40 protein-coding genes are annotated in these 47,020 nt (G+C 40.0%); 24 read left to right on the top strand and 16 right to left on the bottom strand.

The genetic code is table 11. The annotated features are described in order from the left end of the window. Nucleotides 1-138: 138 nt before the first annotated feature. From JWR87_RS10455 to JWR87_RS10445, 3 genes are all read left to right on the top strand, one after another. Nucleotides 139-1,668 (top strand): SusD/RagB family nutrient-binding outer membrane lipoprotein, encoded by a 1,530-nt coding sequence (locus tag JWR87_RS10455; RefSeq protein ID WP_297819366.1) that lies wholly within the window; start codon nucleotides 139-141, stop codon nucleotides 1,666-1,668. A 215-nt stretch (nucleotides 1,669-1,883) separates the two neighbouring features. Then, on the top strand, nucleotides 1,884-3,371 hold the full coding sequence (locus JWR87_RS10450) for a mandelate racemase/muconate lactonizing enzyme family protein (RefSeq protein ID WP_297819363.1): 1,488 nt from the start codon (nucleotides 1,884-1,886) through the stop codon (nucleotides 3,369-3,371). A 163-nt stretch (nucleotides 3,372-3,534) separates the two neighbouring features. After that, nucleotides 3,535-4,704, top strand: coding sequence for a methyltransferase domain-containing protein (locus JWR87_RS10445; RefSeq protein WP_297819359.1), 1,170 nt, complete (start codon nucleotides 3,535-3,537; stop codon nucleotides 4,702-4,704). A gap of 116 nt (nucleotides 4,705-4,820) precedes the next feature. Here the strand turns inward: JWR87_RS10445 and JWR87_RS10440 are convergent, their stop codons facing one another. Further along, nucleotides 4,821-5,024: a hypothetical protein gene (locus JWR87_RS10440; protein WP_297819356.1), complete on the bottom strand. Its 204-nt coding sequence runs from the start codon at nucleotides 5,022-5,024 to the stop codon at nucleotides 4,821-4,823. 263 nt (nucleotides 5,025-5,287) lie between these two features. Here JWR87_RS10440 and JWR87_RS10435 point away from each other — a divergent pair, with 263 nt between their 5' ends. After that, nucleotides 5,288-6,031: a hypothetical protein gene (locus tag JWR87_RS10435; protein WP_297819353.1), complete on the top strand. Its 744-nt coding sequence runs from the start codon at nucleotides 5,288-5,290 to the stop codon at nucleotides 6,029-6,031. 64 nt (nucleotides 6,032-6,095) lie between these two features. Next, on the top strand, nucleotides 6,096-8,033 hold the full coding sequence (locus JWR87_RS10430) for a S8 family serine peptidase (protein ID WP_297819351.1): 1,938 nt from the start codon (nucleotides 6,096-6,098) through the stop codon (nucleotides 8,031-8,033). A gap of 80 nt (nucleotides 8,034-8,113) precedes the next feature. On the opposite strand, the gene JWR87_RS10425 is transcribed toward JWR87_RS10430, so the two are convergent. After that, nucleotides 8,114-8,935: an alpha/beta hydrolase-fold protein gene (locus JWR87_RS10425; RefSeq protein WP_297819349.1), complete on the bottom strand. Its 822-nt coding sequence runs from the start codon at nucleotides 8,933-8,935 to the stop codon at nucleotides 8,114-8,116. A gap of 59 nt (nucleotides 8,936-8,994) precedes the next feature. Next, entirely contained in the window at nucleotides 8,995-9,573 is a 579-nt protein-coding gene (locus tag JWR87_RS10420) for a HupE/UreJ family protein (RefSeq protein ID WP_297819346.1), read from the bottom strand. Nucleotides 9,574-9,880: 307 nt separating this feature from the next. Here JWR87_RS10420 and JWR87_RS10415 point away from each other — a divergent pair, with 307 nt between their 5' ends. The 3 genes from JWR87_RS10415 to JWR87_RS10405 all read left to right on the top strand — a co-directional run bounded on the left by JWR87_RS10415 (nucleotide 9,881) and on the right by JWR87_RS10405 (nucleotide 11,883). Then, nucleotides 9,881-10,120: a hypothetical protein gene (locus JWR87_RS10415; RefSeq protein ID WP_297819343.1), complete on the top strand. Its 240-nt coding sequence runs from the start codon at nucleotides 9,881-9,883 to the stop codon at nucleotides 10,118-10,120. 9 nt (nucleotides 10,121-10,129) lie between these two features. Beyond that, nucleotides 10,130-10,306, top strand: coding sequence for a hypothetical protein (locus tag JWR87_RS10410; protein ID WP_297819340.1), 177 nt, complete (start codon nucleotides 10,130-10,132; stop codon nucleotides 10,304-10,306). Nucleotides 10,307-10,395: 89 nt separating this feature from the next. Next, a complete protein-coding gene (locus JWR87_RS10405) occupies nucleotides 10,396-11,883 on the top strand; it encodes a hypothetical protein (RefSeq protein ID WP_297819337.1) in 1,488 nt (495 codons plus the stop codon). 248 nt (nucleotides 11,884-12,131) lie between these two features. On the opposite strand, the gene JWR87_RS10400 is transcribed toward JWR87_RS10405, so the two are convergent. Continuing rightward, nucleotides 12,132-14,975 carry a pitrilysin family protein gene (locus JWR87_RS10400; RefSeq protein WP_297819334.1) on the bottom strand — a complete coding sequence of 948 codons (2,844 nt, stop codon included), beginning with the start codon at nucleotides 14,973-14,975 and terminating at the stop codon, nucleotides 12,132-12,134. 462 nt (nucleotides 14,976-15,437) lie between these two features. On the opposite strand from JWR87_RS10400, the gene JWR87_RS10395 reads away from it, so the two are divergent. After that, nucleotides 15,438-16,910 (top strand): membrane dipeptidase, encoded by a 1,473-nt coding sequence (locus JWR87_RS10395; RefSeq protein WP_297819330.1) that lies wholly within the window; start codon nucleotides 15,438-15,440, stop codon nucleotides 16,908-16,910. A 193-nt stretch (nucleotides 16,911-17,103) separates the two neighbouring features. Here JWR87_RS10395 and JWR87_RS10390 read toward each other — a convergent pair whose 3' ends face one another. Then, nucleotides 17,104-19,671 (bottom strand): FtsX-like permease family protein, encoded by a 2,568-nt coding sequence (locus JWR87_RS10390; RefSeq protein WP_297819327.1) that lies wholly within the window; start codon nucleotides 19,669-19,671, stop codon nucleotides 17,104-17,106. 31 nt (nucleotides 19,672-19,702) lie between these two features. Next, nucleotides 19,703-20,404 carry an ABC transporter ATP-binding protein gene (locus tag JWR87_RS10385; protein WP_297819324.1) on the bottom strand — a complete coding sequence of 234 codons (702 nt, stop codon included), beginning with the start codon at nucleotides 20,402-20,404 and terminating at the stop codon, nucleotides 19,703-19,705. Nucleotides 20,405-20,547: 143 nt separating this feature from the next. Here JWR87_RS10385 and JWR87_RS10380 point away from each other — a divergent pair, with 143 nt between their 5' ends. Both JWR87_RS10380 and JWR87_RS10375 read left to right on the top strand, forming a co-directional pair. Further along, the gene (locus JWR87_RS10380) at nucleotides 20,548-21,195 is read left to right on the top strand and encodes an arylesterase (RefSeq protein WP_297819321.1); all 648 of its coding nucleotides are present in this window, start codon (nucleotides 20,548-20,550) and stop codon (nucleotides 21,193-21,195) included. A gap of 55 nt (nucleotides 21,196-21,250) precedes the next feature. Next, nucleotides 21,251-21,964: an arylesterase gene (locus JWR87_RS10375; RefSeq protein WP_297819318.1), complete on the top strand. Its 714-nt coding sequence runs from the start codon at nucleotides 21,251-21,253 to the stop codon at nucleotides 21,962-21,964. A gap of 95 nt (nucleotides 21,965-22,059) precedes the next feature. Here the strand turns inward: JWR87_RS10375 and JWR87_RS10370 are convergent, their stop codons facing one another. Next, nucleotides 22,060-22,998, bottom strand: a complete 939-nt coding sequence (locus tag JWR87_RS10370; protein ID WP_297819316.1) for a hypothetical protein — start codon at nucleotides 22,996-22,998, stop codon at nucleotides 22,060-22,062. A 178-nt stretch (nucleotides 22,999-23,176) separates the two neighbouring features. On the opposite strand from JWR87_RS10370, the gene JWR87_RS10365 reads away from it, so the two are divergent. The 9 genes from JWR87_RS10365 (at nucleotide 23,177) to JWR87_RS10325 (ending at nucleotide 35,306) form a co-directional block, all read left to right on the top strand. Beyond that, nucleotides 23,177-23,911 (top strand): class I SAM-dependent methyltransferase, encoded by a 735-nt coding sequence (locus JWR87_RS10365; RefSeq protein WP_297819313.1) that lies wholly within the window; start codon nucleotides 23,177-23,179, stop codon nucleotides 23,909-23,911. Nucleotides 23,912-24,222: 311 nt separating this feature from the next. Further along, nucleotides 24,223-25,809, top strand: a complete 1,587-nt coding sequence (locus JWR87_RS10360; RefSeq protein ID WP_297819309.1) for a peptide chain release factor 3 — start codon at nucleotides 24,223-24,225, stop codon at nucleotides 25,807-25,809. A 101-nt stretch (nucleotides 25,810-25,910) separates the two neighbouring features. Then, the gene (locus JWR87_RS10355; RefSeq protein ID WP_297819306.1) at nucleotides 25,911-26,924 is read left to right on the top strand and encodes a dipeptide epimerase; all 1,014 of its coding nucleotides are present in this window, start codon (nucleotides 25,911-25,913) and stop codon (nucleotides 26,922-26,924) included. Nucleotides 26,925-27,089: 165 nt separating this feature from the next. Continuing rightward, nucleotides 27,090-27,656, top strand: coding sequence for a sigma-70 family RNA polymerase sigma factor (locus JWR87_RS10350; protein ID WP_297819303.1), 567 nt, complete (start codon nucleotides 27,090-27,092; stop codon nucleotides 27,654-27,656). Nucleotides 27,657-27,839: 183 nt separating this feature from the next. Next, nucleotides 27,840-31,244 (top strand): response regulator, encoded by a 3,405-nt coding sequence (locus tag JWR87_RS10345; protein ID WP_297819300.1) that lies wholly within the window; start codon nucleotides 27,840-27,842, stop codon nucleotides 31,242-31,244. A 2-nt stretch (nucleotides 31,245-31,246) separates the two neighbouring features. After that, nucleotides 31,247-32,077 carry a protein-glutamate O-methyltransferase CheR gene (locus tag JWR87_RS10340; RefSeq protein WP_297819297.1) on the top strand — a complete coding sequence of 277 codons (831 nt, stop codon included), beginning with the start codon at nucleotides 31,247-31,249 and terminating at the stop codon, nucleotides 32,075-32,077. Between the two features lie 280 nt (nucleotides 32,078-32,357). Beyond that, complete coding sequence (locus tag JWR87_RS10335) at nucleotides 32,358-33,008, top strand: chemotaxis protein CheB (RefSeq protein WP_297819294.1); 651 nt, start codon at nucleotides 32,358-32,360, stop codon at nucleotides 33,006-33,008. An 11-nt stretch (nucleotides 33,009-33,019) separates the two neighbouring features. After that, the gene (locus JWR87_RS10330) at nucleotides 33,020-34,123 is read left to right on the top strand and encodes a hybrid sensor histidine kinase/response regulator (RefSeq protein ID WP_297819291.1); all 1,104 of its coding nucleotides are present in this window, start codon (nucleotides 33,020-33,022) and stop codon (nucleotides 34,121-34,123) included. Nucleotides 34,124-34,196: 73 nt separating this feature from the next. After that, nucleotides 34,197-35,306, top strand: a complete 1,110-nt coding sequence (locus JWR87_RS10325) for an AI-2E family transporter (RefSeq protein ID WP_297819288.1) — start codon at nucleotides 34,197-34,199, stop codon at nucleotides 35,304-35,306. 49 nt (nucleotides 35,307-35,355) lie between these two features. Here JWR87_RS10325 and JWR87_RS10320 read toward each other — a convergent pair whose 3' ends face one another. Then, nucleotides 35,356-35,895, bottom strand: a complete 540-nt coding sequence (locus JWR87_RS10320) for a 2'-5' RNA ligase family protein (RefSeq protein ID WP_297819286.1) — start codon at nucleotides 35,893-35,895, stop codon at nucleotides 35,356-35,358. A gap of 202 nt (nucleotides 35,896-36,097) precedes the next feature. Next, nucleotides 36,098-36,313 carry a DUF6496 domain-containing protein gene (locus tag JWR87_RS10315; protein ID WP_297819283.1) on the bottom strand — a complete coding sequence of 72 codons (216 nt, stop codon included), beginning with the start codon at nucleotides 36,311-36,313 and terminating at the stop codon, nucleotides 36,098-36,100. Nucleotides 36,314-36,504: 191 nt separating this feature from the next. Here JWR87_RS10315 and JWR87_RS10310 point away from each other — a divergent pair, with 191 nt between their 5' ends. The 4 genes from JWR87_RS10310 to JWR87_RS10295 all read left to right on the top strand — a co-directional run bounded on the left by JWR87_RS10310 (nucleotide 36,505) and on the right by JWR87_RS10295 (nucleotide 40,242). Then, entirely contained in the window at nucleotides 36,505-37,197 is a 693-nt protein-coding gene (locus JWR87_RS10310; protein WP_297819280.1) for a ferritin-like domain-containing protein, read from the top strand. A gap of 11 nt (nucleotides 37,198-37,208) precedes the next feature. Then, complete coding sequence (locus JWR87_RS10305) at nucleotides 37,209-38,042, top strand: ferritin-like domain-containing protein (protein ID WP_297819277.1); 834 nt, start codon at nucleotides 37,209-37,211, stop codon at nucleotides 38,040-38,042. 389 nt (nucleotides 38,043-38,431) lie between these two features. Then, nucleotides 38,432-39,064 (top strand): hypothetical protein, encoded by a 633-nt coding sequence (locus tag JWR87_RS10300; RefSeq protein WP_297819274.1) that lies wholly within the window; start codon nucleotides 38,432-38,434, stop codon nucleotides 39,062-39,064. 149 nt (nucleotides 39,065-39,213) lie between these two features. Further along, a complete protein-coding gene (locus tag JWR87_RS10295) occupies nucleotides 39,214-40,242 on the top strand; it encodes a nucleoside hydrolase (RefSeq protein WP_297819271.1) in 1,029 nt (342 codons plus the stop codon). Between the two features lie 220 nt (nucleotides 40,243-40,462). Here the strand turns inward: JWR87_RS10295 and JWR87_RS10290 are convergent, their stop codons facing one another. The 7 genes from JWR87_RS10290 to JWR87_RS10260 form a co-directional block, all read right to left on the bottom strand. Then, a complete protein-coding gene (locus tag JWR87_RS10290; protein WP_297819268.1) occupies nucleotides 40,463-41,041 on the bottom strand; it encodes an SIS domain-containing protein in 579 nt (192 codons plus the stop codon). A gap of 11 nt (nucleotides 41,042-41,052) precedes the next feature. Continuing rightward, nucleotides 41,053-42,018, bottom strand: coding sequence for an ROK family protein (locus tag JWR87_RS10285; RefSeq protein WP_297819265.1), 966 nt, complete (start codon nucleotides 42,016-42,018; stop codon nucleotides 41,053-41,055). A gap of 89 nt (nucleotides 42,019-42,107) precedes the next feature. Beyond that, nucleotides 42,108-42,875, bottom strand: a complete 768-nt coding sequence (locus JWR87_RS10280) for a TIGR03915 family putative DNA repair protein (RefSeq protein WP_297819262.1) — start codon at nucleotides 42,873-42,875, stop codon at nucleotides 42,108-42,110. Next, nucleotides 42,876-44,132: a putative DNA modification/repair radical SAM protein gene (locus JWR87_RS10275; RefSeq protein ID WP_297819259.1), complete on the bottom strand. Its 1,257-nt coding sequence runs from the start codon at nucleotides 44,130-44,132 to the stop codon at nucleotides 42,876-42,878. A gap of 210 nt (nucleotides 44,133-44,342) precedes the next feature. Then, nucleotides 44,343-45,167, bottom strand: a complete 825-nt coding sequence (locus JWR87_RS10270; RefSeq protein WP_297819257.1) for a sugar phosphate isomerase/epimerase — start codon at nucleotides 45,165-45,167, stop codon at nucleotides 44,343-44,345. 651 nt (nucleotides 45,168-45,818) lie between these two features. After that, on the bottom strand, nucleotides 45,819-46,046 hold the full coding sequence (locus tag JWR87_RS10265; RefSeq protein ID WP_297819254.1) for a helix-turn-helix transcriptional regulator: 228 nt from the start codon (nucleotides 46,044-46,046) through the stop codon (nucleotides 45,819-45,821). A gap of 2 nt (nucleotides 46,047-46,048) precedes the next feature. Next, nucleotides 46,049-46,585 carry a DUF2975 domain-containing protein gene (locus JWR87_RS10260; RefSeq protein ID WP_297819251.1) on the bottom strand — a complete coding sequence of 179 codons (537 nt, stop codon included), beginning with the start codon at nucleotides 46,583-46,585 and terminating at the stop codon, nucleotides 46,049-46,051. Between the last annotated feature and the right edge of the window lie 435 nt (nucleotides 46,586-47,020).

Below are 47,020 nucleotides of genomic sequence, written 5' to 3'. Positions count from 1 at the left end.
AAGAAATGGGTTGATAATATTGATCCCGAAACTTTTGGATACAGTTCTGATAATCTTGTTGGTATGGAATCTACCGGTCTTCCTTCTACCAGAAGTCTTGGTTTGAATCTAAATATTAAATTTTAATAAGAGCGAATTATGAAAAAAATATTTAACGTTAGTCTCCCTATAGTTTTATTGTTATTTGCGACATCATGCGATAAAGGGTTATCCGAATTAAATCAAAATAAAACAAGCGCCACTGCTATTGATCCTGTTTTTCAACTTAATACCGCTATTGTTAATTCTAACTTTACTAGTTCAACTTCTCTTACTTACGAGATGTCTATTGTTCAGCAGATGGTTACACCCAATTCAGGATTGTTAGCAGGAGCAAACTTTAACCAGGACAATCGCGACATTACGGAAGATTTATGGCAAGCTTATTATCGTAACGTGATACGTAATACACGAGATGTAATAGCCAGAACAAAAGATGTACCGGCAAGAAGCAACCTAATGAACATGGCCCGTATACTGCAAGCCCGGGCGTTTATGGTATTAACAGATAGCTATGGCAACATCCCGTATACGGAAGCTGGTTTAGGATATATAGAGCAAACATTTTTACCGAGGTATGATGCCCAGCAAGATATCTACCCAAAACTAATAACAGAGCTTACTGAAGCGTCTGCTGCTTTAAATCCCGTGGGTGCAATAGAAACCGGAGAAGTATTATATGGTGGTAACATAGCGCAATGGAAAAAATTTGGCTATTCTCTTTTATTAAGAGCAGGCATGAGGCTTACCAAGGTTGATGCAGCAAAAGCCCAGCAAGTTGTTCAGGCGGCGGTTGCCGGTGGAGTAATTCTGACAAATGCAGATAATGCGTATTTTAGAACTACTAATGATTATACAGCGAATATTAGCGGCACATTAAATTCAACAGAGGCGGCAAACTATTACCTTGCTGAGCCTTTTGTTAATTATTTAAAAACTACAAATGATCCGCGTTTACCTGCAATAGCAATAAGGTATATCGGCGCAAAATCAGGCCCAGACCAAACACCTGCTGCCGGAACTACTGATCCTACAAGGCAGGTGGGTATGCCAATGGGGTATGATAACGGTACAATTGCAGCAGTGGCTACAGCAAAAGGCCTTACCAGCTTTTACGAATTCAGCCAGCTAGACCGGCGTCGTATGGCAAAACTCACCGCACCTGTTTACTTTGTTACGGCAGCCCAAACAAATCTCTTACTTGCAGAGGCTGCGCAAAGAGGATGGATTACAACCGGTACACCAGCAAGCTATTTCGCAACGGGCGTTCGTGCACACATGGAACAGTTGGCCACTTACGATGCTGGTTCTGCCGTTCCGGCTTCCGCTATAGCAGAATATTTAGCTGCAAATCCCTTGGATCCTTCAAAAGCATTAGAACAAATCAATACACAATATTGGGTTGCTTCGTTTTTAAATGGCCCCGAAGCATGGGCTAATTTCAGAAGAAGCGGATTTCCTGTGTTAGCTCCAAATCCTTATCCGGGAAAGACTATTTCAGGTACTTTTATCAGGAGACTTACTTATCCTAATGCTGAGGTTTCTGTAAACCCCGAAAACCTTAAAGTCGCTGTTGCTGCGCAGGGTCCTGATAATTTAGACACACGGGTATGGTGGGATAAACAATGATCAGATGTTTAAGTGCTATTGCTTTTAAATACAGGCAGCTGTTGTCTTTGGAGCATCGTTGCGTCGCATTTCGTTCATCAGCAAATCATTTTGCAACTTTTTTTCAAAATGTAGAAAAGCTTCAGGGTAACATATTCCGGCAAAAAAGCAATTCATATTACTATAAATACTTGTCTATTATTTTCAATTTTTAAAACTAACATTCCATAACCAACATGACTCCATCTCAAAAGCTATTAGCAAAAATGGGTCTTAAAGACCCTGAAATTAATGAGCCTGCAAGCACAACTCCTGTACAGGAAAATAGCAGGCGTTCCTTTTTCAAAAAATCAACTTTAGGAGGTATTGCTTTAGGTAGTTCTTTTCTGTGTACTCCAATAGAAGATATCATTGCACAAACTACAGGAGGAGTGAAGCGTTTTGGAGCTCCGTCGGACCTGAAGATTACCGATGTGCGCTACGCGGTTACAACGGTTCTTGGTCGTACTGCCATTATTCGTATCGACACAAACCAGGGCATCTATGGGCTGGGAGAAGTTAGAGATGGAGCTGACGAGCGATACGCGTTAATGCTGAAAAGTCGCATTTTAGGACTAAACCCTTGTAATGTTGAAATGATCTTCAAGGTAATCAAACAGTTTGGTGGTCAGGCACGCCAGGCAGGGGGCGTTTGTGGAGTAGAAATGGCCTTGTGGGATATTTGTGGTAAAGCTTATAATGTACCTGCATGGCAGTTGCTGGGCGGAAGATACCGTGACAGTATAAGGATGTATGCTGATACCCCAGAGGCATCTTCACCCGAAGAGCAAAGGAAGCTGATTAAATTTCGTACCGAAGACCAGGGATATTCATGGTTAAAAATGGATGTTTCAATTGGCGAACTGTTAAAAATTCCAGGTACATTGGTTAATGCGAACGCCTGGTTAAGTGAAAGGAAAACATTGCAACAGTGGGGGGGTAGCAATTACATGGCCTACTCTAATACTTTGCATCCCTTCACTCAAATACAAATCACCGACAAGGGCTTGGATGAATTGGCGAAGATCGTAGATACTGCAAGAAGTATGATAGGTTACGATATCCCGCTTTCAACCGACCATTACGGACATTTTGATTTAAATAACGGGATACGATTAGGCAGAGCACTGGAAAAATACCGGCTTGCATGGTTAGAAGACATTGTTTCATGGGAATATACCGACCAATGGAAAACTATGTCTGATGCTTTAGAAACTCCCACACTTACTGGCGAAGACATTTTCTTACTAAAAAACTTTAAGCCATTAATAGATGCGCATGCAGTTGATATCGTTCACCCTGACTTGGCTTCATCAGGAGGACTTTTAGAAACAAAAAGAATTGGTGACTACGCAGAAGAACATGGAATAGCGATGGCGATGCACCAGGCTGGTACTCCGGTTTCGTTTATGGCTAACGTACACTGTGCGGCTGCTACCCAAAACTTTTTAGCGCTCGAACACCATTCAGTTGACCTGCCGTGGTGGGAAAGTATGGTTAAAACAACCGATGGTAGAAAGTTGATTACGAAAGGTTACGCAAATGTTCCCCTTACTGCTCCCGGACTGGGAATTGAACTAAATGATGATGTAGTAAAACAGCATCTCCATGCCAGCGATAAAAGTTATTTCGCCCCAACTCCTCAGTGGAATGATAAGCGTTCTCATGACAGGATATTTAGTTAGACATATTGTTTAAGCAATTATAACAGTGCACAAGCATCCGCTTTTGCTAACATGACTTAAGAGGTCCTCGATTGGAGGGCCTCTTTTTATTATTTGCGATTTGATATCAGGAAAGCCTGACTGCTTACTTTGGGTCTTTTTATTGTACTATTGTAAATTTTGTATGTCACGATTCTTTTCTCATTTAAATACCGCTAAGACAATAGTCGCTCATTATAAAGGGGAGATGCCCTTAACAGTATTTCTTAAAGACTTCTTTTCAAAAGAAAAAAAATATGGTAGCCGCGACAGGAAAACAATCAGTTCTTTATGCTACAGCTATTTTCGATTGGGTTTTGCGCTGAAAGAGAAAACTACACATGAAAAGATGTTAGCAGGCCTTTTTTTATCTACCACAGTTCCTAACGAGTTATTGCAAAATGAAAAGCCGGAATGGAACGGTTCTATTACTCAACCTTTATCTCAGAAACTAAGGTTAGCAGAAATCGATGTAAAGGCGATATTTCCTTTTGAGGGTGAGCTGTCCGAAGGGATGGATATAGAGACCTTTAGTAGTTCGTTTTTTATTCAGCCTGATCTCTTTGTTCGTGTGAGACCAGGAAAAACAGGAGTAGTGAAAAGCAAACTAATCGCGGCAAAAACCTCTTTTAAAGAAATAATCGAAAATTGTTTTGCTTTTGCAAATGGAACAAAGCTTGAAAATATTTTAGATATCAATAAAGAGGTAGTAATACAGGATTTGAATTCACAACGGGTAGGGGAGTTGCTTCCGGTAAAAGATTTTAACACACCAGTTAAGGTATGGGATTGTTGTGCCGCAAGTGGCGGCAAATCTATTATGACTTATGATTTGGTTTCTGATGTTCAATTAACCGTTTCTGATGTTCGTCTATCCATTATTCAAAACCTTCATAATCGTTTTAAAGAGGCTGGAATTAAAAATTATCACTCTTTTGTAGCAGACCTTACTAATTCCGCAAGTTTATCTGGTTCATTAAAACAGTCTGCATTTGATTTAATTATTTGTGATGCTCCTTGCAGTGGTTCCGGTACATGGAGCAGGACGCCCGAAGAGCTGGTCTTTTTTAAACAGGAAGAGATAATAAGATATAGTAACCTTCAAAAAAGCATTGCAAAAAATGCAATTTCATATTTAAAAAAAGGTAGCTATTTTTTATATATAACCTGCTCTGTATTAAAAAAAGAAAACGAAGAAGTGGTTGAATTTATAAAAGCTACTTCCGGGCTGGAATTGATAAAAATGGAGTTATTAAAAGGGTACAAAATAAAAGCAGATACAATGTTTGCAGCGCTGTTCAAATCCCCACAATGATGAAGTGAATTGTTGAAGTGGCAACAAAAGTTCAAGTGTGCGACGCAGCAAAAGATGCGATTTTTGCATTAATATCACTACTGATAACAAGGAAATTGTTGAAGAAATATTTTAGATCAATTGGCAGTTGAAAAACTTCCGTTGCAGCTTACTTCCGGTTTTTGTTTATTAAGTTCGGCTTTCAGTCGCTTAATTTTTTGTTGAATGGCTTTTAACACAGCAAATTCTGCCTTCATTCTAAAAGCTTCGTTGTATTGAACTTCTTCTTCATGTATTTGTGCTTCGATACTTGACTTTGGGTAGGAGTAAAAATGTGTCATGGCGGTGATTGTTAAAATTCGTCCTTATAAAAACCAGGCTGGAGACCTGGCATTTTCTTCTATTTAAAGATAACAATTTTTTAATGTGTTAAAAAAACTAAGCTGGAAATTTTTGAACCTTAATATTTATGAAGCTTTTTCGAAATCACTTTTTCGACTTATAATCAAGAAAAATACCTGCAACATGTGAAGTTTTTTTTCGTTTTAGCTTATCACCTTTTGTATTATTAGAAAGTAATTACCTTACAGCTGAATTTATCTGAATGAAAAAATTATTGAATGTTTTACTTGTATTCTTTTTGTTTGTTGTTGTTGGGTGTAAAAAAGAAACAGAGACTTTAAACGTAGGTACCTTAAATGATTATTATCCCCTTGCAGTAGGTAAAACATTTTTATACAGGTTAGACTCTACCGTTCTTGGGTCATTTGGATCTTCCCTGGCAGTTAAAAGTTTTCACGCAAAAGACTCTGTTGAATCAACTTTTACTGACAACCAGGGCCGGATTTCTTATCGCATCTTTAGATTTATAAGAGATACCGCCGGTTTAAAAACCTGGCAATCTGCTGCTACTTTTGTAGCAACGCCTACCAGGCAAAATGTAGAATTTATAGATAACAACTTCAGATTTTTAAAATTACATGCACCGGTTACAGAAGGAAATACATGGAAAGGGCATTCTTATATAGACACTAAATCTCTTAATACCACAGTAGGCTACCTGGACGAGTGGCAATATGAATACAAAGATCTTGGTCAGCCTTTTAAAGTTTTAAATAGAATTTACGATAATACCGTAACTGTTTTTCAGCAAGATGAAACCACGCCTTCCGGTCCTTTCGATCGAAATAATTACCAGCAGAGAAACCTTGGAACAGAAGTCTATGCAAAAGGTGTAGGAATGATTTATAAGGAATTTTTACACTGGACATGGCAAACAACTCCTCCACCAGCAAAGTATGAAGACGGCAGTTATGGTATAAGACTTAGTTTGATGAGTTATAAATAAGACGAGTCTTAATTCTTGCGTAGTTGGCCTGCTTTCTGCTCTTTTGATGTATTAATTTTTCCGGATGAGAAATCTTATAGTTACCCTTTTATTTATTTCGTCGATTCAGCATGCAAACGCACAGTTTCCTAAATTAATTGTTCAGCTAAAAGATAAAGGAAGCAATAGATTCAGCCTAAATGCTCCCTCTCAATACCTTTCGCCGAGAGCAATACAAAGACGCTCACGTTACAACATCCCGATCGATAGTGCAGACCTTCCCATTACTACAACATACTTAGACAGCATTAAGATTGCAGGGGCCGTTACCGTCCTCAGTACTTCCAAATGGTTAAACCAGGTTTTAATTGAAACGTCAGATCAAAATGCCCTCAATAAAATTAAATCGTATCCATTTGTAATCTCTACACGAGGTGTTGGGTTTCGCAGCGCTGATACTACCCGTAATGATAAATTTAAAGATCCTCTCACTAGTGCGCTCCCGCCGGTAAGCCGTTTAGCAGGCACTGCTACTGACACTTACGACTATGGCAACAGCTACGGCCAGGTACATATTCACGAAGGTGAATTTTTGCACAACAGGGGCTTTCACGGAGAAACGATGCAGATAGCAGTGCTTGACGCTGGCTTTCTTCAGTATAAAACCATAACTGCTTTTGACAGCATTCGAAACAATGGACAGATTTTGGGAGAACGAGATTATGTGGCTTTCGACAGTAGCGTTAATGAAGATGACTCACACGGCATGTATTGCCTCAGTATTCTATCCGCCAACTGGCCCGGCAAAATGGTTGGAACAGCGCCTAAAGCCAATTACTGGTTGGTACGAACCGAGAATGCAGCAACAGAGTATGTAATTGAAGAACACAATTGGGTAGCCGGGGCTGAGTTTGCCGACAGCACCGGAAGCGATCTCATCTCTACATCTCTTGGTTACACCACTTTCGATGATCCTGCTTTAAACCATAGCTACAATGATTTATATAAGAATACAACTATGGTATCGCAGGGTGCAGCAATAGCCGTAAAAAAAGGCATGATCGTATCGGCAAGTGCCGGAAACGAAGGTGCTAATAGTTGGAAATACATTTCATTTCCGGCCGACGTTGACAGTGTTTGTACCGTTGGTGCAGTAAATGCGGCGGGAGTAATTGCAGGCTTCAGCAGCTACGGCTACCCCGGTAAGGTGAAACCAAATATTGTATCAGTAGGTGCGAACACAGTAATAGCTGGTTTAAACAATCAGCCAGTGACAGGAAACGGAACGTCTTTTTCAAACCCGAATGTAGCCGGCCTGATAGCATGTTTGTGGCAAGCCTTCCCAAATGCCAGCAACATGAAGATTTTAAACGCTGTTTACAAAAGCTCAGACAGGTATACAGCGCCTGATAGTCATTATGGTTATGGAATTCCTAATTTCCGCCTCGCCTACCAGTCATTAAAGCACGGCGAAAATATTGCTGTTTACGGTAACGATTGGCTTTTTGCCACGCCTAACCTGTTTACTGATCAGCTAGCTGTAAGGGTTATTGGCAGGCTAGACGGACCTGTAGCTATTTCATTGTTAAATGCCGCCGGGCAAGTAGTAGCAACACAAAATTTGGCAACCGAGAAAGAAGAATTGTATAATCATACATTCTCAAATTTGGGCAACCTTCCCTCTGGCATTTATTCAGTAAAGTATTCTGATGGCATTACTACGCGCACTATCCAGGTGACAAAGGGAAACATTTTCGAGAAAGAATGGTTTGTTGCCCTTTCTAATCCTTTTACCCGCGATTTCACCGTTTTCATAAAAGGCCAGGAAACCGGGGAAATAGTACTTAGGCTGATAGATACAAAAGGCAGCGTTGTTGAGGTCATCAATACACAAATCGCACAAAACGAAACATTAACCCTCCATTTCAATAACGCACAAAAACTGGCTCCAGGGGTTTATTTTATTCAGTATTTAGGTAAGTCGCAAAAACGCACCGTACGATTATTTAAGGGTAGTCTTTAGACGAACTGATTGTTGCTACTTACTACTCTTAAATTTTTTGCCTGCTACTTGCATTTGAAGGTGACCAGGTTTTTGCAATGCTAAATTTTTCCGGTGCTGAAGTAATTTCTGAAGAACAGCAATTGGTATTTTAAAGCTTCCCGCCAGTAGTCCCAATCATGTTTTCCCGGCCTTTCGGTGTAGTCGTGAGGAATTTTTAGCTGCAGCATTTTTGCATGCGTCCTTCTGCTCATATCAATAATGCGATCTTCGGTTCCGCAATCGATAATAATAGCCAAGGAATCTTTCGGATATTTTTCTATGACATTTATAGCAGACCAATCGAGGTATTGTTGTTTGTTGTGCGTTGTGTCTCCTAATCTTTTCTCAACATCATAATTCCTTGTGATCCGGCTTACATCTAATGCGCCACTCATACTACCGCACGCACCAAATAGGTCTGCATGTCTAAATCCAAGAAACAACCCTCCATGACCTCCCATGCTAAGCCCCGTAATCGCCCGTCCCCTGCGATCTTTAATAGTGTGATAAAGAGAATCGATGTAAGCTGGAATTTCGACCCCAACATTTGTCTCGTAACGCATGGTTAAGTCAATTGGGCTATCAAAATACCAGCTACTAAAAGCACCATCAGGACATACAATCATCAATCGGTGTTCGTCGGCGAGTTTCTGCAGTTCAGCGTCTTCTCGTGCCCAGTCACTATATTTTCCACTATAGCCATGTAGCAGGTAAACAACAGGAAACGCAGGACCGGTTTTCTTATAGTATGTTGGAGTGACCACCACACATTTTACATTTTTAAACATGCTGTTGCTATAAATGCTGATAGTATCAACAAAGGCAAACGAGCAAAACGAAAAGGTGATAATAAAGGTGGCCAGGAGTAATAGTTGTTTCATGTAACCCGATTTTTGCGTTAAAAATAAATAAAGCATTATAAAAGCTGAAAGTAAGACTCTTAGAAAGGCATCCGTTGTAAAGCCATTTGAAGCGCTACAGCTAAAACGCCTCCGCTTAAAAATAAGATGTATTCGCGCCTGTTAACCTTAAAAATATTGATGCACACAAAAGTTAGCAGCAGCATGGCAAGCACAACCAGAAGCTGCCCTGCTTCAATACCGGAAACATAACCTATTATTTTAAGAATAATTTGGCCGGTTCCTGAAAAACCAATGAAAAAGTTAGTAAAGGTGAAGCCATGTATGAGACCAAACACCACGGCCAGAAAATAGATAGGAGGATACTTGTGACGGTATACAAATTTCTTGACAAACAGGTTGCTGATGGCGGCAACAATGATCGAAAATGGAATTAGAAACTGCAGCCATCTTCGAGAAATGTTGAAAATATCGAAAACGCTTATGGCCATGGTAATTGCATGGCCAATGGTAAAGGCGGTAATTATTATCAATACTTTTTTCCAATCCGTAAACAGGTATCGGACACACAGTGCAACAACCAGTAATATATGATCGAGGCTTCTGTAGTCTGTAATATGATGCCAACCGGCGTTAAAGTACTTTATAAAGTCGCTCATGAATTAGAACCTTTTTTGCCTCGTTTATAAGAAGAGGACATCTATGAAATATGAATGTATGCAAGGCAATTTAAGCAATGAAGATAAATTACGGTTTGCCTGGCCAACAATAAAATAATCGCCGGGTTAAGTATTTCCGCATAAGAAAAAGCCACATCGGGGCTGTTAAAGGATGAACGTATTGCGACGCAACAATGAATAACCAGGGAGCAAAAGCTGGTATCAAAAGGGTTGTCACCGGCATTTAAATGCTTTCCCCAAAAACCGGATGGTATGTTAATTGTACCGGTAACATAAATTATTCGGTATGAGTAAAGACCAAAATGGCACATTTCATCCTGGAAAAGGCAAGCCTTCAGGCGCAAATAAAGAAGAGGGGCTAGGGTTACAAGCTACGCCTGCTGAAAAACTGGAAGAATATCTTGAGATCACAGACAGGTACACAAACGGGGAAGATCAACTGGCTGAGGATGTACCGGTCAGGCATCCCAATAGAAACACCAGCAAAGGTGAAACAACTAAAACAGGCGAGAACTATAACCAATAAATGAATAGTATGGAGGCGGATAGAGAAAAAGACCAAACGGATACACCGGATGAGCCGGCGACAGTAGCGGGTCCGAATAGCTACGAAGAAGAATTAAAGGATTATAGTAACACCGGTAAAGATGACCTGACCGACAATATGCCTGATAGTCATCCGGAGCCCAGCCCAACAACGCATAAGGAGTAAAATGTAGAGTACATCTTAAACAATTTTTTTGAGAACAGGTTGCCGAAGGTTGGCATACCAATTTTAATTCAGTATCTAAAAAGTAGATTATGGCAAAACAAACCATGGGAAAAGACGATAACGGTGTATTTCATCCGGGAAAAGGAAAACCGTCAGGAGTAAATAAAGAAGAAAGCGGTGCAGGAATACAAGCTACCCCACCAGAAAAAATGGATGATTACCTGGAGGTAACGGAAAAGTATTTTGTAAATGACGACGAACTTGATCCTTCCGTACCGGTCAGACATCCGAACCGCAATACATCAAAGGGCGAAGACAGGTATAAAAACGGGGAGAATAAGGAGGAAACTAATAAGAGCAACAACCAGACTTTTACCGAAGAAAGGGCCTCAGTTGTTGCAGAGCAGCTGCCAGGAGTTTTAACAAGAGAGCGGTTTAAGGAATTAGCAGATTACAAAGCTGATTATTGCATTTCTATTTTCCTCGGTTCACACGCCTCAGGTGTAGAAGTAAATGAACATTTTGACCCTATTAATTTTAAAAATCAATTACAGGAAGTTACCCGCCGGTTGGGGGATAAAGGGCACGACCAGGCTTATATAGAAAGGTTGCTGGAACCCGGTTTCGAATTGGTACGCGACAACGACTTCTGGACAGAATTATCGCCAGGCCTCGCCGTGTTTATTGCAGATGGATTTTTTAAATACATAAAAATGCCGGTAGTGCCTACCGAAGAGTTGGTGATAGAGCCGTCTTTTTATGTTACGCCACTAATACCAATAATGGCAAGCACCGAATATTTTTACCTGCTCGTAATTAGTAAGCAATGTGCGAAGCTGTTTAAGGCTGATGCCTGGGGTATGCAAATAGTTCCGGTTGAAGGACTGCCACAAAGTATCGAAGAGGTAAAAAGGGTATCAGGGCTTGATGCAACAACTTATAGAAGCAGCGAGTCGGGACGACGGGCACCAGCCGTAAGCATGCCAGGTTCGGTTCATGGGGGGGGCGGAGGCAACCCGGATGGAAAAGACAATATGCTTGTTTACTTTGAAGCAGTTGACGACATGCTATGGGATAAGGTATTGCACAACGAAAATGCACCACTGTTGCTTGCCGGCGTAGAGTACGTATTGCCTATTTATAGAAGCGCGTGCGATTACCGCAACATATGGCCCGAAGTGCTAACGGGTAACCGTGACCAGCAGGACACTATTTCTCTATACCAGGATGCAAAACAATTGATGCAACCTTATTTCGACCAAAGGGTCAATAAGGCGCTCGAGCTTTATATGAACAATTCTGCCAATGGTAGAACTTCATCCATTGCTGCTGATATTATACCTGCTAGTTATTACTCGCAGGTTTCTCATTTATTTGTTTGCAAAGGCGAGCACATCTGGGGAACTTTTGATGAGATGACTATGCAGCTTCATTTTCACGAGACGCCTGATGAAGATGGTGAAGACTTGCTGGATAATGCCGTTGAAAAAACCCTTGCAAATGGCGGGGAGGTATTTTTATTAGAGAAAGAAAAAATGCCGGCAGAAAGCCAACTGGCGGCAATTATGAGATTCTAAGATTTATAGATTTAAAAAAAAGGATTTTCAGGAAATAGAAATAGTCCTGATTTTGATAATAAACGCAGCATTCGTACGGGTGCTGCGTTTTTTTGTGTACTTAACTGCATGGCTACTATGTAGCTTTTGTTGCGTCGCACACGTGTACATTTATATTTTTATTCGGCTCTAACTTCTTCGGTAGTTGAAGGCATAAAAAAACCTCCCGATCTTCAGCGAGAGGTTTTTTTACAACAATTTGCTACTTACTATTGCACTAAAGAATTTCCGTCTGAGTCTAACTCCACAACTTCATAGCCTAACTTTTGTATTCCTGGTAAGATTGCTTTTTTATCTCCAACCAACACAATGTTCATTTTATCAGGATTTAGGTATTTCTTGATAATAGCGTCCATATCGTTTTTGGTAATCGTCTTTCTTATCTCACTTTGTTGCTTCACAAAATCAGCAGGAAGGTTGTACTCCAAAATACGACTGATGAAAGTTGCCTTTTGAAAACCTGTTTCATAATTCCGCGCATCGCTTTGGCCGATTGAATTTACCATAAAAGAAATCTCTTCAGGCTTTACACCTGCAGTAGCATATTCTTTCAATTCACGCATTACTTCACTTAAAGCGCTGTCTGTAGCATTTGCTCTTATGCCACTGCTAAAAGTAAATGTACCTGTGTACTTAGTTGCGTCGAAGCCGCTACGGGCGCCATACGTCCAGCCTTTATCTTCACGTAAATTCAGATTGAGACGACTATTAAATCCTCCACCTAAAGGATAGTTTGTCAGATAAGAGCGATAATATTCTCCGGTAGCATCATAAGGAGTTGCGGTTACATAACCCACCCTGAATTCTGTTTGAGCTGCATTCGGAACGTCTACCAGGTAAACCTTTGTTTTTGTCACATCAATTCCTTTGGCAGGAACGGTTGGCAGGGTAACAGGCTTGTTAGGAAGGTTATTCAGAAACGCAAGCTGCGGAAGAATTTCATTTTCTTTCGTATCACCTACGATCACTACCCGTGCATCCGACGATGAAATGAAATTGCTGTAATAGTTTTTCACATCCTCTAAAGTAATGTTCTTAACGGTCTCCATTGTTCCAAGTGCGGGATAAGACCAAACACTTGAAGGGCCGTAATTAATTTTATTATAAACCTGTGATGCGATAACGGCAGGCTGACTTTTAGCGTTCCTAATGTTTTCAGTCAACTGGTTCTTATTGCGGTTAAAGTCGTCTTCGTTAAAAAGGGGCCTCAACATCCGCTCTTCAAGCAATTTCAAGGTCTTTGCCAAATTCTTTTTCAGCGACTGCACAGAAAACACGATTGCATCTTCAGAAGTTGATATATCAATGTTACTTCCCAGCTTATCAAGCTCAATACTTAATTGTTCGCTTGTATAGTTTTTGGTGTCCTCATCCATCATGGTAGCAAAAAGGTTTGCAAGGCCTGCTTTGTTTAAATCTGCCGCTTCTGTCATACGTCCACCTTTTAAAGCAATACGTAGGGTTACCACCGGTATCTCATTGTTCTCGGCACCTATCACTTGTAGTCCATTAGGCAATGCTTTCTTCCAATAAGGTGGTACGTTCACAACCGGGTTAGGCCCACTTGGTGGAACAGCTTTGCGATTAAAATTATCTTTGGGCTTCACATATTTCAAACCTGCATAACCATAATCCGGCTTCTTATAACCTGTGGTATCAACGTTGTAATTATCCGCCGCTGCCCTCAAATTTTCCTGGCCTTTCGGAAGTACACTTAAAACAACTGCACCTTTACCTTTAATGTACTGGCGGTATACCCGCATAACATCTGCCTTGGTAACCTTGCGGTACATCTCCAGCTCCTGACCAATTTTATTAGGTGTGCCTGTAAAGGTTTGATAAGCTGCCAACTGGTTTACCTTACCATTCACACTTGCAAGGCTATTAATCAGCTGGGCTTCTAAAGAGTTTTTAAATTTCTCTATATCATCATCAGTTACACCGCGCGTCTCAAATTCTGCAATCGATTGCCTTACCAGTTTTTCCATATCAGCTAAAGACTTACCCGGAAAAGGACTAACCCTTATGCTAAATTCGCCCGTTAATTCAGTTTGCGAATTAAAAGCAGACGCCTGGCGCGCCAACTGCGTTTTCACTACATTTTTATAAAAAATAGAATTACGCCCTTGCCCTAGTATTTCTGCAAGACAATCTAAAGCAGGTCCATCAGGATGAAGATTTGGAACAGAAACAAAAGTCATCACCATTAACGGCGTTCTTGCATAATTGTCCACATAACTTGTATACCTGTCTTTTTCAAGTTTTACCGGCTGCAGTTTTGTTGGCGTTACTTTAGGTCCCGCGGGAATGGAACCAAAATACTTTTCAACCATTCTAACTACATCCTTAGTAGCTACATCACCGCCTATTGTCAGCGTTGCGTTGTTAGGTCCATACCAACGCAGAAAGAAATTCTTTAAGTCGTTTACATTACTCCGGTTCAAATCTTCAATGTAACCGATCGTCATCCACGAATACGGGTGACCGTAAGGATACAACGTTTTTGAGGTTACTTCTGCTGCAAGACCATAAGGACGATTGTCGTAATTCTGACCGCGTTCATTCTTAACTGTGGAGCGTTGCACTTCAAACTTTTTTTGTGTAACAGCATCCAGCAAAAAGCCCATACGGTCTGCTTCCAGCCAAAGCATTTTTTCAAGCTGGTTGTTAGGTACCGTTTCGTAATAGTTGGTTCGGTCGCGATTGGTGCTGCCATTTAATGTTCCGCCTGATTCAGTAATTAGTTTAAAATGCTGTTCATCACCTACGTTGTCACTTCCCTGGAACATCATGTGCTCAAAAAAATGAGCAAAGCCAGATTTACCAATCTCTTCACGGGCAGAGCCAACATGATAAGTTACATCCACATGTACAACAGGATCAGAGTGGTCTTCATGAACCACGAGGGTTAAGCCATTTGGCAAAACATACTTTTCGTAAGGAATAACAATTTCATCTCCTTTTTTAATTATTTTTTCTACCAGCTTTGCTTGTGCAAATAACATTGAAGGACAAAAGGCTACAATACTTAATAGAATTAGGGGCTTTCTCATGCACGCATTTTTATTTAAAAGATTCGGCAATCTATTAAATAAGTTTTGTTTATAACCTTATTATCGGTGTTTCCGCTAAGTATTAAGTTATTTTTTTCTTGGGCTGACAGCTAACCTCTACTCAGCTTTCCTTGCGTTTCAGCTCCCTTGTACTTGTAGTAATTCCCGGCAGCTTTTCATCGTGTTATATTGTTTTTTGAAAGCAATCTTATTATGGAATCAATCTTATTCCTGCATATTAGCCGGCTTAAAATAAATCAGAACGAATGCTTGCATTTGAACTATATGTTTTCCATTTTTATAAAAAGTAATAACTGACGCTCCAGTATACGGATTAGCCATCCCTTTCCTTATAACTTTTAGTCCTTTTTGCTTTATAACAAACAACGCTGCATTTAATACTTTTTAAAGGCATGGCTTAAGTTAATGTCTTAGCACTTTAATCTCTAAACAATCAACCTTATGCTTTCTATCGATTTTGCTATTGATCTGCATTGTCATCCAACGCTAAAACCTTTAGGCCGTTCTTCCGGCAACCAGTCTACTGACGTAAATAATAAAAGTAGCATGTGGTTTTACGACCCTCCCAGGCTGTCAGAAAAATTACTGAACCAGGTAATGAGCGTTACGAAATTCTCACAGGCAAATCTTTCGGCATGCGCATACGGAAAACTTTGGGTATTAGTAGTTTCTTTAGGCACTATCGAAAAGTGGTTCTTTAATAATAAGCTCGGTACAGGAATACTTGCAGATATTCTTGAAGATTTTGCCACCCAGGTAGGCCCTGATCGTATTAACGAAATACAGGGAATTCAAAATTACTTCAAGGATTTGTTGAAAGAATACAGTTATTTAGAACAAGCTAATGAAGTGGTTGTAGATATTGATGGTAATAATTATGCTTATAAAATTGTTCATAACTTCAACGAATTAAAAGCCGTTGCCAACCAAAACGAAATAGAGCTCGCTTCAACTAAAGATGATAAGGTCATTCACATTGCCATCATCCCTTCCATTGAAGGAATGCATGTACTTAATGCAGGAATAGATCCTGCCCGTAGTACTACTAATACAAAAGCCAACCCCGCAGAAATTAAAGCCAATGCACTTGCTTTAAAAAACCATCCTCACAAACCGTGGTTTGTTGCCTTTACGCACCACTTTTACAACGAGCTCTGCGGTCACTCAGAAAGCTTAAAAGGTCTTATTGCAAAGAACTGTGACCAAAAGCTGGGGATGGGGACAGGCTTTACTCCACTTGGTAGAGAGGTGCTAAGTATACTTCTCGATAACGCCGCAGGAAAGCGCATTTTTATAGATATAAAACACCTTAGCCCACTCGCCAGAAAGCAGTTTTTCGAAATGCGCAAGAGCCAGTACGCTGATGTTCCGGTTATAATTAGTCATGGGGTTTGTAATGGCCTGCCAACCATGGGTGCAACCCATTCTCATTATCCTGAACTGGGAAGCACTTTCAATGATAAAGAGATTAATTTTTATGACGATGAGATTATTGAGATGGTGCGTTCTAATGGTATTATGGGTTTGCAATTAGATGAAAGAAGAGTGGCCAACGATGAAACAATCAGGGGAACAAAACACTCTTTTTTCAGAAATAAGATTATGCATTACAGAAGTGAACTGGTTTGGAAACAGGTTCAGTACGTAGCTGAGTTGTTAGACGCAAACGGGTTATTTGCATGGGGCAACCTGGCAATTGGTTCTGATTACGATGGTATTGTTGATCCTCTCAACAGCTTCTGGACCGTGGAGCAATATCCTGATTTGAAATCGTTTCTTGAAAGGCACGCATTTAATTACATGCAAAATAGCAGCAGCAGACTGAAAAACAATTTCAATAAGATAAAGTCAGATGTTATTGTTCAAAACATCTTTCAAACAAACGCATGGAAGTTTTTTGAGAGGTGGTTTTGAGGATAAGTTATTTGTTCGTTGATAAAAATTGCTTTCAAAAAGTTCAATAACGGCTTGCGGTAGAAGCGAGCGTGGCAACGGTGTCTCTTTATATTGATACTGCTGGTGCCAAAAAAAAACTTGACAGTAGATTGTTAACGATTGACCGAAAAAAGAGGTGATAGTAGTGGTTGATGTTTAACAGAAATACAGGTCACGCTTCACCTCTTAAGACCTCTAACGGACTTCTCTTTAATACTCCCCTGATATTTATTAGGCCAATTGCAACGGTTAGTAAACAGATTAAAGCAAAAACTATTATAAGTGGAAGAGGGCTGACACTAAAAACAGTTTTGAAAGTATATGTAGCGAGCGCCCATGATGCAAGAAGTGATAGTATGATACCAGTTAAGGAGGCCAACGCGCCGAGGAAAAAATATTCAAGGGCAGTAATGGTAAGAATTTGACGCCTGCTTGCACCCAGGGTTCGAAGAAGTACACTTTCCTGTATGCGCTGGTACTTGCTGATGAGCACAGATGCAATTAACACGATAAGTCCGGTAACAATACTGAAGCCTGCCATGAAACGGATCACGAAACCGATCTTTCCCAGAATGTCATCAAGCGTTTTTAGCACGAGGCCGAGATCAATAATAGATACGTTAGGAAAGCTTTTTACCATCGCTTGTTGAAAACGGGCAGAAGCTTCATCAGATGTTACGCGGGTAAGCAATACGTTAAACTGGGGTGCATCTTCGAGGACACCTTTAGGAAACACAACGAGAAAGTTTGTTTGAACGCGACTCCAATCAACCTCGCGAAAACTGCCAATAATTGTTGAAACCATTGCGCCTTGCACGTTAAAAACCATCGTATCTCCAATCTTCAGTTTTTGTCGCCTTGCCCAACCTTCCTCAACAGATATGTGAGGCGTTTGTGCAGCACCTTCAACTGCCGGATGCCAGGTACCCTCGGTCAGTTTTTCCGATGCGGTTAGTACGCTTCTATAAGTAACACGGTACTCTCTTGTAAACGCACCCCGCCTTAAACCGCTGTCTTTATTATTAATTGTTTCTCCTGTTCTTCCGTTAATAGACTGAAGCCGCATGTTTACAATGGGCACTTGTTGCAGCACGGGCAAACGATATTCTTTTGCCAGCGCTGATACCTGTTCTTTTTGTGCAGTTTGGATATCGAACAAAACCATGTTTGGTTGATTGCCACTGGCAGATAATGAAATGCGGCCTAATAACATTGACTGAATAGAAAATAAGGTGCAGATGAAAAAAGTTCCCAGGCCAATAGAAACAATGAGAATAATGGTTTGGTTATTTGGCCGATATAAATTGGCTAATCCTTGTCTCCACAAATAGCTCCACGACGATGGGAAGAACTTGCGGACAGACCACATCGTTAGCTTTGCAATGGCAGCAAGAATACCAAAAGCAACTAATATTCCTGCTGTAAAGAAAAAAGTTTCTTTCCAATCGCGTAATTGTTGCCAGGTAAAGGAAAATATGAATAACAGGATTAATCCATAAACCAGCCACCTGGCCCTGTCGCTGTTTGTAGTGTCGTCGCTAAATGATAACCGAAGTGTATTGAGCGGTGAAATCTTTCGCAACGAAACCAGCGGCAGTAACGCAAACAGAATTGATATAAAGATGCCTAAAACAATACCCTGGCCAATTGCCGGCCACGATATAGAAGTTGTTATTTCAACGGGAATAACATCTTTTAAAACAATAGGAAGAAATTGTTGAATAACAGTTCCCAGAATAGCACCAATGACAGAACCAATTAAAGCTATTCCGACGATTTGTATCAGGTAAATTAAAAACGCTTGTATTGCCTTTACCCCAAGGCACCTCAGTATGGCAATAGACCCCACTTTTTCTTTCATATAAATATGAATAGCGCTCGCAACTCCTATACAACCGAGTAATAAGGCAATGAAACCGACTAATGATAAAAATTTAGTCAGATCGCTGAAAGCTCTGCCTGTATTCTCCTTTTGATTTTCAACGGTGTTATAATTGAAACCCTCTTTATCAAGTCTCGGTTCCAGTTTTTTTACAAGCTGTTCTATATTAACGGGTGTGTCATACTTATAATAATATTTGTAGTTGATCCGGCTACCTTTTTGTGAAAGTCCGGTTTGGTGCAGAAAATTAAGCGGTATGTAAACGACTGGGGCAACGGATGCTGAGATACCTGTTTGTCCCGGTGCTTTTAGTAAGGCGCCTGCTATTACAAAGGAGATGTCGCCAATTTTTACACTGTCACCTACTTTGGCGTTGTACTGCAACAGGAGCGTTTTATCTACTAATGCCGATTTCGAATTTCGAAAAGATGTACCTGCCGCTATAGGGTCTGTTTCTAATGATCCATAATAGGGGAAGCCGCCTTGTAGCGCTTTTATTTGCACCAGCCTTGTTCCCTGGGTTTTAGGAAAAAAGATCATGGAGGCAAAAGAGCGCTCCTCTGATTTTCGGTCACCCAGCGAATCGAGCAAGTTTTTCATCTGTGGCTCTACGGCCCTGTTTGTGGAAATTTCCAGGTCGGCCCCAATCAATCCTGCTGCCTGTGCATCAATGTCTTTTCTTAGATTATCTCCTAAAGAATAAATTGCTACCAGTGCTGCAATACCTAAAATGATAGAAGAAACAAACAATAACAACCGCGAGAAGTTACGACGGCTATCTCTCCATGCCATAAGAAAAAGCCAAGACACCCCTGCCCTAAAAGGAGCTTTACTGTCATCAATTTTGTAGTCACTCATTTTATTAACTTGTTCCGGTCTTTTCATTTAATCAACAATTATGCTCTTCTCCCTTTAGGGTAGGGGCATCACTCACTATTCTTCCGCCTTTAATCCTTATAATTCTCTGTGTTTTAGAAGCAAGATCATTGTCGTGCGTGACCAAGACGAGGGTAGTGCCCGCTTCCTTATTCAAGCCAAAAATAAGCTCGATGACTTTCTCACTTGTTTCAGCGTCGAGGCTTCCTGTCGGTTCATCTGCAAACAATATCCGTGGCTTATTTGAAAAGGCACGGGCGAGAGACACTCTTTGTTGTTCACCCCCGCTCAACTGCGCAGGATAGTGATGACCGCGATCTGCAAGACCTACTTTTTCAAGCAAGTCCATAGCTATCGGTTTTATTTTTTTCTCACCTCTTAGTTCCATTGGCACCATTACATTTTCAAGGGCTGTTAATGTTGGCATTAACTGGAAGTTCTGAAAAATAAATCCGACGTATTGATTACGGACCTGCGCCCGCTGGTCTTCATTTAAGTCATCCAGCCTCACATTATGCAACTCTATAATGCCCGTACTTGACCTGTCAAGGCCCGCACACAGTCCAAGTAAAGTTGTTTTGCCGCTCCCTGAGGGACCGACAATAGACATAGTAGTACCGCTTTCCACCGAAAAGTTAATGTTGTCTAACACAGTCAACGTGCGGCCTGTGCTTTGATATGTTTTGCTTACGCTTTGTATGTTTAGGATCGTCACTGTCTAATTTAAGTTTAGTTGTCTCATAATAAATGTACTTGTTTATTTAATGAGCAACAGTTAAGGTCGGTTGAAAGTTGACAGAATTGAAAAGATGATGAGAGTGAATTTGATTCGCAGAGATATAAAAAGGATTAATATTTATGGCAAATTTTTTTGAAACCAGTGTAAATAGGGGACGTGCAACGGATGGAGACAAGGCAGGAATAAACGATCATATTACTTCTACAGATTTGTTGGTAAAAACGATTCTATTTTTTGGTGATAGTCTTACCGCCGGTTACGGCTTACCTTCTGCCCAATCATTTCCTGCTATCGTACAGCGAAAAATAGATGCATCAGGACTTAAGTATAAATGTGTCAATGCGGGGATTAGTGGAGATACATCGGCAGGAGGTTTTTATCGAATTGATAGGTTTTTAGATAATAAAACAGATGTTTTTGTATTGGAGCTTGGAGTGAACGATGGATTACGCGGCATTCCGGTAGCAGAAACGTGGCGAAATCTTCAAGCAATTATTGATAGGGTTAAAGCGAGATATCCAAAAGCTATTATGATTTTAGCGGGAATGCAAGTGCCGCCTTATTATGGTCAGCAGCATGCGAAGGATTTTCGCCGGATGTTTCCCGATTTAGCTTTAAAAAACAACATGGTCCTTATACCCTTCTTGTTGGAGGGAGTGGCTGGAATAAGGAACTTGAATCTTCCGGATGGAGCACACCCATCTGCAAGTGGGCAAAAAATAGTGGCGGAGAATGTTTGGGCCATACTAAAAGAAGTTTTAAAATAATTCGGTGTTGAATGAATGGAATTTTAGTTTTGATAAGAAGTAACAACAAGAAGATATGTTCTATTCTCTGAATAAAGGATTTGTATTTGGTGCGCTTTTTCTGTTTCTGATAGGTGTACTTAGTTGTAGCGAAGGTGCAAAAAATGAAACGTCGGGATCGGGCGAGTTGGCGAAAGAAAAAACTGATGCGGTAAACCAGCCAGTAAGAACCATACTTTTTTTTGGTAATAGTCTTACCGCCGGGTACGGCTTAGACCCTACAGAATCTTTCCCTTCTGTTATACAGCAAAAAATAGACTCTGCGAAACTGCCTTTTAAATCAGTTAATGCCGGGGTAAGCGGCGAAACTTCTGCAGGGGGTAATGGACGAATAGATTGGATTTTAAAGCAACCTGTAGATGTTTTTGTTTTGGAGTTAGGAGCGAATGACGGGCTTCGTGGAATACCTGTAGCTGAAACAAAGAGAAACTTGCAGGCAATCATAGATAAAGTGAGAAAGAAATATCCCAATGCTCAATTAGTACTGGCAGGTATGCAAATGCCGCCAAGCATGGGGCAGGAGTATGGTTTACAGTTCAGGAGCATATTTCCGGAGTTGGCAAAGAAAAATGACATGGCACTTGTGCCTTTCTTACTGGAACGGGTGGGAGGGGTCAGAGAACTGAACCAGCCCGATGGAATACATCCCTCTTCTACAGGGGCAAAAATACTTGCTGAAAATGTTTGGATTGTGCTGGAGCCTGTTTTACGGAAAATGATTAATATTTAATCAGAAAGCTACATTGGTGGATGACCTAAATTTTGCGAACCGGCGTAGCTTTCTGATTATTAACCAAAGAAAAAGGGCACAAAATCCTACCGCTGCTACGGTATAGGCACTCTGGTAACACTAAATGGCAACACTGGTGGCGTAGTCCCTGCTCTGCGATTAAGCTGACCGTTAACTACTAAAAAATAATTACCGGCTTTTGCTATCGTAGTGTTGAATAAGAGGTTGGTACCAAAGCCATTTCCGACAGTTCCTTGAGTATAATCCGTATTTAGGGTAACGGGAAATATGAGATTAGTGGCATTTCTTGAGACATAAAGGGTGTTTCCTTCCAGGTACAAACCGTCACCTGACGTAACTGGAGTGTTAAGCGTTATCTCACTTATAGCTTTCGTTGTTTTTTCAATCCTATACAATTTTCCTGAGCTCGAAACTACAATAATTAGATATTTATTATCGGGTGTGGCAACTATACCGTTCGCGTTTGTTCCGGTTGCTGTATAGGCAATTTGAGCATCCGTAAAGGTTAGCCATTCTTCCATATTGCCGGGCGTACTTTCTGTAACGCTCGTTCTGTAAATTTTCCTAACTCTTGAGTCAGTAAAATAAATATGCGTATTATCATAAATACAATCATTTATAAAACCAGACCCAAAAAGTGCCTGGGTATTCCAGCTTTTGATTAATGTTCCATTTAAGTTTAAAATCTGTATTTTATTATCGGCACCACCACAAACCCACAGCCGCTGCATTTGGTCAATTTTTAGTCCTGTTGCAGCTTTCCGATCCTGAGAAGCTCCTGTTGCAAAAATTCTCGCTGCACCAGTTTCGACATTTACTTCAAGAAGATCGCCACTCGTAACACTACCGGTATAAAAGTTACCGGTTTGTTCGTGATACGCAATCCCTTCGGGGAATAATGTGTCAATTGGTAGCGCATACGTTTCTTTGGCTACATTTATTTGTTGCTGGTCTTTTGAGCAAGACGCCAGCAGGCTCATTATTAAAATAGCTGAAAGCATTTTGTTCATCATAGAAAGCGTTTATACCTCGTAACATAAAAAAAGTGCCAGCGCATATAGTTTGTAACATGTTTTGCTGTTTCAGTGTTGCCTATAAAATTTTTTATAGGAATTTACAATTGGCATCAGATTGTCTTTACCAGGTAATCTGACTGAACTAATGTAAACTTTCGCTTGTTAAAACCTCGATATGAGAAAATTAATAGTATATACAATCATCTGTGTTTCGTGTTGTTCAGCAGGCTGTATAAATGCCCAGGTAAATAGTAAGAAACCTGCGGCTGATGCCCTGTACACTTATCGTACAGCCAGCTCAGGTGGAACCGGAAAGTTTTATATGGGGAGAGAAATCGCATATGTGATGGGTGCTTCAAATGCTTCGTGGCTTGATAGAAATAGCCGGCCCACGGAAGAAAATACCCGGCGTGCTATAGATAAAATTGAATTGCCGGCAACAGCGGTAGTTGCAGATATTGGCGCGGGGACAGGATATTATACTTTTAAACTTGCTCCGAAAGTTCCGAAGGGAAAAGTATACGCTGTAGAAATTCAGGACGAAATGATAAGAATAGTAAAGGAACGGGCGAATAAGATGAATGTGGCAAATGTAGAGGTGATTAAAGGCGGCTTTACTTCACCAAACCTTCCTGAGAATTCAGTTGATCTTGCCATTATGGTTGATGTTTATCACGAATTTGAATACCCGGTTGAAATGCTTCAGGCAATTAGAAAGTCGCTGAAGAAAGACGGAAAAATTTTGTTGATAGAATATAAAGGCGAAGACGCGGCTGTTGCTATACGACCCCTGCACAAAACAACAGTTGCACAACTAAGTAAGGAGTTGGGGGCTAACGGATTTAAATTAGATTATAACGGACAATTTATGCCGATTCAACATTTTTTGCTTTTTAAAAAAACCGAATAGAAATATTAGAAAGCCAACAAGTGCGTGAGTTAGGATAAGCCAGCATGGTTGCTATGAAAAACTGGATTTGAACCGAGCGTGGCAAGAAATGATCCCCAGAGTTTCATCTGCTGACGACCAAAAAATCATTACACAGATTAAAACTATGTTGCTTTTAACTAAACGTAGTACAAACGTTTTTCATCTCAATTCCCGTTTTATTTTTCCAAACGTTACCTTTGCGCGGCAAAAGGATTAAGGTGTAAGGTATAGGGTGGAAGGAGCCCTGTTTTGTCCTTATACCCTAAGCCTTTAACCTTTTACCTTAAAAAATGAAATACGAAAAAGAAATAAACCGCCGTAAAACATTTGCGATTATTAGTCACCCCGATGCCGGTAAAACTACATTAACTGAAAAGTTTTTGTTGTTTGGTGGGGCAATACAAACTGCAGGTGCGGTTAAGAGTAATAAAATAAAGAAGCATGCAACAAGTGACTTCATGGAGATTGAGCGTCAGAGGGGTATTTCTGTTGCTACATCGGTGATGAGCTTTGAGTATAAAGATATGCTGATAAATTTGTTGGATACACCTGGTCACAAGGATTTCGCAGAGGATACGTACCGTACGCTGACCGCAGTTGACAGTGTTGTATTAGTGGTAGATAGTGTGAACGGAGTAGAGGAACAAACCCGTCGGCTGATGGAAGTTTGCCGCATGCGCGATACCCCGGTGATCGTTTTTATTAACAAGATGGACCGCGACGGTAAGAACCGTTTTGACCTGCTTGAGGAGATTGAAAATGAATTGAAGATTTCGCTTCACCCGATGACGTGGCCAATTAACCAGGGTAAGGATTTTAAGGGCGTATATAATTTGCATGATAAAAACCTTGTGTTATTTGCTGCAAGCACAAAAGGTGGAGATGAACACACCGTTGAGATTAAAGACCTTAGCGACAAGATACTTGAAGAGAAAATAGGGGAGCGCGATGCCGAAACTTTGCGTGAAGATGTTGAATTGATAGACGGAGTATATGGCAAATTGAAGGCTGAGGATTATTTGTCTGGTAAAATAGCTCCTGTTTTCTTTGGTAGTGCGGTTAATAATTTTGGGGTGAAAGAATTGCTGGATACCTTCATCAGCATTGCACCTACTCCGCGCGACAGGCAAACAAATGCACGTGCAGTTAGCGTTGCGGAACCAAAATTTAGCGGGTTTATTTTTAAGATACATGCTAACCTCGATCCGAAGCACCGCGATAGAATTGCATTTCTGCGTGTATGTAGCGGCAAGTTCGAACGCAACAAATATTTCCATCATGTTCGTATTGACAAAGACGTTCGTTTCAGTGCCCCATATAGTTTTTTAGCAAGAGATAAAGAAGTTGTTGAGGAGGCTTTTCCCGGCGATGTAGTGGGACTTTTTGATACAGGAAACTTTAAAATTGGAGATACCCTGACCGAAGGTGAAAATTTTTACTTTACAGGCATTCCAACTTTCTCTCCTGAAATTTTTAAAGAGGTGGTGAACAAAGACCCCATGAAGACGAAGCAACTTGAAAAAGGCTTGATGCAGTTAACTGATGAAGGCGTTGCGCAGTTGTTCACCCAGTTTGGCGGTACCAAAAAGATCATTGGTTGCGTTGGTGAACTGCAGTTTGAGGTGATACAGTATCGGCTGTTGCACGAGTATGGCGCTTCTGTTCAATTTAATCACCTTCCTTTCTATAAGGCTTGCTGGCTTACTTCAAAAGATGCTAAAAAGTTAGACGATTTTGCCCGTTTTAAATTGGCCAATACTGGTGAAGACAAAGACGGCAACATGGTGTACCTGGCTAACAGTGAATGGTTCTTAAATACCGAAATGCAGAATAACCCCGACATAGAGTTTCATTTTACAAATGAAATACACAAGTAGCGCTGGTGGCTACAAACTGCCTGATTAAGGAATTTGTGTTTGATTTATTTTAATAGAGCATTTGGAGTACATACGGGGTGCTTTAACCAAAAACGAATATATTGAAAGTAAAATACTGGCAATTTAATCTTCCTTTCAAATATCCTTTTACCATATCAAAAGGTACAAAAACACACCAGCCAACGTTTGTAGTAGAGCTATCTCTCGGACCCTTTACAGGGTATGGGGAGGCTCCTGCAATTACTTACTACAACATCCCTGTGGAGAAAATGATTGCTGACCTGGAAAGCAAGAAAGCATTCGTTGAAAAGTTTGCGCTTACTGATCCTGAAAGATATTGGCACTATCTCCATCATCTATTTCCAAATAATGCTTTTTTAGTTTGCGCGCTCGATATGGCTGCCTGGGATCTTTGGGCCAAAATGAAGCGGCAACCATTGTATCAAATGTGGAACACCTCTCCTGATACCTCACCTCTTACTGACTACACTATAGGAATTGATACTATTGAAAAAATGGTGGCAAAAATGCGGGAGAAGCCCTGGCCCATTTACAAAATTAAACTAGGAACTGCCGAAGACATTGCAATAATGGAGGCGCTTCGAGAACATACAGCATCCACATTTAGAGTTGATGCTAACGCAGGATGGACCACAGAGGAAGCACTCGAAAAAATACCGCTGTTGGAAAAGTTGGGTGTTGAATTGGTAGAGCAGCCGCTGGCTAAAGACAATTGGGAGGGAATGAAAATTCTGTACGAAAAATCTTCCTTACCACTATTTGCTGATGAAAGCTGCGTGTTTGAACGAGACGTTGAAGAGTGCTTTGAGCATTTTCATGGAATAAATATTAAGCTGACCAAGTGCAGTGGCATTACGCCTGCACGAAGAATGATTGCAAGAGCAAGGCAATTAAATTTGAAAGTGATGATAGGCTCTATGAATGAGTCTACGATTGGTTCTGCCGCTATAGCCCACCTTATGCCCCAGGTTGATTTCGCTGATGCTGATGGTCCTTTATTGCTCGTTGAAGATTTGGCGACAGGCCTCTCCTTCAACAATGGCAAGGTGAGTCTTTCTCCTTCTCCCGGGCTGGGCATTGCTACTTCTTTTTAGCCTTATTTTAAACTTGACGACGTGTTAAGCTACTTTCCTTTTTTGGGATTGAGTTAACTGATTTTGGAAGTCTAGGACAGTAAGCGTTCGTTAACTCGTTGATTTACAGCTGGTATGCATTTGGCATCAATCTAGTAAAGTGGAACTGCACCTAAACTAATTACTATGAATAAAACTTTTACCCTGGAGAGCCAGCTAATAGAAAATTGTATTAAAGGGGAGAGAAAAAGCCAGAAAGATCTCTATGATTTGTACTCATCCAAAATGTATTCAATCTGTTTAAGGTATTCCAAAAACCAGATGGACGCAGAGGATATTTTGCAGGAAGGTTTTGTTAAGCTCTTTAATAATTTAAGTAGATTTAGGGGCGAAGGATCCTTCGATGGTTGGGTAAGAAGGATATTCGTAAATACAGCAATTGAACACATTAGGCGAAAAAGTTTGAATACTGCAGTTGGTGAAGGGCTGGAAAATACGATAGCGGACAGACACCATAACGCACTTGACAGGTTGTATGAAAAAGACATCATTAATAGTGCGCTTACATTGAGTGACGGTTATCGCACAGTGTTTAATTTATATGCTATCGATGGTTATTCGCACAAAGAAATTGCATCAAAGCTGGGTATTACCGAAAGCACCAGTAAGTCTCAGTTTTCAAGGGCTAAGGCGCTGTTAAGAAACATCATTCAACATAAGTCAAATAAAAAAAATAGTGCCGTTGGTATATAAATTTACATTTCAAACTAAGCTAAAAAGTCCTTGAAAAGGGACTTTTTTCATTTTACTTGTTTTCCAAATAATACAGCTTGCATTGGTTTTTGCCACCGTGTTCCACTTATCTATCTCCCGTCTATATCGGAAAGGAAATAATAATATCTTCATTGATATTATCACAATATTTATTTGCCGCAAATGGATAGGAAAATAAAGAGACAATTGAAAGTAGGGTTTGCTTTTGCAATTTTATTAGTGCTGTTGGTAGGTTCAATTTCATTAATTACTTTTCAAAAGCAGTACCAGGAAGGCGAGCTGGTTAAACATAGTTACAGGGTCATAAATCAACTTCAAACCATGCAAACTGTTCTCGTTGATATGGAAACGGGCAGGCGGGGATTTAGGAGCACAAACCAAAGGAGTTTTCTTGAGCCATATAATGCCGGTTTAAAGCAGGTGCAACCTGCTTTAGGCAACTTGCATATTTTAATAAAAGACGATCCTCAACAAATACAAAGAGCAGAGATTCTTCGTGACGCCGTTACCGACTTGTTGAACTACTGGGCTTCGTTAGGAGAGGATGCAAGCAAGTATACCAGGGAGAGGATTACGGAAATAACGTCGCTTGAAAAAGTTAAGATGGACGATATTAAACGGCAGCTTTCAGAGATGGAGAAAGTTGAAAGCCGGCTACTAGTCGACCGCGAGATGGATAATAACAAATCGGTTAGAAATGCAAAACTGGGATTGATAGTCGGAATACTGCTAATACTTATTATCGTTATTCTCCTAATACAACAGATATTAAAAGAGCTGAATAGCAGAAGAAAAGTAGAAGAAAAGTTGCGGACTAATAATAAAGAACTTTCTGCAGTCAACCAGGAGAACGCCGATAGAAATTGGTTGTTGAACGGTTTAGCGAAGGTAAACAACATTTTGCAGGGACATTTAGATGCTACGGCGTTATCGCAACTGGTATTGGATACGGTTGTTAAATATTTAGATATAAAAGCAGGGGCTTTTTATGTGTACGATAAAGATGTCCAAAAACTCATGCTTACAGCTTCCTATGCTTTACCTAATACTGTTAAAAAAGAGTATGATTTGCATGAGGGCCTGGTAGGACAGGCTGCAGCACAAAAAGAACCCCTTATTATATCTGATGTTCCTGCTAAGTACGCCACTATAGACAGTGCCACTATAAGGCTGGAGCCTGTTCATGCCATTTATGCTTTGCTGCTTCACAACGACGAATTAAAAGGAATTATAGAAGTACTTTCTTTTCAACCAATAGCAAAAGAGTCGTTACAATTACTGACACTCGTTAGTAACAATATTGCTGTTGCCCTGCATGCAGTTGAAGAACGGAAAAAAATACAGGGTTTACTGGAACAGGTTCAACGTCAAAAAGAAGTTTTAGAACACCAGCAGGAAGAACTAAGGCAAACGAATGAGGAGTTGACAGTACAGGCCGAAGTGCTGCAAACATCAGAAGAAGAGCTAAGGGTTCAGGAAGAAGAGTTAAGACAGATAAATGCAGAACTAAAAGAAAAGAATACAGCTATAGAAAAAGCCGGGCTTTCTTTATCAAGAAAAGCAAGAGAGTTGGAGGAGTCTAGCAAATATAAATCTGAGTTTCTCGCAAATATGTCACATGAACTGCGAACTCCCCTTAACAGCGTGCTGATTCTTGCAAAATTGCTTTCTGAAAACAAAGATCAAAACCTGACGGAGAAGCAGGTGGCTCACGCCAAAATTATCCGCAAGTCGGGGGCAGATTTACTGGAGCTAATAAATGACATTTTAGATTTATCAAAAATAGAAGCTGGAAAGGTTGATTTACATATAGAGAATGTTTCAGTAGAAACTATTGCAACAGATTTAGAGCAACTGTTTGCAGTTGTCGCCGAAGAAAAGGGTATTAAATATGAGATTGAGATACTTGATGGAGTTCCTGAAAACATAAAAACAGACAAGCAAAAAGTTCAGCAGGTTTTACGAAACCTGCTGTCGAATGCCTTCAAATTTACCTCGGAAAACGGGCAGGTTAAACTACAGTTTAAAAAGGTAATTGAAGATAACAAAGAGTATTTGTGTATGTCTGTTGCAGATAGTGGCATCGGTATACCCGAAACAAAGCAGCAAGTGATCTTCGAAGCTTTTCAGCAAGCCGATGGTTCTACAAACAGAAAATACGGCGGCACGGGTCTAGGGCTATCTATAACAAAAGAATTAATGCGAATTCTAAAAGGGAAGCTTTTTATTGAGAGCCAGGAGCACAAGGGAAGCAACTTTACCATACTTATTCCTTTCGATACTGAAGGTGCTGGTGATACTTTCAAAAAAAACAATCCTCAAATCAGCCCGCCTAAAACTGAAATTCAGGTAATTGAACAAACGGCAATACATGACGACAGAAAAAAAATAGTAAAAGAGGATAGGGTAATGCTGATAATTGAGGATGACAAAGACTTTGCAATTATCATTCGTGAATTTGCAAAATCCAACGGCTTTAAAGCAATTATAGCTTTATCAGGAGATGAAGGATTTTATTGCGCAAAAAAATATCTTCCTTCTGCTGTTATATTAGATATGAAACTCCCCGGTATTGATGGCGCTACTTTATTGAAGATGTTGAAAGAAGACGAGCAATTGAAAAACATCCCGGTGCACGTGATTTCTGCCTCAGAGGAAACAGATTTACTTAGCGGAGCACTTGCATTTCTGAAAAAGCCCGTAAAAAAAGAGGACCTGAATAACGCCTTTACCCTAATAAGCGAGTATTTAAACGCTTCTGTGAAACGTGTGTTGATTTTTTCAAGTGACAATCTTAGCAATGAAGTAGGAACGACACTCACCAACGAAAAAAATTATGGAATAGTTTGCGACTCCGCCAGCTCGCTAAAGGAGGGTTTAGAAAAGCTTGACAAAGTGAAATACGACTGTATTATTGCTGATATTGGAATAAATATTGAAGAAGGGATTTCAAAATTATCAGCACTTAATCAGCACTTGTTACCAGAACACATTCCAACTATTATTTACATCGATAGCGACATTACCACTGCGGACGAACTGGAAATGAAAAGAATAGCGGACGTTATAGTTAGAAAGTCTTCTTCAAGCAATAAAAGATTGTTAGACGAATTGGAATTGTTTTTATACAAAGTGCAGGAGAAGAAAACGCTACCTTTTAGCAAGCTAAATAAATCAGTTGATTTTGAAGCAACGCTACAAGGCAAAAAGGTTTTATTGGTAGACGACGATATGCGTAATGTTTTTGCGCTTAGTGCTGCCCTCGAACGTCAGCAAATGGAAATAATTACCGCAAACGATGGCAAGGAAGCACTGCAGGTGTTGAAAGAAAATACAGATGTAGACATCGTTTTAATGGACATTATGATGCCTGAAATGGATGGCTTCGAAGCAATGCGAATTATTCGACATAAGATGAAGCTGATGCGCCTGCCACTTATTGCGTTAACAGCCAAAGCTATGTCTGGAGACCGGGAAAAGTGTTTGGCGGCAGGCGCTTCTGATTACATTTCGAAGCCTGTAGATATTCATAAACTAATCTCATTAATGAGAGTGTGGCTTTCTTAACTATGTCTGCAAGAACAACTGATATAAACGACGAAGAAATAGAAGAAGTTCTACAACTGGTGAACAACCAATATGGCTACGATTTCACTCACTATTCCCGCGCTTCAATGCACCGGCGAATTACGCGGTTTATAGATGTGGCAGGTTATAGAAATATGCATGATCTAAAAAATCATCTTATAAATGATAAAACTGTTTTCGATTTTTTTCTGCAACGTATTACAGTTAACGTCACCGAAATGTTTCGCGATCCCGGGTTCTATAAAGTAATTCGAAAACACGTAATTCCTATCATAGCATCTTATCCATCCATCAAGATCTGGCACGCAGGCTGTTCGTCGGGCGAGGAAGTTTTTTCCATGGCCATACTTCTACACGAAGCAGGGTTACTCAACCGCTCAAAAATATATGCAACGGATCTAAATCCACATAATATTGAAAAGGCGAAAATCGGGATTTTGCCCTTGGATGTTATGAAAGAGTATGTATCAAATTATATACAGGCAGGCGGCGAACACGATTTTGCTTCGTATTATACTGCCGGGTACAACCGTGCGATCATCAGAAAAGAACTTCGGTCAAATATTATTTTTTCGCAACACAATCTTGTCACCGACCAGGTGTTTAACGAGTTCCAGTTGATTTTTTGTAGAAACGTAATGATTTACTTCAATCGCGAATTGCAGAATAAAGTGCTACATCTCTTTCACAACAGCCTTTCCCCACTCGGATATTTAGCATTGGGTATTAAGGAGACGCTTTTGTTTTCGGACTTAAAAAACAATTTCGACGTAGTAAGTCACCGGGACAAGATTTTTAGAAGAAATAGGTGAGCACTTGTCAGCTAGAAGCGCATTGTTAGTTGTTTGACTAAATTCATTTTTAGTATATTTTTTTTGTTCAGGCTTAAGTAAATCTATTAAACATTCTTGCGTCGCACACTTATACAAAAGATTAAAAAAGCAGCTAAACATAACATTCCGGCACTCGTTTCTATTCAACTTCCCTGCGTGCCAACGTATCGCTTTTAGTCCACCGCCAACGCACGTGCCCATGCCGTTAATGGTCGCCTCACCCCCAAACTAATCTTCCTCCGAGGTACTACAATTTGCGATGTATCTTTCAACTTTTGCAGTCGTTTCCGATCATGGCATTCCATTAACTTTACCCGAAACATCTGTTTTAATGGGGGAAAATAAAGTAGAGCTAATTGTTATCGGAGGTTCAGCAGGAAGCTTCCCTGTTTTGTTGCATCTGATAAAAGCGCTTCCCGAAAATTTCTCTGTCCCTGTACTAATTGTTGTTCACCGGCAACGAAATGTATTAAGCGAGTTTACAAAAATTGTTGCTGAAGCAAATAAGAATAAAAGAATTCTAGAACCCGATGATAAAGCGTTAATAGAAAAGCCTTGTATTTATATTGCACCTCAAAATTATCATACGTTGATTGAGAAAGACCGCTCTTTTAGCCTCGACTATTCTGAAGCAATAAAATTTAGTCGTCCATCTATTGATGTCACTTTCGAAAGTGCAGCCAGGGTATATAAAAATAATTTATTGAGCATTTTATTAAGCGGCGCAAACAACGATGGAACTGATGGTATAAAGACAGTCATTAAAAATGGGGGGTCAGCGATAGTGCAAGATCCTTCAACGGCTGAATTTCCTGCTATGCCACGCTCGGCGCTGGCAGCGGTACCCGATGTCGCGGTCCTCAATTTTTTTAGAATTTCCAACTACATAAATAGCTTGAATAGTTTATAAACGATAGATACATGATTTCAAAGGGTGCAAGAGAATTTACAGTGTTGTTGGTTGATGACAGGCCAGAGAACATAATGGTACTACAGGAAATACTTGAAAAAGACAACCGGAAGTTTATATCGGCGTTGTCGGGAAATGAGGCATTAAAAACGGTTTGGAAAAACCCCTCGATAGGACTCATCATGCTCGACGTTCAAATGCCCGATATGGATGGCTTTGAAGTAGCAAGGATGTTGAAATCAAATTCGAAAACAAAAGATATTGCCATCATTTTTGTTACTGCCATTAGTAAAGACGTACAATATGTAATGCAGGGTTTTGACGAGGGCGCCGTTGACTACCTTCAAAAACCGCTGGATATCAACGTTACCAAAGCGAAGGTGAATGTTTCGGAAAAGCTTTTTTTTTACCAACAGCAATTGAAAGAATCTTTACTGGAGGTAGAGAAAGTAAATAAGCAGCTCGAAAAATTTGTATACATGGTTTCGCACGACCTTAAGTCGCCACTAGCATCCATTATTACTGTCATGTCTTCTATAAAGGGAAATTCGATCGTTGAAACAGACCCCTTAACTTCTCAAAAGATAGACCTCGTTTATATGGCTTCCAATCATCTGGCTGAGATGATAAATGCTATACTGGAATATTCAAAGCAAAGCTTTGCCCAACAAACAGTAGAGGAGGTCAACGTTTTTGAACTGGTTAATCAAATTGCATTTCTACTTTTTCCCCCTCAAAACATTACAATAACCGTATCGCAGAAGTTGCCGGTTATCCTAACCCGAAAGATTAAACTACAGCAGGTTTTTCAGAATTTATTAAGCAATGCAATAAAGTACTCCGATAAACCTGACGGGGTTATAGAGGTTAACGTTTTTGAGAAAGATCAGTTTTATGTTTTTTCGGTAAAGGATAATGGACCGGGCATGGCAAGAATAGACGCTGACAGAATTTTTAGATTGTTTGAAACAGGGTCAAACACATCAAATAATGATAGCAGCACAGGAGTAGGCCTAAACATTCTGAAAGTGTTGGTAGAAGAACAAGGCGGAAAAATTTGGGCAGAGTCGGTAGAAGGAGAAGGAAGTACTTTTTATTTTGAATGGAGAAAGTAGTTGAGGCACTGTGCAACCGCGATGGGCTGGCACACTTTAAGTAATCCCGTAATTATAATTCAAAACAAATTCGATGCAAGAAAAACAATACCCATTTTTTATAAAAAGTACCGTAGTTCTTTTCGGACTTATTTTACTCACTTACGCATTAATTAATTTGCGGAATATACTTGTACCAATAGCATTTTCAGTCATCATTGCTATTCTGCTTAATCCTTTGGTGAACAAATTTAAGAACCAAAAGATCCCACACATTTTCTCTATCATAATCGCTATGTTGTTAGCAATAGTAATTATTGCCGGTATACTATATTTTCTGTCGTCACAAATAGCGGGCTTCGGAGAAAATATTCCAATACTAAAAACAAAGTTTGCTTCATTAACGCACCAGTTACAGGAGTATGTTAGAGTTAAATTTGGAATTGCTATAGACAGGCAGGTTCTGTTGATTAACGACGCTATAAACAATAGTAAAGCCTTGGTAGGACAAACGGTTGGTACTGCACTAGGAACGCTTGCCGTTATTTTTTTACTACCTGTATATACTTTTCTATTACTTTTTTATAAAGCGTTAATCCTAAATTTTCTGTACGAAGTATTTGCCGAGGAAAATACCCGCCAGGTCGGAGATATTTTAAGCCAAACTAAAACTGCTATTCAGAGTTACATGGTCGGGTTGCTGTTAGAAGCGCTTATCGTGGCAGCTTTAAACTCAACTGCTTTAATGATTTTAGGAATTGACTACGCAATCTTATTAGGTGTGCTTGGTGCTATACTCAATATGATCCCTTATCTGGGTGGTATTATTGCTATTGCTTTGCCGGTGCTGATGGCCACAGTTACGAAAGATGGGTTTTCATCGCAGCTTGGGATAATCATTGCTTACGCCATTATCCAATTCATAGACAACAATATTTTGGTTCCCCGCATTGTATCTTCTAAAGTGCAGATAAATGCATTGTTTTCTATTTTAGTTGTATTGTTAGGCGGTGCATTATGGGGCGTTCCAGGTATGTTTCTGTCGATACCAGCCGTAGCTATAATAAAAATTATTTTTGACAGGATCGATGATTTGAAGCCCTGGGGTAAACTGCTTGGTGACGAGGTGCCAACGCGCCATAAGGGCCAAATTTGGATACGTCGTAGAAAGAAACCTTCGGTGGCAGAAAGAATCGTTGAATAGAAAGAATCACGCTCCGATTTGAACTACCATTTTATAGGTAAAACGAGGTTCATAGCCTGGCTTGAAACGGTACATCCTTCATTTTTTCATATCTCCCTTTACCGGAGGGTTTATTGTAGACTCTCAAAAATTTTGCTTCAAATGCTACCGGCTCTTTAGCAAGATATTCGTGCGCAAGTATTTTCATTGCTGCAAAGTCTTCTCTTGTAAATCCGCACCAGCCTCGTCCTAATGTCAAATGAGGATGGAACGATTCATGTTGCTGTGGCTGTTGCCTTGCATCCCCTTCTTCAAAAGGCTGTATTGCTGTAATGAGTTCCTTATGCAAATTTGTAAGGTGTGTTGATTGTACATCAATAAACAAAACACGATTACCAAAATTTCCTGTATCGGGCAAGCATATAGGGAAGGGACGAAATGAATTGCAAACCTTTTCGATTGCAGCTATCCATGCTATTTCGTCCGAAACTGTTACCGGCGGTCGTAGCGTAATATGTGGTTCGAGCCTGTTATCTCCAAACTGTTTTTGAATATTTAAAACAGTTTCATAAATATTACCCGGGGGAACAACTCCAATAAAATATTTCATAAAGCTGCACAAGTGTAGAATAAAATCAGGTAAAAAACATTTGCAAAGAGGGCGTAAGTACGAGGTCTCTTTTGGAATGTTGATTAAAGAAATAAATAGTTGCAGTGAGTGACACAACGATGTTGAACAAAGAAGTAATGCATGCGTAAAAAACATAAAATACCTCTTTCATTAATAATGATATTTGTGCTTCTCAACACTGCTAATCCTGTTTCTTTTCCTTCTTTCCGGCGGCTTTTTTCGCAGTCGCTTTCTTAGGTACTTTGTCACCTGCTTCTCTTGCTTCAGACAACGCAATCGCAATAGCTTGCTTTGGACTCGTCACCTTTTTTCCTGTTCCGGTTTTTAGTTTTCCTTCTTTCATTTCATGCATTACTTCTTCCACTTTTTCGCCTGACTCTTTAGAATACTTTGCCATGGTTGTATAATATTTTGAAGATAAAAATTGATTTTATTAAAAAAAATATACCACCCGTCGACTCTTTTCTTTTTTATAACAGCCTTAAAAAAAACATTAAAAACATTAAAACTAGTACAAACCATTTCTCGTAGGTAGAAGTGGAAGGCAGATTACCTTTTGAAAAAATATTAACCAATAAAAACACCGTTATGACAAAGAACGAGGCTTTATTTGAAAACAAAATAGTAGCGGACCGCGACTCTGGTTTTGCTAATATGACAAGAAGAAAATTCTTGAATTTTGCGGGAGCATCTACCGGACTGGTATTGTTAGCCGCATGTAGTAAAAACGACAACAACGGTGTAGACCTTGGAAGTGGTGATACTGGCATTTTAAATTATGCCTATGCACTTGAGCAACTGGAAGCAGCATTCTACATACAAGTTGTAAACTCTTTCTATACTGGCATTTCTGCAGACGAAAGGTCTTTACTAACCGACATACGCGACCATGAAGTAGCTCACCGCGAGTTTTTCAAAGCTGCTTTAGGCGGCAGTGCCATCCAGGCACTTGAAGTTGATTTTAGTTCAATAAATTTTGCTGATCGTACCAGTGTGTTGGGAACTGCTAAAGCGTTTGAAGATTTAGGTGTGTCTGCATATAACGGTGCCGGACCATTACTTCAGTCTGCTGCTTTTCTTACGCTTGCCGGAAAAATAGTTTCAGTGGAAGCCCGTCATGCGGCATTGATACGTGACCGTATTTCAAATGGCTCATTTGTAGCCGGTGATGTAGTAGACCTGACTACTGGTCTCGAGAAATCAAGAACTCCTGCACAAGTGTTAGGTATTGCAGGCACTTACATTAAAACTCAAATTAACGCTAGTAATTTACCTTCTTAAATATTACCATCATGAACTTACAAAACATAATAAAAGAGATAGAAACTGTAGATCCTGAGTTTCACGAAAGGGTAAGCCCGCGCCGTGAAGCAATTAAAAACATGACAGGATTTGGAAAGAAATTAGCCCTGGGTGCATTGCCACTTGCAATGGGCAGTTTGTTTACAAAGGCCTACGGTCAAACGCAGCCTACCGCTATCAACGATGTTTTAAACTTTGCGTTAACCCTCGAATATTTAGAAGCAGAGTTTTATACAAGAGGCGTCGCCGCTCATGGTGCTGCTCTTGCGGGAACTCCGGCAATAGGTGCTTTGACTACTATTCGCAACGATGAAAATAATCACGTTAACTTTCTGAAATCTGTATTAGCTGCTGCAGCCGTTGCTAAACCTAATTTTGATTTTACCGCAAAGGGTACTTTCCCTGATCCATTTAATACCGCTAACTACGCCGTATTTCTTGCATTGGCCCAGGCTTTTGAAGACACAGGTGTACGTGCATACAAAGGGCAGGCTCCTTTTCTTATGAGTAATAAAACAGTGCTTGAAGCGGCGCTTAACATTCACTCTGTAGAAGCAAGACATGCATCACATATTCGCCAGATGCGTAAGGCTAATGGTGACACTACTTTAAAACCCTGGATCACCGGAAACAATCGGGGCGCCATACCTGCTGCCGCTCAAGCTGTGTACAATGGTGAAGAGTTAGAAACACAAGCAACTGTAAAATTATCAGGAATGGTAGTGGACGGAATAACACTGTCTGCTGCTGCTGTAACAGAAGCGTTCGACGAGCCGTTAAGCTATAAGGATGCGCTCGATATTGCGAAGTTATTTATCGCCTAAATGTATTTTAACAACAGTAGTTTTTTGGGGTAATTGGTAAAAAAGAGGCTTACTTTCTGGTAATGCCTCTTTTTGTTCTACGGTATGCCGATGAAAACCAACGATAGGGTTGTATTGGATATTTTTTTGAGCCACCTGTTTTTTTCATTGCAGCTTTTGTTGTGTCACTCACTTGTACAGCTATTCATAATTGAGCAAATGAACGTTCTACGGAATTATTGTAGTTAAATAAATGTTCTAAGCCAGGTAGCATCGCTCACCCGTGCGCTATCACTTTTCGCCCGCCTATTTTTAAAAATGGTTTATGTGTAAACCATCGCTTAAGTACAATGTAGACAAGTAGCACAATATGATTTTATGACAAGTAAAGTAAATTCTTATATTGAGCTATGAATTATAAATACGCTGTTTTTCTCCTTTTGTTTTTCTCCTTTTATTTTGCGAAAGCTCAGAATGTATCAAAGGCTGTGTTTCATCTGGGAGACACAGAGATCAAGTCGGTCGACATTACAGAAAACGGGTTCATACTGACAATTGATAATAAAGGAAATCTTGTTTCCTTTAATTCGATCGCAGGCGGAGACTATCAATATTTTGACGAGGGCTATGGTAGTAGGGATGCAAAAATAAAGTCTATTGGAAATGTACAAATTGATTATTGGATAAATGATGTGGAAGGCAGTAGGGATGGGAAAGTGAAAACAATTGGTAACATGAAAATTGATTACTGGATAACCGATTTATTAAGCGGCAAAAAAGGTAAAGTAAAATCTATTGGAAATATTCTTGTTGACTATTGGAACGATGATTTGTTAAACGGAGGACAAGGCAAACTGAAATCTATTGGCAATATGAATATCGAATATTGGACCGATGATTTACTTAGCGGCAAACTTGGCAAAGCAAAGTCGATGGGAAATATAACGGTAGACTATTTTACGAGCGACTTGTTGAGTAGTAATTACGGTAGAATTAAATCGATAAATGGCAACACAGCAAGTATTTATGCCGTTCGAAACTAAAATTTAATTATAACGAACAGGAGGAAAATAACCAACAGAATACCTGCAAGAATTAAAAAGCAAAATTCGTAGTAATTGAAATTGGTAATAGTGCTAAGGGTGGGAGGTACTAGCACCAAAAACTTATCTTGCTGCTGAAAATATTAAAGATGCGGATAACAATTTTGAGGGTATGTCTTATAATCGTTGGACTAAATGCCATTGGGGCTACAGCACAATCAAATAATATTTTCGATACAAGTATTGTAAAGCCTCGTTGCAGGGTTATAATAGACAATGATTTTAGTGGTGATCCGGATGGATTGTTTCAATTGGTTCATCATTTATTGTCTCCGTCTGTTGACGTCAGGGCTATCATTGGCTCTCACCTAAATGTTCGTGACGGTTTTGATAATTCTAAAACCCAAGCTGACAATGCAGCCAAACAGGCGCGGCAACTTGTGAAGTTAGTGAGGCCCAAATTTAATGTGCCGGTTATTGCAGGATCGAACATTGGTATGGCCAATGATAGCACGCCGGTAAAAAGCGAGGCAGTGCAATTTATAATCAAAGAAGCGCTGCGTACTGATACTAAAGATCCTTTGTACGTTGTTTGTGGTGCAGGTCTTACAGAAATTGCGAGCGCCTTATTGACGCGGCCAGAGATCGCAGAAAAAATAACGTTGGTATGGATTGGTGGTGCAGAGTACATTGATCTTGCTTTTCCTCCGCCTAATTACTCGTCTCCTGAATATAACCTGAACATTGATATTAATGCAGGTAAAGTCATCTTTAACAAATCTTCGGTTGCATTATGGCAAGTGCCAAGAAATGCTTACCGGCAGTGTTTATTGTCTTATGCCCAATTAATATTTAACGTAAAATCGAAAGGCGAAGTAGGAAAATACCTGGCAGGAAAAATTGAAGATGTAATGAAAAGGATAAGCAAGTTTGGATTGAATATAGGCGAAACATACGTGTTGGGTGATAGTCCTCTTGTACTGCTTACTGCTTTGCAATCTTCCTTTGAAGCGGATCCTTCGTCCAGCAAATATGTTATTAAGATGGCACCTAAAATTAATGATAGGGGCGATTACGAATTTAACGAAAAGGGAAGAAACATTAGGGTGTATGACTGGCTCGATACGAACCTAATGTTTAATGACTTTTTTGCCAAGCTTTCCCTTTTCCGGAAATAAGTTTATTGCAAGCCGAATGTTAAAAACGGCTATAGCTGCCATCTATTTCTCTTTAAAAAATAGGTGCTGCTTTTTATGGAATCGCTCTTACGATGCAAATTGATATAAATGTTGAAGGGTGTGACACAACGATATTGATAGAAGATATGCGGGTGGCTAACAAATTACTATTTCAACTTTTCTTGTCAATTTCAAAAAAGTAATTACAAGAAATCAATAATTACTTAGGCTCAACCTGCAATTCTTTTTTCTCAATAAAAGCATAACAGATCATATGGCAGATATGCATGTGGCAATCTTCGACGCGGCCGTAATGAGTTGAATTGATGGTGAGGGTATGATCGGCGAGCTCGGCTAGTTTGCCCTTTTTTGCTCCAACTAACGCAATAACATGTACCTGGTTTTGCTTACACCACTCAACTGCTTTCACAAGGTTAGGCGAATTTCCACTTACGCTCATGGTAAAAGCAATGTCTCCAGGCCGCGCATAATTCTGTAATTGACGAAGGAAAACATCATCATAAGAATAATCATTTCCTATCGCTGTTATCCAGCTTACATTGTCGTTTATCGAGAGGCAACGAAAACGGCGGTAGGTGAAGTCTGAAGCTCCCTTGCCTAAATCAGTGATAAAATGTGAAGCATTTGAAGCACTTCCTCCATTTCCGAAAACAAAAATTTGCCTGTCTTCTTTCAGTGCTTTTTGAAAAGTCGAAATTACTTTATCGACCTCCTCAACAGGTATTGACTCTAATGCAGCTTTGTGCTCGTTTATGTAGTTCTCTACAAAATCTTTCATTGTTATTCTTTTTAAAAGTTAGGTATTTGGTTTCTTATGTGTGATTGAAATGCTTCTTTTGCGAGTTCAATAGCCCCAAATGGAACTACATCTTCGCCAAGTGAAGCTATCTGAATTGTTGGTGGTGGTAACAAAGCTTTTAAAAGGTACTGGGGAAGCTTTTCGGCGACGGGCAATCTTAGATGCTCTTTCAGCAGCGAAAGACCTCCTCCGATAACAATAATATGGGGATTGAAAAGATGCACTACGTGCGAAAGGGCAAAAGAAATGTCATCGGCAAGCTGGTTAACAATCGCAATTGCATCAGCATCTTTTTCCTGCAAGGCAGGAGTAAGAAGGGTTGCCTCAGGTGCGCCTGAATTTTTATAAAGTGTTGCAAGCCTGCAGCCCGGATGCGTAGCGATGTGTTCTTTTATTTTTTTGTTAACTGCCCAGCCCGAGCATTGGGCCTCGAGTGTAACGCCACTTTTGTTAAGGCGCAGGTGGCCAATCTCTACTTCGCCTGGTGTTCTTCCGTGATAAATCTTTTCATTAATGATCATTCCACCTCCAATACCGCTGCCTATGGTCATGTAAAAAACCGAGTTATAGCCTTTGCCGCATCCATGTATTGCTTCGGCAAGCGCGGCGGTATTCGCATCGTTATCAATGGCCACCGGCAAACCGGTTAGTTCCTGCAACCATGTTTTCATATTGAAATTTCCCCACCCCTCAATCTGATGCGATAGTTGGATAGAACCGGTCTTCCAATCTACAGGTCCACCAAAACCAACACCGATAGCGCAGGCATTATTTCTCTGCAACAAATTTTGTATGCCTTCTTCAATCTGTTTCCTAATGCCAAAAGCTCCTTCAATCGGGTTTATAGAATAGCGTAATCTTTCCTTAATAGTTGCAGAACCATCACTCGCTATTAGCTGCAGTTTGGTTCCTCCAATTTCAATTCCAATAAATATTTCCTCGGTTATCAATTGCATGAAGGTGTTGTAATTGGACGGCCAAATTAAAATAATAAGCTGACTGTAACCGTCAATATTTTAAATAACATTTAGATTAGTATCAAAGACTAGAAAGATTGCTTTTCGGGCAGGAACTTCCAATATCTTTTTGGCATGTGTTGTATATGCAGTTTCGTATTTCTCCTTGCAGCTATATTCACGCTTGAAAAGTATTGCTGCCATAATCGTTGGTATAGTTCTTCCTTCTCGTCTGTTATCACTTCTATATTTTTCCCCTTGCTGGTTTGCTCATTAAAAGACACGATAACATTTTCGACTACAGAAAGATTATAATAAATGCCATAGTTCCTGCTGCTATCGTAAATAAGCCACCTTTGGTCTGCATATCGATCTTTGAAATGTTTTTGAATAAGGGGCAACACGTTGAAGTCTGGTTGGCAAATGGCGTAGTATAAATTATCAGCAGTTAGCTGAAACCGAACAAACGCTTCCATTCGGTGCTTCTCACGATACACTTTTTTGGCTGTCTGCACAACCGTTAATACTGCAGCATTAGAATAATCTCTTTCAATACTTTGTTTGCTGCCGAAGACGTGTTGAACATATCTCAGCAACACATTTTCAATTCCTTTTTCTTCCGACAAAAAAGCCTGGTATAATCCAGATAGGGCAGGGGCAGAAATTTTTTGCGTAAGGCCCTTCCAAACCCTTGTAGTCTTTTGCTGGTCGAAATAACTCTCGTGATGTTTGTTGAAGACGTTTGCCTGGAACCGGTCTTTTTTACAAATTTCCACGTCGCCAAACTTATATTCGTATACCTCGAAGACGACCGTAAGCCACCCTTCAAAGGTGCCGTCGTAGGTTATCGCAGTCATTTAAAACAGTTTAAGTTGGGGAGAGAAGTTGGGCTTATACTTACTTGCTCCTGACTGTAAGATCCGCTCTTTAATTTGTGAAGGCATCCAATCTTTAAAACTGAAATGGTCACTCTGACAAGTAACGAAGTTTCTGGCCCTGTTTACAGCGATGCCAAATTTTTTCAAATTGTCCCAGCTTAACTTATTAAACTTCCTGGCCGCAACAATCTTTTTAGCAGAGTTAACACCAATCCCGGGAATTCGCATAATCAGGGAAAGATCTGCTTTATTAATGTCTAGCGGAAACAGGTGAAGATTTCGAAGTGCCCAACTAAGTTTAGGGTCAATATCAGTATCGAGTAAAGGGTTTTCAAGGTTTACAATTTCCTCCACCTTAAACCCGTAAAAGCGTAAAAGCCAGTCTGCCTGGTATAACCGGTTCTCTCTGATCATGGGAACGGGCGTTCCGATTGCGGGCAAGCGATTATCGTTGCTGATTGGAACGTATCCCGAATAATAGACCCGCTTCAGTTTCATCTTTTCATAAAACTGGTTCGCCATCCACAAAATCTGCAGGTCACTTTCCGGTGTCGCTCCTATAACCATTTGGGTGCTTTGCCCTGCCGGTGCAAAAAGGGGCGCTTTTTTAAAAAGCTTCTTTTCTTCCCTGTTCTCTTCTATTGCACCTTTCAGGTATTTCATAGGCGCAATCATATCTTTCCGGTTCTTATCCGGCGCTAATAACTTCAGGCTTTGTTCAGTCGGCATTTCCACATTTACGCTTAGCCGGTCAGCATATAATCCTGCTTCTTTTAGCAGTTCCTCACTTGCCCCCGGAATAGCTTTTAGGTGTATATAGCCGTTGAAATTATGTTCCTGTCTTAGTTTCTTTGCAATTCGAACCAATCGCTCCATAGTATAATCAGCATTTTTAAAAATGCCTGAACTAAGAAACAGACCTTCAATATAATTTCTTCGATAAAAGTTTATGGTGAGGTCAACTACTTCCTGCACGGTGAAGGCTGCCCGTTGAATGTCGTTGCTTTTACGGCTTACGCAATACGCACAGTCAAAAATGCAATGATTGGTAAGAAGTATTTTCAAAAGAGATACGCACCTGCCGTCTTCCGTATAAGCGTGGCAGATACCTTCTCCTTTAGCATTTCCCAAACCTTTGTCTTCATTTCTCCGACTGCTTCCGCTGGATGAACATGAAACATCGTATTTAGCCGCGTCAGCGAGTATAGAAAGTTTTTCGGTTAGCCTCTCACTCATTCTAATAGTATTAGCACAAAGATACTAAAAATGTTAGTAAAAGGAGGTGTAAACAAAGGCATTTCACTGCCTTTGTTCTTTTGAGAAAATTTTATTGTTGACCTGCTTTTCGAATTCTATGTAACATCGTTGTGTCACTCACTTGTACTTATTGGTTACCTACTGAGCAGCACTAAAACATTTTAACCCATTTTTCTTCAGTTGGTATTTTTATATATTTTTAAGGTATTGCATATCATCCGTCAAACTTTTTAAAGCTGAGGAAGTATATTCTTCCTGTTCTACAAAATAATATTTCATTCCTGCTTTATCTCCGTTCTTTAGCAAGTGCTTAATGTCAACGCCTCCCTTTCCAAATTCAACGCTATTCTTTTTCTTAAGGTCCATATCCTTCAAGTGCCATAACGGGAACCGGTTAGGGTATTTTGCGAAATATTTAAAAGGATCGTTGCCTGTAACCACTAACCATCCAAGATCCATTTCCATCTTCACCAATTCTGGATCTGTTCTGTCTAACAAAATGTCGTACAACACTTGTCCATTCACCTTTTCAAATTCTTCTTCGTGGTTGTGGTAACCAAAAATGAGGTTTCTTTTCTTACAATCCTCCGCTGCTTTATTAAAGATATCGGCAGTCTTTTGATAATTTTCTATCGTTTGTCCACTTGCTGGCATGGAGGAACAAATAAGATAGCTCTGCCCAGCTTCTGCCGCAGCATCCACCGACTTTAGCCAGTTTTTGTCTATTCCAACATGACCACTTCTAACAGTCATTCCTAAGTCTGATGCAATCTTTCTTATTTCTTTTGGTGTTAATCCGTAATAGTTTCCTTTTTCGCTTCTCGCTGATTCAAGTTCCTTGTAACCTATTTTGGCAAGTTTTTGCAAAGTGCCTTTTGCATCGGCAAGCATTTCTTCTCTTACCGAGTAAAGCTGAACTCCTACATTCTTTGGTTTCTTAAGTTCGGCAGGTAACATAAAAGCCCCTAACGCAAATGTTCCGGAAGTTTTAATAAAGTGACGTCGTGATGCCATAAGATTACAATATTTAAAAGTTAAACGAGTGGCAATAACAATGCTGTGACGCGTTGTTGTTGCAAAAATTTGAAGTTAGCAATTATTGCTATAGCCCCATTATTAATTTAACAATAATCGTTTCGTTACTCGATGCTTCTGAAGGCAATAGAAGGCACTGAAAACACGGCACCCTGTGGCCTCAACCACACATGTAAGTTTGTGTCTCTTTGCAACTATAATGAAACGATTTGGCTTTAATATGACCGCCCCGGGCAGATCTTACCATACACGCCAGGGCCTTTATACCCGATTTTTTTTTATAGCAGTGAGTGACCCAATAGTGCTTGATAGTAGCACAAGCGTTTGTACTAAAAGAGGGCCTTAATGCAGGAGCAGATTGCTTCGCCGCTCCTGCTTGCAATAACGGCTGAGTTAGTTGATGAGTTGAACGGCAGCCTTGCCCAGTATTGCTTCTAGCGTATAAGTGAGTGACACAACGATGCTTAATAGTAGCACTGGTGCTTAAGCAAAAATGTAGTTGACAAGTTGATTGGTTGAACACCTGTGCAACACCTCACCCCCCGAAGCCATTGCAGCTGTGTAACCTACAACTGAAGCACGGGCTAAAACAGCCTCACGCTGGAAGACCTGCAGGGACTTAACAGGGTGCTAGCGGTTTGTTGTTCCTTTGTTGTGGTTAACGTATTCCAAAATGTCGCCCGGCTGGCAATCCAGCGCTGTACAAATTGCATTTAAAGTGCTAAAGCGAATAGCTTTTGCTTTTCCCGTTTTTAAGATGGAAAGGTTAGAAAGTGTCAGCTCAACTTTCTCTGATAGCTCATTAAGCGACATTTTACGCTTTGCCATCATTACATCTAAGTTTACAATGATTGGCATGCTTAAACAGTTAAATCGTTTTCGTTTTGAATCTCTATTCCTTTTTTGAAGATCGTCGCAATAATATAAATGACTGCTGCCATTAAAATAAATGCTTCACTATCTGCCCAAAACTGGTTTAAGTTGTCGGTAACAAACCCATGATGCATTAAATTTTTAGCTGCCTGTCGTGCGAAGTAACTTATAAGTCCTATTGACAAAGTGTAGTAACTAATTTGTGAAATTCGTTTGGAAACAAAGTTGTTGAATGGTTTTGACAAATCGAATTTGCTCACTAGCAGGATGACCTGGTAGAATAGGACAGCTTTTAAAATAGCTATGAAAAGTATAAAACTATACATCCCGAAATAAACCATTTTACTACGTTCATACATTTCACTTAAATCTAACTTGTTATATAAGTGATGGACAAATTCAGGCTTGTAAAGACTTACAATAAAATTGACTATTAAAGCTCCAGCCTCAATGCCTAAGCCAATGAAGATGAGCCAGGCCACAATCGTGAGTACCGTAAATATGAAGTTGTTAGTTGTAGACATAATTGAAGAGTTTAATTATGTCGCTAAGATAATATCATTTATTGACAAACAATAAATAAACAGTCAAATCCAATAAATTTATATTGAGCCAGGATAATTAAAGTAATCTATTGGAACACTTCAACTAGCGCCCATATAGTGTATTAAGCAGTTGTAAAGGGCTGCGTTTTATTCCCGGTAAGCCTCGAACACGAACAAGGCCAATAGTTGCTTTTACAGATATCAAGTATTTGCTACGTGGGCAATCACTTTTTAATAGTGGGTACTTAATGCCTTCATTACAAAAAATGGAACTATCGCGGCTTATGGAGCTATAGCTGCCAATTATGGCCGTTTTAAGTAAGGGCACGCTTATTGTCTCATTATGAATTAGTTATATTAAAATAAACACATGAAACAACTCCACTCGCACTTTTCAAATTTTGTCGCGTCAAA

Source organism: Segetibacter sp. (assembly GCF_025963695.1).
Taxonomy (GTDB): domain Bacteria; phylum Bacteroidota; class Bacteroidia; order Chitinophagales; family Chitinophagaceae; genus Segetibacter.
This window is presented reverse-complemented; position numbering and strand designations above follow the sequence as displayed.

Bases quoted from the DNA above. Each gene is read 5' to 3' on its own strand.
- JWR87_RS10370 (WP_297819316.1), bottom strand. From the start codon at position 22,998: ATGATGAACAAAATGCTTTCAGCTATTTTAATAATGAGCCTGCTGGCG.
- JWR87_RS10295 (WP_297819271.1), top strand. From the start codon at position 39,214: ATGCGGATAACAATTTTGAGGGTATGTCTTATAATCGTTGGACTAAAT.
- JWR87_RS10270 (WP_297819257.1), bottom strand. From the start codon at position 45,167: ATGGCATCACGACGTCACTTTATTAAAACTTCCGGAACATTTGCGTTA.
- JWR87_RS10340 (WP_297819297.1), top strand. From the start codon at position 31,247: ATGTCTGCAAGAACAACTGATATAAACGACGAAGAAATAGAAGAAGTT.
- JWR87_RS10310 (WP_297819280.1), top strand. From the start codon at position 36,505: ATGACAAAGAACGAGGCTTTATTTGAAAACAAAATAGTAGCGGACCGC.
- JWR87_RS10330 (WP_297819291.1), top strand. From the start codon at position 33,020: ATGATTTCAAAGGGTGCAAGAGAATTTACAGTGTTGTTGGTTGATGAC.
- JWR87_RS10290 (WP_297819268.1), bottom strand. From the start codon at position 41,041: ATGAAAGATTTTGTAGAGAACTACATAAACGAGCACAAAGCTGCATTA.
- JWR87_RS10305 (WP_297819277.1), top strand. From the start codon at position 37,209: ATGAACTTACAAAACATAATAAAAGAGATAGAAACTGTAGATCCTGAG.
- JWR87_RS10450 (WP_297819363.1), top strand. From the start codon at position 1,884: ATGACTCCATCTCAAAAGCTATTAGCAAAAATGGGTCTTAAAGACCCT.
- JWR87_RS10320 (WP_297819286.1), bottom strand. From the start codon at position 35,895: ATGAAATATTTTATTGGAGTTGTTCCCCCGGGTAATATTTATGAAACT.
- JWR87_RS10445 (WP_297819359.1), top strand. From the start codon at position 3,535: ATGTCACGATTCTTTTCTCATTTAAATACCGCTAAGACAATAGTCGCT.
- JWR87_RS10315 (WP_297819283.1), bottom strand. From the start codon at position 36,313: ATGGCAAAGTATTCTAAAGAGTCAGGCGAAAAAGTGGAAGAAGTAATG.
- JWR87_RS10440 (WP_297819356.1), bottom strand. From the start codon at position 5,024: ATGACACATTTTTACTCCTACCCAAAGTCAAGTATCGAAGCACAAATA.
- JWR87_RS10365 (WP_297819313.1), top strand. From the start codon at position 23,177: ATGAGAAAATTAATAGTATATACAATCATCTGTGTTTCGTGTTGTTCA.
- JWR87_RS10415 (WP_297819343.1), top strand. From the start codon at position 9,881: ATGAGTAAAGACCAAAATGGCACATTTCATCCTGGAAAAGGCAAGCCT.
- JWR87_RS10420 (WP_297819346.1), bottom strand. From the start codon at position 9,573: ATGAGCGACTTTATAAAGTACTTTAACGCCGGTTGGCATCATATTACA.
- JWR87_RS10435 (WP_297819353.1), top strand. From the start codon at position 5,288: ATGAAAAAATTATTGAATGTTTTACTTGTATTCTTTTTGTTTGTTGTT.
- JWR87_RS10455 (WP_297819366.1), top strand. From the start codon at position 139: ATGAAAAAAATATTTAACGTTAGTCTCCCTATAGTTTTATTGTTATTT.
- JWR87_RS10390 (WP_297819327.1), bottom strand. From the start codon at position 19,671: ATGAGTGACTACAAAATTGATGACAGTAAAGCTCCTTTTAGGGCAGGG.
- JWR87_RS10325 (WP_297819288.1), top strand. From the start codon at position 34,197: ATGCAAGAAAAACAATACCCATTTTTTATAAAAAGTACCGTAGTTCTT.
- JWR87_RS10260 (WP_297819251.1), bottom strand. From the start codon at position 46,585: ATGTCTACAACTAACAACTTCATATTTACGGTACTCACGATTGTGGCC.
- JWR87_RS10360 (WP_297819309.1), top strand. From the start codon at position 24,223: ATGAAATACGAAAAAGAAATAAACCGCCGTAAAACATTTGCGATTATT.
- JWR87_RS10335 (WP_297819294.1), top strand. From the start codon at position 32,358: ATGTATCTTTCAACTTTTGCAGTCGTTTCCGATCATGGCATTCCATTA.
- JWR87_RS10275 (WP_297819259.1), bottom strand. From the start codon at position 44,132: ATGAGTGAGAGGCTAACCGAAAAACTTTCTATACTCGCTGACGCGGCT.
- JWR87_RS10405 (WP_297819337.1), top strand. From the start codon at position 10,396: ATGGCAAAACAAACCATGGGAAAAGACGATAACGGTGTATTTCATCCG.
- JWR87_RS10425 (WP_297819349.1), bottom strand. From the start codon at position 8,935: ATGAAACAACTATTACTCCTGGCCACCTTTATTATCACCTTTTCGTTT.
- JWR87_RS10345 (WP_297819300.1), top strand. From the start codon at position 27,840: ATGGATAGGAAAATAAAGAGACAATTGAAAGTAGGGTTTGCTTTTGCA.
- JWR87_RS10410 (WP_297819340.1), top strand. From the start codon at position 10,130: ATGGAGGCGGATAGAGAAAAAGACCAAACGGATACACCGGATGAGCCG.
- JWR87_RS10380 (WP_297819321.1), top strand. From the start codon at position 20,548: ATGGCAAATTTTTTTGAAACCAGTGTAAATAGGGGACGTGCAACGGAT.
- JWR87_RS10285 (WP_297819265.1), bottom strand. From the start codon at position 42,018: ATGCAATTGATAACCGAGGAAATATTTATTGGAATTGAAATTGGAGGA.
- JWR87_RS10375 (WP_297819318.1), top strand. From the start codon at position 21,251: ATGTTCTATTCTCTGAATAAAGGATTTGTATTTGGTGCGCTTTTTCTG.
- JWR87_RS10350 (WP_297819303.1), top strand. From the start codon at position 27,090: ATGAATAAAACTTTTACCCTGGAGAGCCAGCTAATAGAAAATTGTATT.
- JWR87_RS10400 (WP_297819334.1), bottom strand. From the start codon at position 14,975: ATGAGAAAGCCCCTAATTCTATTAAGTATTGTAGCCTTTTGTCCTTCA.
- JWR87_RS10300 (WP_297819274.1), top strand. From the start codon at position 38,432: ATGAATTATAAATACGCTGTTTTTCTCCTTTTGTTTTTCTCCTTTTAT.
- JWR87_RS10395 (WP_297819330.1), top strand. From the start codon at position 15,438: ATGCTTTCTATCGATTTTGCTATTGATCTGCATTGTCATCCAACGCTA.
- JWR87_RS10265 (WP_297819254.1), bottom strand. From the start codon at position 46,046: ATGCCAATCATTGTAAACTTAGATGTAATGATGGCAAAGCGTAAAATG.
- JWR87_RS10430 (WP_297819351.1), top strand. From the start codon at position 6,096: ATGAGAAATCTTATAGTTACCCTTTTATTTATTTCGTCGATTCAGCAT.
- JWR87_RS10280 (WP_297819262.1), bottom strand. From the start codon at position 42,875: ATGACTGCGATAACCTACGACGGCACCTTTGAAGGGTGGCTTACGGTC.